55 protein-coding genes (1 of these 55 running past the window's edge) are annotated in these 57,671 nt (G+C 43.6%); 11 read left to right on the forward strand and 44 right to left on the reverse strand.

Annotated features, from left to right (window positions below):
* Nucleotides 1-137: 137 nt before the first annotated feature.
* Nucleotides 138-980, reverse strand: coding sequence for a S1-like domain-containing RNA-binding protein (locus B5F77_RS09515; RefSeq protein WP_087330173.1), 843 nt, complete (start codon nt 978-980; stop codon nt 138-140).
* 173 nt (nt 981-1,153) lie between these two features.
* On the opposite strand from B5F77_RS09515, the gene B5F77_RS09520 reads away from it, so the two are divergent.
* Nucleotides 1,154-1,960 carry a polysaccharide biosynthesis/export family protein gene (locus tag B5F77_RS09520; protein ID WP_087330295.1) on the forward strand — a complete coding sequence of 269 codons (807 nt, stop codon included), beginning with the start codon at nt 1,154-1,156 and terminating at the stop codon, nt 1,958-1,960.
* A 1-nt stretch (nt 1,961) separates the two neighbouring features.
* Nucleotides 1,962-3,602 (forward strand): GNVR domain-containing protein, encoded by a 1,641-nt coding sequence (locus B5F77_RS09525; protein ID WP_087330175.1) that lies wholly within the window; start codon nt 1,962-1,964, stop codon nt 3,600-3,602.
* A gap of 33 nt (nt 3,603-3,635) precedes the next feature.
* On the opposite strand, the gene B5F77_RS09530 is transcribed toward B5F77_RS09525, so the two are convergent.
* Together B5F77_RS09530 and B5F77_RS09535 are read right to left on the reverse strand one after the other, a co-directional pair.
* Nucleotides 3,636-4,472, reverse strand: coding sequence for a LicD family protein (locus B5F77_RS09530; protein ID WP_087330177.1), 837 nt, complete (start codon nt 4,470-4,472; stop codon nt 3,636-3,638).
* A gap of 9 nt (nt 4,473-4,481) precedes the next feature.
* Nucleotides 4,482-5,498, reverse strand: coding sequence for a glycosyltransferase family 2 protein (locus B5F77_RS09535; RefSeq protein WP_087330179.1), 1,017 nt, complete (start codon nt 5,496-5,498; stop codon nt 4,482-4,484).
* Nucleotides 5,499-5,599: 101 nt separating this feature from the next.
* Here B5F77_RS09535 and B5F77_RS09540 point away from each other — a divergent pair, with 101 nt between their 5' ends.
* Genes B5F77_RS09540 through B5F77_RS09550 form a run of 3 tightly spaced genes read left to right on the forward strand, consistent with a single transcriptional unit; the run spans nt 5,600 to nt 9,350 of the window.
* The gene (locus B5F77_RS09540; protein ID WP_087330181.1) at nt 5,600-7,129 is read left to right on the forward strand and encodes an oligosaccharide flippase family protein; all 1,530 of its coding nucleotides are present in this window, start codon (nt 5,600-5,602) and stop codon (nt 7,127-7,129) included.
* Nucleotides 7,126-8,283 carry a Coenzyme F420 hydrogenase/dehydrogenase, beta subunit C-terminal domain gene (locus tag B5F77_RS09545; protein ID WP_087330183.1) on the forward strand — a complete coding sequence of 386 codons (1,158 nt, stop codon included), beginning with the start codon at nt 7,126-7,128 and terminating at the stop codon, nt 8,281-8,283. Before B5F77_RS09540 ends, B5F77_RS09545 begins: the two co-directional genes overlap by 4 nt.
* Complete coding sequence (locus B5F77_RS09550) at nt 8,280-9,350, forward strand: polysaccharide pyruvyl transferase family protein (protein WP_087330185.1); 1,071 nt, start codon at nt 8,280-8,282, stop codon at nt 9,348-9,350. Before B5F77_RS09545 ends, B5F77_RS09550 begins: the two co-directional genes overlap by 4 nt.
* Before the next feature lie 227 nt (nt 9,351-9,577).
* Here B5F77_RS09550 and B5F77_RS09555 read toward each other — a convergent pair whose 3' ends face one another.
* The 10 genes from B5F77_RS09555 to galA all read right to left on the reverse strand — a co-directional run bounded on the left by B5F77_RS09555 (nt 9,578) and on the right by galA (nt 24,207).
* The gene (locus B5F77_RS09555) at nt 9,578-10,561 is read right to left on the reverse strand and encodes a glycosyltransferase family 2 protein (protein ID WP_087330187.1); all 984 of its coding nucleotides are present in this window, start codon (nt 10,559-10,561) and stop codon (nt 9,578-9,580) included.
* Nucleotides 10,562-10,569: 8 nt separating this feature from the next.
* Nucleotides 10,570-11,664, reverse strand: coding sequence for a glycosyltransferase family 4 protein (locus B5F77_RS09560; RefSeq protein ID WP_087330189.1), 1,095 nt, complete (start codon nt 11,662-11,664; stop codon nt 10,570-10,572).
* On the reverse strand, nt 11,661-12,725 hold the full coding sequence (locus B5F77_RS09565) for a radical SAM protein (RefSeq protein ID WP_204244963.1): 1,065 nt from the start codon (nt 12,723-12,725) through the stop codon (nt 11,661-11,663). Before B5F77_RS09565 ends, B5F77_RS09560 begins: the two co-directional genes overlap by 4 nt.
* Before the next feature lie 17 nt (nt 12,726-12,742).
* The gene (locus B5F77_RS09570; RefSeq protein ID WP_087330193.1) at nt 12,743-13,915 is read right to left on the reverse strand and encodes a glycosyltransferase; all 1,173 of its coding nucleotides are present in this window, start codon (nt 13,913-13,915) and stop codon (nt 12,743-12,745) included.
* Nucleotides 13,893-15,140 (reverse strand): hypothetical protein, encoded by a 1,248-nt coding sequence (locus B5F77_RS09575; protein ID WP_087330196.1) that lies wholly within the window; start codon nt 15,138-15,140, stop codon nt 13,893-13,895. The genes B5F77_RS09570 and B5F77_RS09575 overlap by 23 nt, the downstream gene beginning before the upstream one ends.
* 5 nt (nt 15,141-15,145) lie before the next feature.
* A complete protein-coding gene (locus B5F77_RS09580; RefSeq protein ID WP_162607979.1) occupies nt 15,146-16,258 on the reverse strand; it encodes a metallophosphoesterase in 1,113 nt (370 codons plus the stop codon).
* Nucleotides 16,259-16,597: 339 nt separating this feature from the next.
* Nucleotides 16,598-19,066, reverse strand: coding sequence for a ferrous iron transport protein B (gene feoB / locus B5F77_RS09585; RefSeq protein ID WP_087330200.1), 2,469 nt, complete (start codon nt 19,064-19,066; stop codon nt 16,598-16,600).
* Between the two features lie 206 nt (nt 19,067-19,272).
* Nucleotides 19,273-19,959 (reverse strand): zinc metallopeptidase, encoded by a 687-nt coding sequence (locus tag B5F77_RS09590; RefSeq protein ID WP_087330297.1) that lies wholly within the window; start codon nt 19,957-19,959, stop codon nt 19,273-19,275.
* 15 nt (nt 19,960-19,974) lie between these two features.
* The gene (locus B5F77_RS09595) at nt 19,975-21,255 is read right to left on the reverse strand and encodes an adenylosuccinate synthase (protein WP_087330202.1); all 1,281 of its coding nucleotides are present in this window, start codon (nt 21,253-21,255) and stop codon (nt 19,975-19,977) included.
* 138 nt (nt 21,256-21,393) lie between these two features.
* Nucleotides 21,394-24,207: a beta-galactosidase GalA gene (gene galA, locus B5F77_RS09600; RefSeq protein ID WP_087330204.1), complete on the reverse strand. Its 2,814-nt coding sequence runs from the start codon at nt 24,205-24,207 to the stop codon at nt 21,394-21,396.
* A 494-nt stretch (nt 24,208-24,701) separates the two neighbouring features.
* Here galA and B5F77_RS09605 point away from each other — a divergent pair, with 494 nt between their 5' ends.
* Nucleotides 24,702-27,986 (forward strand): TonB-dependent receptor, encoded by a 3,285-nt coding sequence (locus B5F77_RS09605; protein WP_239446150.1) that lies wholly within the window; start codon nt 24,702-24,704, stop codon nt 27,984-27,986.
* Between the two features lie 14 nt (nt 27,987-28,000).
* Nucleotides 28,001-29,644: a RagB/SusD family nutrient uptake outer membrane protein gene (locus B5F77_RS09610; RefSeq protein WP_087330208.1), complete on the forward strand. Its 1,644-nt coding sequence runs from the start codon at nt 28,001-28,003 to the stop codon at nt 29,642-29,644.
* Nucleotides 29,645-30,134: 490 nt separating this feature from the next.
* Here B5F77_RS09610 and metH read toward each other — a convergent pair whose 3' ends face one another.
* The 8 genes from metH to B5F77_RS09650 form a co-directional block, all read right to left on the reverse strand.
* On the reverse strand, nt 30,135-33,821 hold the full coding sequence (gene metH / locus B5F77_RS09615; protein WP_087330210.1) for a methionine synthase: 3,687 nt from the start codon (nt 33,819-33,821) through the stop codon (nt 30,135-30,137).
* Between the two features lie 264 nt (nt 33,822-34,085).
* The gene (smpB, locus tag B5F77_RS09620) at nt 34,086-34,547 is read right to left on the reverse strand and encodes an SsrA-binding protein SmpB (RefSeq protein WP_087330212.1); all 462 of its coding nucleotides are present in this window, start codon (nt 34,545-34,547) and stop codon (nt 34,086-34,088) included.
* A 12-nt stretch (nt 34,548-34,559) separates the two neighbouring features.
* On the reverse strand, nt 34,560-35,150 hold the full coding sequence (locus B5F77_RS09625; RefSeq protein ID WP_087330213.1) for a DUF1282 domain-containing protein: 591 nt from the start codon (nt 35,148-35,150) through the stop codon (nt 34,560-34,562).
* 55 nt (nt 35,151-35,205) lie between these two features.
* Complete coding sequence (locus B5F77_RS09630; RefSeq protein WP_087330215.1) at nt 35,206-35,982, reverse strand: hypothetical protein; 777 nt, start codon at nt 35,980-35,982, stop codon at nt 35,206-35,208.
* A 124-nt stretch (nt 35,983-36,106) separates the two neighbouring features.
* Complete coding sequence (locus tag B5F77_RS09635) at nt 36,107-36,886, reverse strand: hypothetical protein (RefSeq protein ID WP_140392863.1); 780 nt, start codon at nt 36,884-36,886, stop codon at nt 36,107-36,109.
* A gap of 39 nt (nt 36,887-36,925) precedes the next feature.
* Nucleotides 36,926-38,095 carry a porin family protein gene (locus B5F77_RS09640; RefSeq protein ID WP_087330218.1) on the reverse strand — a complete coding sequence of 390 codons (1,170 nt, stop codon included), beginning with the start codon at nt 38,093-38,095 and terminating at the stop codon, nt 36,926-36,928.
* Nucleotides 38,092-38,622 (reverse strand): sigma-70 family RNA polymerase sigma factor, encoded by a 531-nt coding sequence (locus tag B5F77_RS09645; protein WP_087330220.1) that lies wholly within the window; start codon nt 38,620-38,622, stop codon nt 38,092-38,094. The genes B5F77_RS09640 and B5F77_RS09645 overlap by 4 nt, the downstream gene beginning before the upstream one ends.
* 593 nt (nt 38,623-39,215) lie before the next feature.
* Nucleotides 39,216-40,055 carry a carboxymuconolactone decarboxylase family protein gene (locus B5F77_RS09650; protein WP_343225078.1) on the reverse strand — a complete coding sequence of 280 codons (840 nt, stop codon included), beginning with the start codon at nt 40,053-40,055 and terminating at the stop codon, nt 39,216-39,218.
* A 170-nt stretch (nt 40,056-40,225) separates the two neighbouring features.
* Between B5F77_RS09650 and B5F77_RS09655 the strand changes: the two genes are divergently transcribed.
* From B5F77_RS09655 to B5F77_RS09665, 3 genes are all read left to right on the forward strand, one after another.
* Nucleotides 40,226-41,059, forward strand: a complete 834-nt coding sequence (locus B5F77_RS09655; protein ID WP_087330222.1) for an AraC family transcriptional regulator — start codon at nt 40,226-40,228, stop codon at nt 41,057-41,059.
* A 104-nt stretch (nt 41,060-41,163) separates the two neighbouring features.
* Nucleotides 41,164-41,844 carry a dihydrofolate reductase family protein gene (locus B5F77_RS09660; protein ID WP_087330224.1) on the forward strand — a complete coding sequence of 227 codons (681 nt, stop codon included), beginning with the start codon at nt 41,164-41,166 and terminating at the stop codon, nt 41,842-41,844.
* A 58-nt stretch (nt 41,845-41,902) separates the two neighbouring features.
* The gene (locus B5F77_RS09665; protein WP_087330226.1) at nt 41,903-42,937 is read left to right on the forward strand and encodes an alpha/beta hydrolase; all 1,035 of its coding nucleotides are present in this window, start codon (nt 41,903-41,905) and stop codon (nt 42,935-42,937) included.
* Nucleotides 42,938-42,947: 10 nt separating this feature from the next.
* On the opposite strand, the gene B5F77_RS09670 is transcribed toward B5F77_RS09665, so the two are convergent.
* The gene (locus B5F77_RS09670; RefSeq protein WP_087330228.1) at nt 42,948-43,700 is read right to left on the reverse strand and encodes a DUF4469 domain-containing protein; all 753 of its coding nucleotides are present in this window, start codon (nt 43,698-43,700) and stop codon (nt 42,948-42,950) included.
* Between the two features lie 391 nt (nt 43,701-44,091).
* On the opposite strand from B5F77_RS09670, the gene dnaK reads away from it, so the two are divergent.
* On the forward strand, nt 44,092-46,014 hold the full coding sequence (gene dnaK, locus B5F77_RS09675; protein WP_087330230.1) for a molecular chaperone DnaK: 1,923 nt from the start codon (nt 44,092-44,094) through the stop codon (nt 46,012-46,014).
* 68 nt (nt 46,015-46,082) lie between these two features.
* Here dnaK and B5F77_RS09680 read toward each other — a convergent pair whose 3' ends face one another.
* From B5F77_RS09680 to rplN, 22 genes are all read right to left on the reverse strand, one after another.
* Nucleotides 46,083-46,907, reverse strand: coding sequence for an aldo/keto reductase (locus B5F77_RS09680; RefSeq protein ID WP_087330233.1), 825 nt, complete (start codon nt 46,905-46,907; stop codon nt 46,083-46,085).
* Between the two features lie 14 nt (nt 46,908-46,921).
* Complete coding sequence (locus B5F77_RS09685) at nt 46,922-47,536, reverse strand: flavodoxin family protein (protein ID WP_087330235.1); 615 nt, start codon at nt 47,534-47,536, stop codon at nt 46,922-46,924.
* Between the two features lie 105 nt (nt 47,537-47,641).
* Nucleotides 47,642-48,058, reverse strand: a complete 417-nt coding sequence (locus B5F77_RS09690; protein ID WP_087330237.1) for an HU family DNA-binding protein — start codon at nt 48,056-48,058, stop codon at nt 47,642-47,644.
* 260 nt (nt 48,059-48,318) lie between these two features.
* Entirely contained in the window at nt 48,319-48,816 is a 498-nt protein-coding gene (gene rplQ / locus B5F77_RS09695; protein ID WP_087330239.1) for a 50S ribosomal protein L17, read from the reverse strand.
* A 7-nt stretch (nt 48,817-48,823) separates the two neighbouring features.
* Complete coding sequence (locus tag B5F77_RS09700) at nt 48,824-49,816, reverse strand: DNA-directed RNA polymerase subunit alpha (RefSeq protein WP_087330241.1); 993 nt, start codon at nt 49,814-49,816, stop codon at nt 48,824-48,826.
* An 11-nt stretch (nt 49,817-49,827) separates the two neighbouring features.
* Nucleotides 49,828-50,433: a 30S ribosomal protein S4 gene (rpsD, locus tag B5F77_RS09705; RefSeq protein ID WP_087330243.1), complete on the reverse strand. Its 606-nt coding sequence runs from the start codon at nt 50,431-50,433 to the stop codon at nt 49,828-49,830.
* 127 nt (nt 50,434-50,560) lie between these two features.
* Nucleotides 50,561-50,950: a 30S ribosomal protein S11 gene (gene rpsK, locus B5F77_RS09710; RefSeq protein WP_087330245.1), complete on the reverse strand. Its 390-nt coding sequence runs from the start codon at nt 50,948-50,950 to the stop codon at nt 50,561-50,563.
* Nucleotides 50,951-50,963: 13 nt separating this feature from the next.
* A complete protein-coding gene (rpsM, locus tag B5F77_RS09715) occupies nt 50,964-51,344 on the reverse strand; it encodes a 30S ribosomal protein S13 (protein WP_087330247.1) in 381 nt (126 codons plus the stop codon).
* Between the two features lie 33 nt (nt 51,345-51,377).
* Nucleotides 51,378-51,494 carry a type B 50S ribosomal protein L36 gene (ykgO, locus tag B5F77_RS09720; protein WP_022457110.1) on the reverse strand — a complete coding sequence of 39 codons (117 nt, stop codon included), beginning with the start codon at nt 51,492-51,494 and terminating at the stop codon, nt 51,378-51,380.
* A gap of 11 nt (nt 51,495-51,505) precedes the next feature.
* A complete protein-coding gene (infA, locus tag B5F77_RS09725; protein ID WP_005634776.1) occupies nt 51,506-51,724 on the reverse strand; it encodes a translation initiation factor IF-1 in 219 nt (72 codons plus the stop codon).
* A 9-nt stretch (nt 51,725-51,733) separates the two neighbouring features.
* Nucleotides 51,734-52,519 carry a type I methionyl aminopeptidase gene (map, locus tag B5F77_RS09730; RefSeq protein ID WP_087330249.1) on the reverse strand — a complete coding sequence of 262 codons (786 nt, stop codon included), beginning with the start codon at nt 52,517-52,519 and terminating at the stop codon, nt 51,734-51,736.
* Between the two features lie 5 nt (nt 52,520-52,524).
* Complete coding sequence (gene secY / locus B5F77_RS09735) at nt 52,525-53,865, reverse strand: preprotein translocase subunit SecY (protein WP_087330251.1); 1,341 nt, start codon at nt 53,863-53,865, stop codon at nt 52,525-52,527.
* A 3-nt stretch (nt 53,866-53,868) separates the two neighbouring features.
* Nucleotides 53,869-54,315: a 50S ribosomal protein L15 gene (rplO, locus tag B5F77_RS09740; protein ID WP_087330253.1), complete on the reverse strand. Its 447-nt coding sequence runs from the start codon at nt 54,313-54,315 to the stop codon at nt 53,869-53,871.
* Between the two features lie 24 nt (nt 54,316-54,339).
* The gene (gene rpmD / locus B5F77_RS09745) at nt 54,340-54,516 is read right to left on the reverse strand and encodes a 50S ribosomal protein L30 (RefSeq protein ID WP_087330255.1); all 177 of its coding nucleotides are present in this window, start codon (nt 54,514-54,516) and stop codon (nt 54,340-54,342) included.
* Nucleotides 54,517-54,530: 14 nt separating this feature from the next.
* Nucleotides 54,531-55,049, reverse strand: coding sequence for a 30S ribosomal protein S5 (gene rpsE, locus B5F77_RS09750; RefSeq protein ID WP_087330257.1), 519 nt, complete (start codon nt 55,047-55,049; stop codon nt 54,531-54,533).
* Between the two features lie 5 nt (nt 55,050-55,054).
* Nucleotides 55,055-55,399 carry a 50S ribosomal protein L18 gene (gene rplR, locus B5F77_RS09755; protein WP_087330259.1) on the reverse strand — a complete coding sequence of 115 codons (345 nt, stop codon included), beginning with the start codon at nt 55,397-55,399 and terminating at the stop codon, nt 55,055-55,057.
* A gap of 23 nt (nt 55,400-55,422) precedes the next feature.
* On the reverse strand, nt 55,423-55,977 hold the full coding sequence (gene rplF / locus B5F77_RS09760; RefSeq protein WP_087330262.1) for a 50S ribosomal protein L6: 555 nt from the start codon (nt 55,975-55,977) through the stop codon (nt 55,423-55,425).
* A gap of 15 nt (nt 55,978-55,992) precedes the next feature.
* Complete coding sequence (gene rpsH, locus B5F77_RS09765) at nt 55,993-56,388, reverse strand: 30S ribosomal protein S8 (protein WP_087330264.1); 396 nt, start codon at nt 56,386-56,388, stop codon at nt 55,993-55,995.
* 52 nt (nt 56,389-56,440) lie between these two features.
* Nucleotides 56,441-56,710 (reverse strand): 30S ribosomal protein S14, encoded by a 270-nt coding sequence (gene rpsN / locus B5F77_RS09770; RefSeq protein WP_087330266.1) that lies wholly within the window; start codon nt 56,708-56,710, stop codon nt 56,441-56,443.
* Nucleotides 56,711-56,712: 2 nt separating this feature from the next.
* Nucleotides 56,713-57,273, reverse strand: coding sequence for a 50S ribosomal protein L5 (rplE, locus tag B5F77_RS09775; protein WP_087330269.1), 561 nt, complete (start codon nt 57,271-57,273; stop codon nt 56,713-56,715).
* On the reverse strand, nt 57,273-57,593 hold the full coding sequence (gene rplX / locus B5F77_RS09780; protein WP_087330271.1) for a 50S ribosomal protein L24: 321 nt from the start codon (nt 57,591-57,593) through the stop codon (nt 57,273-57,275). Before rplX ends, rplE begins: the two co-directional genes overlap by 1 nt.
* A gap of 20 nt (nt 57,594-57,613) precedes the next feature.
* Nucleotides 57,614-57,671: the end of a 50S ribosomal protein L14 gene (gene rplN, locus B5F77_RS09785; protein ID WP_087330273.1), read on the reverse strand. 308 nt of this gene lie beyond the right edge of the window; the window shows 58 of its 366 coding nt (coding positions 309-366); the start codon falls outside the window, past its right edge; the stop codon is at nt 57,614-57,616.

Consider the following 57,671-nt stretch of genomic DNA (forward strand, 5'->3'; position numbering starts at 1 on the left):
CTAAAATCAAACTATTCAGAGCAAACCTCAGAGGGGTTGCAGACAAGAAGTTCTTCTTATTCCGTATTGCAAAACTATATGCATATCCCCACTAAATTTCTACTGAGCCTATATTCCCCGCACACCATAACTATATACTATAAAGAAATCGGGAGCAAACGGATGCCCTCCTTTTCGATAGTAATCAAACGCTGCTTATATAAGGAACCTATAGCCTGCTTAAAAGCCTTTTTACTACACCTAAAAAGTGAATAGATTTCCTCCGGATCACTTTTGTCATGCACTGGAAGAAAACCCTCTTTCATTTGCAAAGCATTAAGAATACGCTGAGATATACCATCTATCTTCTGATATCCCAAAGGCTGAAGACTGATATCTAGCTTGTCATCCTCACGGACTTCTTTTACATAACCCTTCAAATGTTCACCCCTTTCCAGACGCTGAAACACTTGGTTATGATAAATCATTCCCCAATGTAAATTATCCACAATGACCTTATAGCCAATTTCCGTATCATCAGCAACTAATAAATCCACTTCTTGATTCAATTGGTAGACAGGCGGTACATTACCCAAAAACTTTTCAATACGAGCTGATGCCACAATACGCCCTGTCAAATGATCTAAATGCACATATACCAAATACCATTTCCCCTCACGCATCGTCATTTTTTGTTCCTTAAAAGGCACCAGTAAATCTTTCATCAATCCCCAATCCAAAAAAGCTCCAGTATCATTAACAGATTTAACCCGCATAAAAGCGAATTCACCTACCACCGCCTTCGGGCGTAAAGTTGTGGCAATCAACCGCCCTTCATTATCATGATAAATAAACACTTGGATTTCATCATCAACCTTCACCCCCTTTGGCACATACCGTGTCGGAAGCAGAATCTCCTTCCCTTCTCCGCCATCTAAATAAACACCAAAGCTAACCAGCTTTACGACTCTCAACGTATTATAATTCCCTATCTGCAACATAACATCTTATTATTTGGGACAAACGTACAAATAAAAATTGAAACCTAAAAAAGAAAGACTATTAATTCAGACATGCAGCAATAAAAAGAAGAATGCATCGTTATAAATGCGTAGTTTTTATTCATAGAAAAAAATTAAGTATCTTTGCACTTCAAATGAAGAGTATGAACATTATGAACATTAAATTAGTTGCAATTTGCGCTTGTTTGATTCTACTATTAGGGACATCTTGTTCTGTTCCTAAGGATGTAGCCTATTTTCAAGGGATAGATTCCCTTTCCGTCGAACAAGTGGAGTTAATGAACCAGAATTATTCATCCCAGATTTGTCCAGATGACCGACTAAGTATAACTGTTACAGCATGGGATGCCACGGTCGTAACACCTTTCAATCCTCCGGTATATGCGTATGCAGCAGAAGGGGAAGAAAAAATACAACTATCACAACAACTACAGACTTATTTAGTAGATAAAGAAGGAAATATCAATTTTCCAGTTTTAGGTAAAATCCATGTGGCGGGACTTTCTAAGCAGGAATTAAACGAAAAGTTGCGAGTGGAGATTTCAAAATACGTAAAAGATGCAAATGTAAATGTGCAAATTGTAAACTATAAAATCACCATGATGGGGGAAGTAGCGCGTCCGGGAACAGTACAAGTTTACAACGATCGTATCACAATTTTGGATGCAATTGGCCGTGTAGGCGATTTAACCATCAATGCCAATCGCAAAAACATTTTGGTGATACGAGATAATGACGGACAAAAGGAATTCGGAAGATTGGATATTACTAATCCGTCTATATTTTCTTCTCCTTTCTTTTATTTACGTCAGAACGATGTAGTTTATGTAGAACCTAATGATGCTAAAAAGCGAAATGCCCGTTATAGTCAGGCACAACAGTATAGCATTACTGTGTTTTCTTCTATCTTAAGTGCCATATCAGTAGTAACAACCGTCATATTAGCAATTACAAAATAGTATGGAAAATATCAAAGATAATGAAACAGCTGATTTGCGCTCCTTATTTATAAGCTATTTATCGCATTGGAAATTAATAGGAGGAGCGGCATTAGTATCGCTCGTCGGGGCTATTTTGTATCTCGTCATTTATCCTACAACGTATGAGACGACGGCACAAATATTGTTGCAAGACGATAAGGATTCTTTTTCTTCCAATAGTTTCGGATTAGGAGAAGCAGCTGGTTTAATGAAGTCATTTGGCATCAGTAATACAGCTTCGTCTACCGTCAATTTGGACGACGAATTAGTGACATTGACCTCCAACCAAACCGTCCGGGAAATGGTCGTCGAGTTAGGACTTTATGTAGATTACATGGAACCTTTCACGTTTGGGTATCGTCTTTATGGCACCGAACCCTTAAAGATAATTTGCGATTCAGCTACGTTGGTAAATTTAGAACATACCATCGAATTGAACATGCGTCATGAGACCTCAGGTCAATTACATGTCGATGCAAAAATAAAGAAAGGCACCTTCAAAAGCGTAAAAGCGTCCTTCGATTTAGCTACCCTTCCCGCTACGATACAGATAGACAAATACCCGCTGACGATTGCGTATGCAGCTGATAGCTTGAAGAACCAGGCGTTCAAGTTAGAAGCAGAAGTGCGGTCACCTATTAGTGTAGCAGAAGGTTTGATAGAGGAGTTTGTCGTAGAAGATTATTCTAAATCTTCTAATGTATTACAAATGACATATCTGGATTATGAAAAACAACGAGCTAAAGATATATTGTCGACATTGATTGCTTGCTACAATGCCCAAGCAGAGAATTATAAAAAACAATTGGGAGACAAGTCCCTCTCATTCATCATGTCGCGCTTGAATTCCGTTTTGAACAACTTGGAAAAAATCGAAGTGCAAATCGAAGCATACAAAAGCAAGAACAAAATGACCATCGTTGAGTATGACGTACAAATGTATGCGGCTGCCATGCAGGAGCTTCAAGTTAAATTAATTGAATTAGAGGCGCAAATGCATTTGGTTGATTTGATGGATGAATTCGTGCACAATCCCGACAACAAGTACAAATTAGTCCCTTCGTTGTATTCCCCCTCTGAAGGAGAAACTACGGGCGATTTGTCGGCCTACAATCAAATATTGATAGAACGCGAAAGGGTGATTAAAAACTCAAGTGAAAACAATCCCTTGGTGGCCGCTCTCTCGGTACAAGCAGACGGTATGCGAGAAAGTGTATACAAAATGATTGATAACACGAAGAAGGGTTTGGATTTGACACGCAACGACTTAAAGAAAAAAGAGCAAATGCTCATAGACAAAATGGGTGCAATCCCGCAACAGGAACGGGTTTATGTGGATTTGAAACGCCAACAGGAAATCTACCAAGGTGTTTACTTGGTTCTTTTGCAAAAGAAAGAAGAAATAGAATTAGCTATAGGACAAGGAAAAGAAAGAGCTCGTATTATCGATGCGCCGTATGTAAAAACCGCTCCCGTAGCTCCTCGCAAATTGTTTGCAGCCATCGGTATTATACTGTTTACATTTGTCGTATCGGTGGGTTGGCTTTCTGCTAAATGGTTATTCTGCTCGATTTGGAATGATTTGAAAGCTGAATTGGTTAAGAAGAATAAGAGAAACTGAAGCGCATTATTCAAGAAGGCTGAATAAAATTATTCAGCCTTCTTGAATAGAAGGACTGGGCATATCGATGTAAAATTCATCCGCATGCGTGATTTGTTTTTCTTTCGGCGGCAATTTTCTATAATCATGATACAAAGCAGTTAAATAGGCATCATAATTTTCAACGCCCTTCAGATAAAGATGCGCGAAAGGATAGAGCGTAGGCGTATTGAATATCATCTTATCAATAATCTCCCTTTCTTTCCAATGTCCATAAAAATTAACGACTTGTGAAGCACTCTCATACGCCTCTTTTTGAATCAGCTTATCGATGTAAGCAGCTAAACGTTCGTCATTGATAGGTAGTTTTTTTATCCAATAAGCTATTGTTTTCTTTATCCCTTTCCGAATCGACAAAGAACAAAACCGCCCCTCTTGAATACGCAATAACAAAAATGCTAGTTTGACACGGGCTTTACTCTTCCAAGAAGCCATATTCACGCCATCCAATGGAAAAATATCAATTGCAATCCCATTATAAAAGCTTTCCGTCTGCTCGCCAAATACCTTTTCAATTAGTTTGCTTCCTTCCAATTGAATTTTAACGAAGCCTTTTTTTAATGCCAACGAGTTTTTGCTTGATATTAGCTTGTACCGGACAGGTAATTCCTGTTCAGCAAGTGCGACAAAGGAAGCAAAATAGGGCCGTGGTATTCCAAAATCCATATCATCGTCCCACGGTATGAAACCTTTATGCCGAATAGCTCCCAACATAGTTCCACCCAGCATGTAATAAGGAATATGATGCTTTTGGCAAAGCTGATCGAATATGGTGGCAATGCGCAATAATTCCTGATGGCACTCAGCCAACGTAATTCTTTTTAATGTCATATAAATATACTATTTTACAATCGAACGACCTTGTGCGATTAAGCAGTTAAAAACGTCACAAAGATAATAATAATGTTTCTGTAACAACCACACGGTCAGTTTATGAAACCAACTACATTCTTTATAGTAGGTATGCAGAAAATCCAATTGCGCAGGAGTCAAGCTTTTCAAAATAACTAACCTTTCCTGCTTGGGTTTGCGTGTTTGCTTCCGGTATAAAGCTCCAATAGAACGACGTATTAAATATTCAGAAATCACATTATAAACTTTCCATAAAGACGTTTCAGGAAGATTGAAACGTTGCTTCAACTCCTCTATACGTTCCAAGTAAAGTTGATAACAGGCATATTCCGATTCAAATACAAATATTCTTTTGGACAAAGACAGTATATTCTCCCGTACATAATAATTATAATTCATTCCCTCCACCGTTTGAATGGCAGAGCAATGGGTTAAATAAGTCAACATGAACATCACATCTTCCGCATAATGAATAGATTCAACAAAACGAAGGTGGTGTTGCCGAATAATTTCTGCATTATACAGTTTGCCAAAAGGGAAGCCACACCGATTGATATGCAAATCATGGAAGGTTTTATACACCTCAGACGCCTCGTACAAGTGGGTCACAAAATCTTTGGCTACACGCCGATTATCAGGCAAAATCGTATTAAATCCCTGTATGATAAGCAAGTCTTTTCGGGGAGTAACCCATCGATACAATGCAGAGAGATAGTTCGACTCCACCGTATCATCTGCATCTACAAAACAAATCCATTCTCCTGCAGCCTTATCCAATCCAATATTTCGCGCAGAACTGACGCCCCCATTCTGTTTATGTACTACATGGAAACGCTTATCTCGAGCTGCAAATTCATCGCATATTAAGGAGGAATTATCCGTACTGCCATCGTCGATAAGCCAAACCTCATAATCAGAAAAAGTTTGCACCTGTATACTACGCAAACATTCATTCAAAAATGGAACTACATTATAAACCGGGATGATTACAGATACTTTTGTCATACCTATTCCTTTTGAGCGCAAAGTTATAGGTTTATTTTTGAATATGAAAGAAGTATTTATTGTATCTTTGCACGATCTTACAACAAACTAACAGGTACTTTATGCAAGAAGACAATAATAAAAGGATTGCCAAAAACACATTGTTGTTGTATGTGCGAATGCTGTGTACCATGGTGGTATCTTTGTACACATCACGTATCATTCTACAAACGTTAGGCGTAGAAGATTTTGGCATCTACAATGTGGTAGGAGGTATCGTAGCCATGTTTTCATTATTTTCCGGTTCATTGTCTTCATCCATTAGTCGTTTCTTGACATTCGAATTAGGCAAAGGAAACATATCCCAACTGCAAAAGGTTTTCTCAACGGCTATTAATATCCAAGTAGCCATCTCTTTACTTATCCTGATTTTATCTGAAATTATCGGCGTTTGGTTCCTAAATCACAAAATGGTCATTCCCGCCGAACGATTAACTGCCGCCAATTGGGTACTGCAATGTTCCATCCTGACCTTTATCGTCAATCTGATTAGCATTCCCTATAATGCATTAATTATCGCTCATGAACGAATGCAATTCTTCGCCTATATCAGTATTTTGGAAGTTGTATTGAAGTTGAGCGTCGTATTTTTGCTCATGTATATCGATTCGTACGACAAGCTGGTCATATATGGCATTCTTTTACTGTTAGTCGCTCTCATCGTTCGTCTCACCTATACCGTGTATTCTAAACATCATTTTGAGGAAAGTACCTACCAACAGATTTTTGACAAAAGCTTGTGGAAAGAGATGATGAAATTCGCAGGATGGAATACAATTGGTGTCGCTTCCGCCGTTTTTAAGGACCAAGGAGTTAACATCGTCCTTAACCTATTTTGTGGTCCCGCAGTGAATGCGGCACGTGCTATTTCCGTACAAGTGAATACAGCTATTGGTGCTTTCATTGCGAATTTCATGACCGCCTTGAATCCCCAAATTACCAAATCATATGCTATTGGAGACTTTTCCTACATGAGGACCTTGGTACAACAAGGTGCGCGATTTTCTTTTTATCTTTTGTTATTCTTATCCATTCCAGTTTTAATTGAGACAGAAACAATATTATCATTGTGGCTACATACTGTACCTGACTATACCATTCATTTCGTGCGTTTAATTTTAATTTTGGCGCTCTGCGAATCGTTGTCTGGCACATTGATTACTGCTATGCTAGCCACAGGACGCATCCGAAATTATCAAATCATCGTCGGCGGATTACAAATGATGAATTTCCCTTTATCTTATATTGCATTGCGAATGGGAGGTAAGCCAGAAGTAACGATGATAATTGCGATTGTTATCTCCATTGTAAATCTATTTGTACGTATTTTCTTTCTAAAAAAAATGATTGGATTGTCTACTGAATATTACCTAACAAAAGTAGTAGGCAACATTTGCCTGGTGTCTGCGGGCTCATTGATATGCCCCATGCTTGCCTTCTACGGATTGGAATCCAGTATATGGCGCTTCTTGTTGGTCTGCATTATCAGTGTACCCAGCACATTACTTATTATCTATTTCATAGGATGTTCAACGGTCGAGCGGGCATGGATTCATGCTCAAATAAACTTGGTTAAACAACGATTCAAATGATACACATTTCCAATAAGCAAGATTGTTGCGGTTGCACAGCATGTGCCAGCATTTGTGCACAAAATGCCATTTCGATGGCAATAGACGAAATGGGGTTCAAATATCCCATAGTCAATACAAATCGTTGCACAGATTGTGGATTATGCGAAAAAGTATGTGCGTTTCACAATAATTACGACAAATCAAATAATTTCGTAGTACCTTTTGCTTATGCCGTACGACATCGAAACATGGAAGAAATAAAAAGTAGTCGAAGCGGAGCTATGTTCATCGCTTTATCGGACTACATCTTCCGGAATAATGGAGTGGTATATGGCGTAGGGTATGCGACACATTTTCGAGCTGTTCATAAACGCATTACCAATCGGGATGATTGCAAAGAACTGAAAGGCTCTAAATATGTGCAAAGCGACTTAGACGGCATTTTTCATCAGATTAAGGGGGATTTACAGCAAGGTTTGTATGTCCTGTTTGTAGGCACACCTTGTCAAACTGCAGGATTGAGGTCTTTTATTAACAAGAAAAATAGCGAGAAACTATTGATCTGTGATATCGTATGCCATGGCGTACCCAGTCCTTTGTTATGGGATGAATATTTGAATTATATGGAACAAAAAATGGATTACACTATTGAACAAGTGAATTTCCGAGACAAAGTCAAAGGATGGGCTGCCCATTATGAGTCTTTTATATTTCAAAATGGGAAGAAAATCATTACTCACACGTTTACGGATTTATTTTATAAGCATTTGATGTTTCGTCCATCGTGCGCTGTATGTAAATATACTAATACCCAACGTCCCTCCGATATTACTTTAGCTGATTTTTGGGGATGGGAAAAAGTAAACAGCGATTTTAATAAAGATAATATGGGCTGTTCTTTGGTCTTGGTAAATTCTGAAAAGGGACAAAGGGTATTTGAAGCGGTCCTTCCAGAAATCCATGTCATTTCCACGACCATAGACCAATGCCTGCAACCCAATTTACAACATCCCTCTTTTTTTTCACCCCTCTATGCGGCATTTTGGAAAGATTACCAACAAAAAGGATTTGCTTTTGTATTGCGCAGATATGGAGACCAAGGCATCCGTTATAAATTATCGCGGTTGAAGGGAAAAATCAAACAAATTATCAAAAGAATCATTCGGAAATGAAAGTAGGAATATTTACATTTCATTGTGCTCACAATTACGGCGCTGTGTTGCAAGCCTATGCTTTACAAACCTATTTAAAATCGAAGGGACTGGAAGTGCATATAATTGATTATTGTCCCGAAACAATAAAGTCTTTTTATAAACCGTTCGACATTGGCGATTTTCATTCGTTTAAAACCCTGTTGTCTCGCTTGTTGTTATTTCCAGCCTCTTGGAAACGTTATCGAAATTTTAATCGTTTCATTCATGAAAAGTTATCGCTGGACAAACTCGATTTGAACAGCGCGTCATGCGCTTATGACGCATTTATCTATGGAAGCGACCAAATTTGGAGTCCTAAAATATTAAGAGGTTTTGATATAGTTTATTTTGCAGGGTTTGAAGTGGCCAAAGGAAAACGAAATATCTCATATGCTGCTAGCATGGGAAAAACCACCTTGAATGACATGGAAAAAAACTATTGCAAAGAGGCTTTGAGAAGTTTTAATGCAATCAGCGTACGGGAAGACTCTTTGAAACGCACTTTATCTCCTCTAACGGGGAAAAACATTGAGGTTGTGGTCGATCCAACCTTCTTGCTAACCCAATCCCAATGGGACCAAATAGCCGTCAATCCCCCAATAAAGAGTCCGTACGTGCTAGTTTATCAAGTAGAAAAGAACGAACAGGTCTACAAAATCGCCCTTTCAATTGCCAAGCAAATCCAAGGGAAAGTAATCGAATTAAAATCAAAATTAAGTTTGCTACATCAATCCAAGTACCAATGCGCTTCGCCGGAAGAGTTCGTCGGTCTTTTCCAGCATGCCTCTTTCGTCGTAACAACCTCTTTTCATGGAACTGCTTTCTCCATCCTTTTCAATCGTCCTTTCTATACGGTAAAAGTGAATGAAAATATAGACACGCGCGCATCCGCCCTATTAAACAGACTTTCCTTATCCGGACGGCTCATCCAAAAGGAATCTGAGGCTATATTATCGGAAATAGATTATACAACGCCTAATCAATTGTTGGCATCTCTGCAAGAATGCTCAAAAAGTTTCTTAGAAAAAGCCTTAAAACCCACCTAATGTCCATCTTCCGTTGCTGGTTTTAAGCTTTTCGTAAAATGGTAAATCTCCCCTCCCAATTGTGCGATGTTTACAATTACGATTGCAAACTTCCTGCAAACTGCACGAAACTTACATTTGCGATTGCAAACCTCCTGCAAACTGCGAGAAGCTTACATTTGCAATTACAAGCCTTCCACCTCTTTCCAAAGAAAGACTTATAAAAACAAAAACTAAAATTGCTCCTGTTATAATCGCAATAGATTACGGCGGACCAAGAAAGCATATCCGCCGAATGCCGCTTTCCAGATAGATAAATTGGATGTAACAAAAAGAAACTTAAGCGGGAAGAACGTACGCCGTAGCACATGGATAATGTCTTTCCGGATAGCGGAAATAATTGACCGAAGAAGACTATCGTCTATGCGTCCTTGGTAGGTTTTAGCTTGTATGGTCTTAACCAACAACCGATTGAGAAACTTATATATCAAAACGCGATAGTCTTCCTTCGTGGACGACAAGATACCTTTAGCTAATTGGTATAATCGTAGCTGGGTATATATATCATTTATGTCATGCCGATATTTATGACTATAATTTGGCCATTCATAGTTATATTCGGCCTCGTTTATCGTTATAAAAACACCTTTCATCCACGATAAATACTGAAGGACAAATACCTCATCTTCAAACAAATGAATATGCCCATCAAAACGAATCTGATGTTGTTCAAGTATTTCTTTTTTAAATATCTTATTCCATACAAAGCCAAAATGACCTAATAGAAACTCGCTCGTAGGGATAAGTCCTTGCTCGTTTTCATAATAAACCGACTCAAAAACACCTTGCTTGTATACCCTTATTTTTTGAACAAACAGTAATTCCGAAGCATCTTTTCGCTTAATTACTTCAACGAAATTTTGTAACCAATGCTCCTCGACATAATCATCGCTATCGCAAAATGCAATCCATTCGCCAGTAGCTTTTTCTAATCCAGCATTCCGGGCAGAACTTACCCCTCCATTCTCTTTATAAATCGTCTTAATACGCATATCCTTCCGGCAAGCTTCTTCACATATTGCGCGAGAATGATCTATGCTTCCATCATCTATCAATATCAGCTCCCAATTCAGATAACTTTGCTCTACAATTCGCTGAATACATCTTCCCAATGTAGCTTCTGAATTATAAACGGGAACAATAATGGATATCTTAAGCTTTGGTATATTCATTATAATATTTAGGATACTGCTTCTCTATATACTTTTTCTACTTGTTGCGCTATCAAATCCCAATTATATTGGGATAAATCATATTCTTGTTTTTCTTGTCCGTTGTCCAACAAAGTTTGAATATGCGAAATCATATCTTGCAAATTATTGGTTTGAAAATAATTTTCTTCAGGTAGCCCTATTGCCTTATTAGCTAGTATATCGCTTGCCAATACTTTTCGTTGGCAACTCATGGCTTCTAATAGCGTAATTGGTAATCCTTCATGCGAGGAAGGCAACACGAATAAGGCCGTATTCGAATAAAGTTGCTTCAATTTTTCGCCTTTTACAATTCCGGGCAATATGACTTGATTTTCTAACGCGAAATCTTTCAAATAACAACCATAAGCTGAATGATAATCAGTATCACCTGCAATAACCAGCTTATATTCCGGTCGATTCAATTTGATATAAGCCTCTATCAGTTTGTCAAATCTTTTTTCTTCCACAAAACGCCCTACCCCCAAAATATATTTCCCGGGTTGAATCTCTAATTCGTCCAGATAAGAGATTGAATTTGTTTCAGGAAAAGAGGTAATGCCATTATAGATTAAATGGACATTCTTTTTACGGTTGTATTTCTTAGCCAAGGTAGTAGTAATGATGGTGGAAATAGCAATGATTTGATTTGCCCATAACGCAGCAAAAAATTCGCCCAGCTTTAATACAGACTTAGCCAAAAAGCCCCATTTTTCTCGATCGTAATCAAGTCCATGATGAGTCATGACAATTCTCAGATTCAATAACTTGGCCAGAGGGATGGCAATAGACGGCCCTATGGCATGGATATGCACAATATCCGCACGCACTTTTTTTGCATAAAGAATACCCTTTAAAGTATGAATGGCCGCTTCCAGGCCAGAGATCATAGGAGAAGGAATATCTTTGAACTGAACCCCCCTATAAGATGACAATGGAGGATTTTCTTTCACAAATCCGCTTCTTCTTATCACAACGACTTCATGGCCTAATTTTGCAATACGAGGATATAATTCTTCGCAATGCGTTTCAATTCCACCTTGTATATGGGGAAAGCCTCTTAAACCGACAACTACAATTTTCATTTTTCCGATAACTTTTGTAAGTTTCCTTGCTCCGGATCCTGTCCTACGTCATACCATTTTCTTTCTAAACAAAGCGGTTGATGAAGCAAACTATGCAATTTATTTTTCATCACCCATTGCAAAGGATGGCGAATATATTTTTTCATGACAGGGGCAGCAGTTCCTACCATCCAACAATTCTTAGGACATTTTCGGACCAGATTCCGGACTTTTTCGGCCTGCTTACTTTCCCATATTTCTTTAAAAGATTGTACTTGGCGAATATTTCCCATGCTTTCTTTCCAATATGCTTCTTCCAATCCATTGCAAGGATACACATCGCCATAAGGATCCACAAAAAAGTTTACTAATCCAGCCTCGCAAGGCAACATGCGTCTATTCCCTTCAATATAATTAATTAGCCCATTATTAAAGAAAGCCCTAAACCAAGCCTTGGGAGAATGTTCTTTCAATTGCAAAGTAATTAATTTCTCAAAATTAGATATAACCTCCTCTTTATTGGTTATCTGATTATCATATTTATGGAAATAATATGAATTATGAAAAGCAGCTGTAGCAAATTCCATTTTTAGTTGTTTGGCCAAATGATAAAGAGATAACATATCGGCCGAATTATTATTTGATACAGTAATACCAAATCCGATATCCTTTATTCCCATTTCCCGCAAAATAAGAAGAGTCCGAAGCCCCTTATCAAATCCCCCTTGTCTTCCTCTTAGTTCGTCATTTTTTTGAGATAAACCTTCAATGCTGACACGAATACCTATATGAGGAAATTTTTCTGCCAATTTGATAATACGATCTTCAAACCATCCAGAAGTAGAAATAACCACACGCGGAGACTTTGTAAATAAAACTTCCACTATTTCATCCAAATCTTCTCGAATAAAGGGTTCGCCTCCCGTTATATTTACAAACTTGACATGTGGTAATATTTCCAACTCCTTCGGTTGAATTTCTTTACTCTTTTCGGTAGGATTTTGCCAAATATCACACATTTTACAACGCATCGGACAACGATACGTTGTAATAATACACATATCTGTAGGTGAAGGTATCATATCTCGTATTGCTTAATTTATTGTTCGTATAATTTAATAATCTCTTCATAATACTTATCAGCAGAGAAACGTTCTTGCGCATCTCTACTAATTTGTTGATAATCGAAAGAAGTCTGATACATTTGTACAATTTTTTCTTTCAAATCATCCTCATTTCTGGATTCAAAAAGTAAACCACTTTTTGGAACATTGATTGTTTCTGGTATACCTCCTATATTAGCTCCCAAAACTGGAGTACCTAAACATTGGGCTTCAATGCTTACCAAACCAAACACTTCATACCACTCAGATGGAACTACTATAAATTTCGCTTTTTGAAGAATTGGAACCATTTCATTCCATTCTTTAAATCCAACAAATTCTATATTTTCAGTATTTGAAAACTCATCTTTCATAGGTCCAGAACCTATGACAACTAATTTATAAGGCAATTTCTTTGCAACTTTAATAAGGGTTCGCAACCCCTTTTCTTCAGATAATCTACCCACATAACAATAATATGAATCTTTTATTGTCACTTGTGGATAATTTCTATTTGTAAAATTTGGAATTACTTTTATATTAGTATCAGAGAATCCACCCTTACACATTAAATCTGCAAAAAAATGGCTGGGTGCAATAAAACAATCCGTATTCCTAATAATTCTTTTTTTATTCCATACTAAAGATTCCCCATAAGCCAACAAGCTGGCCAAATAACTATTCTTCATGCACTTATTCCGTAACACATTATAGGTATGTCTCGTAAAAACACAAGATTCACAAGTCTGATCTTTCCGCAAACAAGTATAATTGGGGCAAATCAATTTATAATCGTGCAAAGTCCAAACAACTTTTATTCCATTATTGTGTGCAATTTCACCAATTAAAGGAGACAACTGGGAATGTATATTATTAAGATGCACTACATCTGGCTTAAAATCTTTAAGCAAAGCTATAAATTTCTTCTTTACTTCTACAGAATAGAACATACGAATTGCAGCCACAATTTTCCCACTCAGTTTTTTTGTCTGAAAATCTATTGATGAAGGAAAATATTTTTCCCACTCTGAAGAATAATTTAAAGGATGTTGCATACTAAAAAAAGCTACATTATGCCCCTTTTCCTTTAATAACTTTTCCAATGCCAAAGATGCTACACAATCTCCTCCACGGTTATAATAAAACTTATTTGCTATAAGAATTCTCATTTCTTACAATTTTAAAATTCAATTGTTTATTACTAGTTGAATCTACAAACGACAAAGCTAATAACATCATCATAAATAATCCTCTATTATGTGTAATTGTGGCATCTGTTGTACATTCTATCAGAAAAAAAAGAATAATAAGAATGCTAAGAGCAAAATTTTTTATACATCCTTCATGGAGTCGCTTTATTGCTTTTTTAGCTATAGCGAGCCAAAACAAAAAGAATAAAAAGAAACCTATTACTCCAAATTGGGCAAGTGCTGGATAATAAGTATCAGCAATAAAACGTGGGTCATTTTTCGTCAATCCATGCAATATATCCATACCCAAATCATTATAAATATGGGAATAATATTCTCCGGAAGTATATGTCGCATATGTAGCAAAACCTGAACCCAAAGGGAAATAATCACGAAATACATCTATAGAAAAATAGTACAAAGCTGCACGAGCATAATAATCTTGCATATTGCGTGCATCTCCCAATCCTCCTTGTACAAAATAAAAATATAGTTTATCCCATACCACAAAAATAATTGCAGCAACTACAAAAGCAAATATCACAATATTCTTCATATTGATTTTTAACCTAAACTCATTATTAATATAAAAGACCAAAAATGCAGCCAATACAAAAAAACCGTACATTTTCGACCTTCCGGATAATAATCCTACTGCTAACAATAACAGAAATATCAACTTATCTTTTAATGTATAATTACTACAATACAAATACAACAAAGCCATAATAGTTGCAGCTGTAGCTAATCGAGACTGATGTGTAAGCAATACATGTAATACGCTTAAATCAAAGAGAGAGATTATCCCGACAATCAATAAATAAAACGAAAACACAATCGCCAACAATTGTATATTTTTCTTCATTTGCTGATTCAATACTGGTTTGAAAGCATACACTGTAAAGAAAGCCAAATATGGTTTTAATTGAATAATAAAATCAGACAATATAGCAGCCTTCGTATTACACTTAATAGCAAAAGAATAAACCAAATAAAAAAGGAAAACGCCCAATGTAATCATAAATAATTTATTAACAGACCAATTTGGCGTATGAAACACATAATAAGCATATAACCCACATAAGGCGATAGCACATAATTCATCTACAAAATTCAAGCCAAGCGCATCATAGAATACGACTCCAAAGATTAGCGTGAATACAAAAAGATAGTAAAATGTATTATCGATAAATTTCTGAAGCATACACTTTATTTATATGAAATAGATTCAACGGATGCACCTTTATGGGCACCAAAATAGGTGATATAGATTTTCTTCTCACTGGTATCAATAGCATATATACTGAAGCTATTACTATTTATATCATTCTTATCTCTCGCGACATAACCAAAATTATCGTTTTGCAAATCCGGAGAAAGAGTGTTGGCCAAAAGCATGATTTGTTTCGGACGAGTACCTTCTTCATGAGCTACTTCAAAATGAGCAGGTGTATGAGCATGCCCACCCAAATAACAAATAAAATTCCCTTTACTATTTTCAAAATCAGCATCTACGATTATTGTATTAGAGGGAGAAACAGCGGTATGATAAATGCCGTTCATTTTCTTCTTCTGGATAAATGCATTTATAATAGAGGGTACCAACGTCTCTTTATACTGATGCACACCTGCACACATATAAGTACTACCATCCTTTGAATAAGGTTGTAAAGGATAGTGGTTCAATACAATTACGGAATGTTTTTCTGTCATATTTTCTTTTAATGCTACATTAACCAACCAATCCACTTGTTTCTGCGTAATACAAGAGACATGCAAAGAATTATACTCAATTCCTTCTTGATCTGTATTATCTAACGCTATAAAACGAATAATATTGCCATTTGCTTCAGGAACATCGGCATAATAATAATTTTCTCCAGGTTGTTGATGATAATTGTAATTCAAATGGGCAAACAGAATCGAATGCAAGTCTTGTTTATCCAAATAATTGGATGGGCGATCACTCAACATGTTTGTATCATGGTTTCCTATACAAAAGAAACTAGGTACCGCATTTTGGAAGGAAAAAAATGTAGCGGCGAAGGCATTCAGGTATTGAGCAGCGGTTTGTTTATCGTCTTCCTCGGTTGTATTGATAAAATCTCCACTTGCCACGAGCGCATTGATTTTGGATTCACTCAAATTAGCGAACGCAACCGCTTGTTTTAAGTTCGTGGGATTATCATACATATTGTCTGCGGTAAAACTGGACAAATGCACATCCGAAATATGAACTATTTTGAACCGCTCATACGACTGACTACCTTTCAAGGCACTTATCTCACCTTCATTATTCGACCCATACATAATCTCGTTCAAATAAGCCAATGTTTCCGTTGTATTTTGTACAAAATATTCTCGACTTTTGTCTCGATTACAACTATATTGTAGAAAAACGAGAACGAGAAAAAGTAGCATATACCCGTTATTCCTTTTCATGCTTGCATTTCTTTGAATGATTTGCAAATATAGCAAAAGCCTATCAATTGGGAAAATGTTTATCTATTTTTTCTTTTTCATTAAACACTCCCCACACCCACATTTGCACTGTATATCTTTCGAATGCTTTACTATCCCATATAGTTTTCTCCCTACGTAAATAAGAACAACTATACCAATTAGAAAGAGAATGATTTCTTGCCACATAATGCACTTATGTTAAATGATTAGACTTCCTATTTGATAGACCAAGAATGAAACAATCCAAGCTAGGACACAAGTGTAACCTACTACGAATAACCCCCATTTCCACGAATTGGATTCATTTTTAATAGCTACGACCGTGGCTATGCACGGGAAGTAGAGCAAGACGAAAAGCATCAGGCTAAGTCCAACTAAGGGAGTAAACACATGGCTTCCATCCGGATTTTGTTCCTCCAGCAAACGTTCGGACAAGGCTTGCTCCTCGGCATCACTTCCGGTATATAGCACACTCAGGGTACTTACGACTATCTCTTTGGCTGCCATACCGGAAAGCAAACTAACGCTTATTTTCCAATTGAACCCGAGCGGTTCCATAATGGGCGATATCGCCTGGCCTATACGGCCGATGTAAGAGTTTTCTTGATGGTCAATGGCAATTTGCGCTTCGAGGTCCGTTATCCGTTGCGCCTTTTCGCCCTCGCTTATCGAGGCATTTTCTATTGCGGTCCGTTGTTGTTCGAAAAGAGGCGTATGGCTCGTCTCTCGTGGGAAGTAACCCAAGAACCATATAATAATAGAAGCAACCAGAATGATACCTCCCATCTTGTGCAGGTATTGTTTGGCTTTCTCCCACATGTGGATAAGGATGGATTTGCCGGTTGGCATCCGGTAAGGAGGAAGTTCCATCACGAATGGCACATCTTCTTCGCGGAAAAAGGCGCGCTTGAATACCCGAGCCAGAATAACCGCCATGACAATACCCGTCACATAAAGCAAGAGCAGCATACTCCCTGCATGTTGAGGGAAGAGTGCACCCGTAATCAATACATAGACAGGCAATCGAGCACTGCAACTCATCAACGGTGTGACTAGCATCGTAATCATCCGGCTATTGCGACTTTCAATCGTCCGCGTGGCCATTACCGCCGGCACATTGCATCCGAAGCCCATAACCAACGGAATAAAGGACTTTCCATGCAACCCCATCTTGTGCATGATTTTATCCATGATAAAAGCGGCTCGCGCCATATAGCCCGAATCCTCCATAAAGGAAATAAAGGCATAAAGGATAACGATTTGCGGAAGGAAGACAATCACACCTCCTACTCCACCAATAATACCGTCGACGAGCAAATCCTTTAAAGGACCGTCGGCCATCGTGCCTCGTACGAAGTTACCAATGACTTCCACCAGGCTCTCTATCCATCCCATAGGATACTCTCCCAGACGGAACGTCACCTCAAACATCAGCCACATGAAAAGGATAAAGAATGGGAATCCCATCACGCGGTGTGTCAATAGCATATCAATAATTTGCGTCTTCGAGGCTTCACGTATCTTGTTCTGTTCGAAGGTTTCACAGAGAGCTCCCTGGATAAAGCCATAACGGGCATCCGTAAGCGCCGTCTCGCAATCGGTTTGAAGCAAGCTCTCGATATGCACCGAGTTCTTATCTCGCTCGGCAAGGATTTGTGCCCCTCCTTCCTGATGCTGTATCTGCGTCTCCACCTCTTTGTCCCGCTCCAGAAGCTTGATAGCCAGATAACGCTTCGAGATACTCTTCGGCAAGTCGGCATCGGCTTTCTGGATGGCATTTTTAATATGGGTAATACCCTTTTCCAGCGTATCACCATAATTAATATGGATATGACGGACGGTAGGGTCTTCTTCTTCATAGACTTTGATGACGCGCTCGAACAACTCCTTGATGCCAAAGCCTGTCTTACTAATCGTGGGCACGATAGGGCAACCTATCATCCGTCCTAACGATTCATAATCCAGCTTATTCCCAGCCCGTTCCAACTCGTCGTACATATTGAGGGCGATGACCATTTGCACGTCCATGTCGATGAGTTGCGTCGTCAGATAAAGATTCCGTTCAAGATTGGAGGCATCTATCACATTGATGACCACATCCGGTTGTTCCTTCTCATTCAATTGTTTGCGCACATAGAGCTCTTCTGGCGTATAGGCCGAGAGCGAATAGGTCCCTGGCAGGTCGACGATGCGGAACGTATAACCGCTTTGCTTGAAGGTTCCCTCTTTGGCATCTACTGTCACACCGCTGTAGTTTCCCACTCGTTCGTGCGCCCCGGAGGCAAAGTTGAATAGGGAGGTCTTGCCGCAATTCGGATTTCCTACCAACGCGACATTGATGGTACGCCCCTTATGGATAGCCATCGCACGCAAGTCTTCATCGGAAGGCTCGACAAACGCCTCCTCTTTGGCGGCTATTTGGGTCTGTTCGCGGGCATATTCGGCGGCACTTACGACCTCAATCAGCCCTGCATCTTGCCTGCGGAGCGAAACGTCATATCCCATCACCCGGTAATGGATAGGGTCTTTAAGCGGCGCGCTCTGCACGACTTCTACCTCCTTACCACGGATAAAACCCATCTCGATGATGCGTTTGCGGAATGCGCCACGCCCCATCACCTTCACAATAACCCCTTTATCTCCTGTGCGAAGCTCTGATAATCTCATTGTCTATATTCCTCTACATAAATTCACGCAAAGGTACATTTTCTCTTCGGGTATGACAATACCTACCCATAGGTATTTTACCTGGAAGAAGGTAGAAAAATACCCAACCGTAGGGTGCGGACGACACCTACCGTTGGGTATGAAAGGCACCCTAGCTAGGGGTATTGTTGCCACCCTAGCTAGGGGTACTTTTACCATCTAATGCGTTATTCATCGCGGCTCGCTCCCAGGAACATGAAGATGTAGTAAAGGAGCGTCGCCAACGAACCCAACGCCGCTACCACATACGTATAAGCAGCCGATTTCAACGCATCTTCCGCCTTGTCGTGCGTAAAGACATTGGTGATACCTGCCCGGCTCAACCAGACAAGCGCACGCTGGCTGGCGTTGATTTCGACCGGCAATGTCACCAAACTAAACAACGTAGTCGATGCAAAAAGGATGATACCAAAGAGCATCAGTTGAGGAAATTGATGTAAAAGCAACATTCCGCCCAGCAACACCCAAGACATGATATTCGACGCGAAGCTCACCACTGGCACCAAAGCCGAGCGCATCCGGAGCGGAGCATACGCACACGCATGTTGCACAGCATGACCACACTCGTGAGCCGCCACCGCAGCCGCAGCGATACTACAACTATCATATACGCTCTCACTCAAATTGACGGTCTTCGTCATCGGGTTATAATGATCAGTCAGATGACCCGGCGTACAAGTGACTTGCACGTCGTAGATACCATTATCGCGCAACATCTGTTCTGCCACGTCGCGCCCTGTCATTCCATTGGGTAAAGCAATCTGAGAATAAGTCTCAAATTTAGATTGGAGCCGGCGTGATACCAACCAGCTCAATACGGCTACGCCGATAAAAATAATCCAATATAACAACATATTCGCTTCCATTAATTATTCATTCATATCTTCCGTATAGCGCACAATCGTTTGCTCACGGTCAGGCCCTACCGAGACAATCTTGATAGGCACACCCAGCTCCTCTTCGAGGAAAGAAAGGTAGGCATTGAATTCTTCCGGGAACTCATCTTCGCTCTTCATCTTCGTCATGTCCGTCTGCCAACCCGGAAGCTCTACATATACAGGCTCGACTTCGTCTTCAATCGAATAGGGGAAATCAACCACCTCTTCGCCGTTTATCTTGTAGGCTACGCAAGCTTTGATGGTTTCAAAGGAATCCAACACATCGCTCTTCATCATAATCAATTGCGTTACGCCATTGAGCATGACAGCATAGCGCAACGCTACCAAGTCAATCCAGCCACAACGACGTTTACGTCCTGTTACAGCTCCAAACTCGTGTCCCAATTGGCCAATCTTATCGCCTGTCTCGTCAAACAATTCCGTAGGGAATGGACCACTCCCTACCCGTGTGCAATAAGCCTTGAAAATACCATACACTTCACCAATATGGCGCGGAGCCACACCTAAGCCTGTACAGCATCCGGCACAAATCGTATTTGAAGAGGTCACAAACGGATATGAGCCAAAGTCCACATCCAACATCGTTCCTTGCGCCCCTTCTGCCAATACGTTCTTACCCTCTTTCAGCAAATGGTTAATAACGTGTTCACTATCTATCAACTTGAATTGCTTGAGATATTCCAACGCCTCGAACCACTTCGCTTCCAATTCCGTTATATCGTAAGTATAATTCAACGATTTTAGGATAGATTCATGCCTATGTTTGGCTGCATTATAAATGGAATCGAAATCGCGCAACAAATCTCCTACACGGACACCATTGCGACTCACTTTATCCGTATAAGTAGGACCAATTCCTTTTCCCGTCGTGCCAATCTTACCAGCACCCTTGGCCGCCTCATACGCCGCATCGAGAATACGATGAGTCGGCAAAATAAGATGCGCTTTTTTCGATATATAAAGCTGCTTCGTAATATCATGGCCACTGGCCGCAAGCGCTTCTGCCTCCTCTTTGAAAAGGACAGGGTCGAGTACGACACCATTACCTATAATATTCACCTTTCCACCTTGGAATATGCCGGAAGGAATCGAGCGCAACACATACTTTTCACCTTTGAACTCAAGCGTATGCCCCGCATTCGGGCCACCTTGGAAACGCGCTACGGCATCGTACTGGGGCGTCAAAACATCTACCACCTTACCTTTGCCTTCGTCTCCCCATTGCAATCCTAATAGAACATCTACTTTCATGTCTTTATCTTCTGATTAATACTTTTCATTTATCGGGTGGCCTCTTTTGAAAGCCAACCCGACAAAGATAACGGATTTATTCGGAAAATCACATACGTTCTTCCTATTTTGTTACAAAACCAGGCAATAAAAGCTCTTTTAACGCTCTATAATGGCCGCTTTACCTAAGCCGATTTGCGAAGCTGCATTGCCTTTGAACAAAATACGGACATGAACCTCTTCACTCGTAGGTGGGAAAGGCACATCCAAATCAGCACACGAAGCATCCTCCTTAGTAGCCAACCGCTTACCATTTACCCAAACTTCTGCCTCTCCGCATAACTGACGAAGATGCAACACGCCTCCTTTTTGTTTATGGATGGCAAAAGGTACAAACGATGCACGATAAAGATAATAACCTTCGTTTGGCATCTGACTCAACGTCCCTGCATTAACTTGTTGCCAGCTATTCATATCATTTTCTGCCAACTCCATCGTCGGATCCAACCGTTCGGCAGAGAAAGGAGACAGCATCCATTTATCCAATACAATAGAAGGCTTTACTACTTCGACCGAGGGCACACCTTTCGATGGCAAAGTATTGATTTGAATCGTAGCCGACTTCAACCCAGGAGTTGACGCAGTCAGGAAGATCGGTTCCGTAGCTCCTTTATCGGTTTGTACGATGACTTGTGCATATCCATTAAAGAGATTCCGTTTCATGGCTTTATCTGCTTCATGCGAATTAGGATTTCCATTTCCCACACCAATAATCCGTCCTGGTCCGCTAATAGAAAACGTCATAGGATGATTAGCTGTAGGAACATGACGTCCTTTCTTATCCACCACTTCCACCGTAATAGGCATAGCATCCCATCCATCTCCTTCAAGCGTATCACGGTAAGGAATCAAATGAACACCCTGTGGTTCGCCAGTTGTTTCTACTTTATAACGAACACATTCTTTCCCCTCTTTATAACCAATAGCCTCTAATTTACCTGGTTTATACGGGATATAAAATGTATTCATTTCATATTTATCCACCTTTTCTGCTCCTACTTGCTTGCCATTCAAAAGAACTCGCACACTATCCGCATTCGTAAGCGTCATGACTTTGATAGGTTTCCCAATGCTATCCGTCGGCCAATTCCAATGTGGCACAAGATGCATCACCGGGCGATTCTCAATCCACTGCGCTTGACGTAAATAATAAGCCATCTTCGGGAAACCACACAAATCCATAATGCCAAAGAAAGAACTAGCTGAAGGCCACCGGAAAGGTGTCGGTTCTCCTCGGTAATCAAAGCCAGTCCATACGAAACATCCTGCCAAAAAAGGACGCTCATTAATTGCTTTCCAATTCGCACGATGAGTTTGTCCCCAATCGGCCGACCGTGTATCATACGAATCAATGATATTGTGTTCCATATCCGTTTGATATTCACCTCGTACTTGGAATGCCGAACAATCTTCCGAACTGGTCAATTTCAAAGTTGGATTCTTCTGATGGAATTCATCGTACGCATAATGTTGATAATTAAATCCAACAATATCTACCGCTTGCGAAACATTATGTGGTTCAAACAACCCTCCATTCATAGCTGCTGTAACCGGACGAGTGGTATCCAAACGCTCTACAACATCACGCATCCGACGCACCATTTCGTACCCATTCTCTGTACCTTGCATCGGTTCTTCATTGAATACCGACCAGAGAATGACACTGGGACGATTTCGATCCCGTTTCACAAGCCACTCCAACTGGCGGACATGTTCAGGAGAGGTATTAAATACGCGATTCTCGTCCATGACCAAAATACCCAAGCTATCACACAAATCAAGCAATTCTACCGAAGGAGGATTATGTGAACAACGATACGCATTTACGCCCATTTCCTTGAGCAAATTCATCCGAAATGCCCATAATGCATCAGGCATGGCAACTCCTACACCAGCATGGTCTTGGTGATTGCACACTCCTTTTATCTTTAAATGCCTTCCATTCAAGAAAAAGCCAGAATCTACATCGAAATAATACGAACGGAAACCACATCGAGTAGTCAATTCGTCCGTTTTGATACCATTTTGCAAGACTTCGGTCTTAATCGTATATAATATGGGCGAATCTATGTCCCATAATTGCGGATTATGCATCGTTAATTGTATCTTCGCCGTAGCATCCCGTAGAGGGTCCACTTTCACTTTGACAACACCCGATTGAAGCATTTCTCCATTAGGACTATACAAGGTTGATTTCACCTCTGCTTCAGCTGGAAGTTTACCTGCATTATTCACTTCCGCCTCCACTGGGATAAGCCATTCATCACTTGTTTTCTTTACCGGATTAGCATATACACCATCCGTTTTCAAATGCAAAGGCGAACGTTTTACCAACCATGTATGCCGGTAAATGCCAGCTCCTTCATACCACCAACCTTCTTGCGAATGCGCATCTACCCGAACAGCTATCGTATTCGGAGCATCGCCAAAATTCAAATAAGGAGTAATATCTATATACGAAGAAGTATACCCACACCAATTCCGATGCAAAAGCGTACCATTTACCCAAATAGTAGAATATGTCGCAATTCCATCGAAATGTAGTTCAAAATACTTTCCCTTATCTTCGAGTGGAATCTGGAATGTCCGTCGATACCACCCATATCCCCTATCGCGATATCCTTGCGAAAGGTTCGCCTCTGGATTGAAGGGTTGCTCAACCGCCCAATCATGCGGCAAATCCAACTCACGCCAATCGCTATCATCATAACCAGGGGCAGCTGCACCCCAACTCCTTCCTGCCTTTGCATTGGCATACGACGCACCATGCCCCTTGATTTCCGGGAAAGGAATATCTCCTTCATGGAAACGCCAACCTTCGTCCAACGACATCTTAATAGGCTCCGTTACAAATTCTTGAGCCCAAAACGTAAAAGGCAACATACAACATACAAATGTCCAAAACTTTTTCATGGGTTATCCGTTCTTTAACTTATTTTGTCCGCAAAAATAACTTTTTCTTCACAAATCATCATCACCTGTTCCATTTTTAAAAGTATTTTTCTGAAAAGACAACGATAAATGGAGAAAGACACAGGCAAAAATCAAAATAAATACAACGATTACTTTTACTTATCATAACTATAAATTAACCACAATCCAAACCGTTTACTTAGTTTTTCTTTTCATAATATTTATACATATTGGCATCACTACCCAATCCACTCCATGTCATAAAAAGAGAACTTATAATTCCATAAAGAGAACGCAAAGTTTTAAATTAGCGATTTTTTGTTCGAAAAATTACGTTTCATATTACAATATGACTTATATTTGCAGCCGTTCGAGTCTTAATAAGGCCTATATAGAGACACGCACATAATGATATAATGTCATTTTAATATAAGTATTTTATGTAAATCATGAAAGCGAATTCTAAATTTGTGAGAATTTTGTTGCTTTCCACAATGTTGGGAACAACAGGAGCTACCAACGGAAACGCCGCGCTTTTTGCATCGAATGCTTCTATTTCGCAGCAAAAAGGCAGAGTATCCGGAGTAGTAAAAGATGAAATGGGGCCCGTTGTAGGTGCTTCCATTGTGGTGAAAGGTACAACAAATGGGACCATCACGGATATGGATGGGAAATTTATTATTGACAATGTTCCCGTAGGATCCATATTGGAAATCTCATATGTTGGCATGGAAACTCAATCTATCCGATGGGATGGACAAAGTTCCGTGAATGTGATGTTGAAAGATGAAGCTCAAGATTTAGATGAAGTCGTGGTGGTTGCATACGGAACAACCAAGAAATCATCGTTTACAGGATCAGCATCTGTAGTAAAATCTGATCAATTGGGAAAAATTTCAGGAACCGGGTTTGCGGAAGCCTTACAAGGTATGAGCGCTGGCGTAAATGTTACGAACAATGAAGGAAATCCGGGTGGCGATACGCGTATTCAAATTCGAGGTATTGCCTCCATGTCAGGACAATCTTCACCGCTAATTATTGTAGACGGTATGCCTTATGACGGTAGTTTGAATACGATTGCCCCTTCAGACATTGAATCGATGACAGTCTTAAAAGACGCAGCAGCCGCTTCACTGTACGGTTCACGAGCTGCAAATGGCGTATTAGTAATTACTACCCAAAAAGGCAAAACAGGGAAACCCGTAATCAATTTCCGTGGAGCTTGGGGTACGTCAGACAATGCCGTAAAAAATCCAACAAAAGCGGATCCTTATCAGCAATTGACGAACACATGGCGTGCTATCTATAATGACAAATATTATTTAGAAGGAATGAGTTCACAAGAGGCTGGAGATTATGCATCTCAAACAGTATTAGGACACATGGTAAACCCTCGAATCAACTCTGCCGGCGAAACCGTCTACGTTACACCGTTTAAATGGACGGGAGACGCCTCAAACTATGTATTGCACGACGGAAACGGTAATTGCTGGACCAATCCTGAATTGGAAATGGTATGGGATGAAAGCGACTACGACTGGTATGGCGCTGTATTCTCGCGCAAATTGCGTCAAGATTATGGAGTTGATGTCAGTGGATCAACTGAAAATGGGAAAGTAAATTACTATACATCCTTATCTTATTTAAATGACAAAGGTTATGCCAACAACCAATATTACACACGTTATTCTTTCCGTACCAATGTATCAGCGGAAATAACCAATTGGTTGTCTATGGGTGGGAGTTTGGCTTATAGCTATTATCGTCAGAACACATCAGGAGCCAATCGTGCATTGGTATTCTCCAATACATTAAACTCTCCTTGGCTGCGTAATGAAGATAATACCGATTGGTATTATTCGGAGAAAACAGGCCAACGGATTTATGATTTTGGAGAAAACAGTTCGAACTTCTTTGGTTCGCATGTATTACAAAACGGAGGAGATTATTGGAACAATCCAAATGACGAGGATTTCGATTGTTACGATGGAAACATGCTGACAGCCCACTACAATGCAGATATAAAACTTCCGTTTAACATCAAATTCCGTACAGCCGTCAATTTAGATGATATCACAAAGAATCGATATCAATATACCTCGGCTATTCATGGAGACGGACAGTTAAAACCGTATGGCGTAACGGTAAAGACCTCAGGAGGCGCCGCCACACGCGAAAATTGGCGTACTACTTCGCTTACGTGGAACAATGTCTTGAATTGGAATAAAACACTTGGAGATCATACCATAGATATTATGTTAGGTCACGAACTTTATTCTTATAATAAGACTTGGACATATGCTTATGGGGAAGGCATTATGCAAATGGATCAGTATGAATTAGCTTCAACGACCACGAATTGGGACAATGATTCTTATCGGAACCGTTATACCTTACTCTCTTTCTTTGGCAAAGTAGACTACAATTTCCTAAATAAATATTACTTGTCTGCATCCTTGCGCAGAGACGGTTCGTCACGTTTCCATCCAGATAATCGTTGGGGTAACTTTTTTTCTGTAGGTGCATCGTGGCGCATCTCCAAAGAAAAATTTCTGGAAAACCAAACTTGGATTGACAACATCTCTTTACGCGGAAGTTATGGTACATCAGGCAATGATAAACTCATCCTGCGTAATACCTCAACTGGAGTGTCTTCAGCTGATGATGAAATTCTGTATGCATACCAAGGCTATTACACTTCCGACGACCTCTATAGTAATGCTGGCTACAAACCCAAATCTATTGCCACTCCAAATCTAAAATGGGAAAAAAACGAACAATATAACATTGCGTTAGATTTCTCTTTTTGGAATCGCTTCAATGGTACTATTGAGTTCTATACGCGTAATTCAAAAGATTTGTTGTATTACAAACAACTTCCTTTGTCTGCTCAAATAGGCGATGCGGAAGGGTATAACACCAATTTAGGAAACATACGCAACCGTGGTGTTGAAATCACATTAGGAGCAACAGCCATTAAAACACAAAACTTTCAATGGGATATAAACTTCAATCTTTCCACATTAGATAATGAAGTCACTTATCTCCCCGACGGTGCCTACAACTATGAGAACCGAGGTGCTGGTTACCGTTTGGAAGAGGGATATTCCATCTACGAGTTCTACATGGTAAAAAATGCTGGTGTCAATCCAGAAACAGGAAATATGCAATATTGGATTCGTGATGATAACGGAGGATGGACCACAACTGAAAGCTATTCGGATGTTAGTTCAGATGACTATCAATGGTGCGGTTCCGCAATTCCCAATCTTTTTGGTTCTATCACCAATTCATTCCGTTTCCAAAATTTCGATCTTTCCTTTATGTGGTATGCTTCATTTGGTTCGAAAATGTGGGATTACCAATACCAAGAACGTACTACAGTGCGCGATGGCGTAGGTATCATTCAAGATTTAGTAGAAGGAGACGTTTGGATGCAACCTGGCGATGAGGCTAAATTTCCGCGTTGGTCGGCATCTAATTATTCAGATACACGACGTAACTCTGACTTTTATCTCTTCGACAACGACTATTGGCGTCTTAGGAATCTCACTTTCGGATATACATTACCTCAAAACCTCATCCGAAAAGTAGGTATCTCAAACGTACGTATCTATTTATCGGGAGATAATCTATTAACATTTGGCTCAGCTGCTAAAAGACATACCGAACCTGAAACAGGCGTATCAGGAAACAACTACAATGGTAATGCTGATACGGATAATGGTGTACAAGGTTCCAGACGTGTATACATGGCAGGTATTCAAGTTACATTCTAAAAACAAAGTAGGATATGAAAAAAATATATACAATCATAAGTATTTTCTTAGCCCTTGTATTCTCCAATTGCAATGACGATTTGTCAACCCGTTCTTCTACCGACGTAGAAGAAGAAACGGTGTTATCGAGCACGACGGGGCTAAACATGGCATTGACTTCCGCCTATCATTACTTACTGATGGGAGAAAGTGCTTCCAGCCAGAACGACGTATGTTACACAGGTATGCCAGGATTGGCTATTTGGTTTGATGTGGCGGGCGAAGATATCATCAGCACCAAAAATTATGGAGGTTCTGCCGAAGATGCATACAATTTCGCTCCCGATCGTACACGGGCTACTGGAAACTATTCCAAACGCATTTGGACGAACTTTTACAAAATTATCAACCAATGTAATGAAATCATCGATGCGTTACCCGATGCAACAGGAGATGAGGAAGATAAAACGACCATAAAAGGACAAGCGTTAACCATGCGTGGACTAAGTTATTTTGTTTTACTGACAACTTACCAGCAAACATACGCTATTGCTAAAGACAAACGGGGTGTTATCCTTCGCACAAGTTCGAACGACCCAGATTCGATGCCTTTTTCAACTGTAGAATCTTGTTATCAACAAGTGATTTCTGATCTAACAGAAGGAGCTAGCTTGTTAGAAACTTTCGAACGTACCGAAAAATGGGAATTGGATGCAGATGTTGCTCACGGCATTTTGGCTCGTGTGTATCAAGTAATGGGCGATTGGGATAACGCGTTAGCTTCTGCCAAAAGTGTATACGAGAAACATACTACGCTCATGACAGAAGAAGAATGGTGCAGCGGTTTTGACAACTTATTGACAGATGGCTGTGCTGAAGTAATTTGGGGCGTTAAATATACGAATGTCTCCAATATTAGCTCAAATACGATTTTCAACCTCTGGTATAACCAAGATCCCAGTTATGGAGAAGGCATGTCTCAGGGGCCAGTATACAGTTTGATTAATCTGTTCGTGGATTCAAAATACGTGGATTTGTTTGATGAAACGGATTATCGGGGTTCGAAATGTACAAAGACAGAGAATGTCACAGACGAGGATGAATTAAACGTCATGTTTTGGCATCGAACGAACAACGGCGACCAAGAGATCCAAGCTAAATGGGCATACAATAAGTTCAAATATTACGGTGATGCCGATGGCGCCCCTATGGGAAATACCTATCCTGAACTTTCGTTGATGCGTACTTCTGAAATGCTCTTAATTATGGCAGAAGCGGCTGCGAATTTAGGAAATACAAACGAAGCATTAGGATATTTGAACACATTGCAAAATGCCCGAAACGTGACGCAGCCCACCACAACAACCCTGCAAGAAGAACTGCTGGAAGCCATCTACATCGAGCGCCGTAAGGAACTATTAGGTGAAGGTGTGACCGGGACATACGACCTTCTTCGTCTGCAAAAACCGCTAATACGTTATGCAGCGACTTCTACTAATCCTGCAGGACACTATTCGTGGGGATTGCTTTATTTGGACGGATATAATGCTTCGGATGAACAGCCCACAGGAATGTTGCCTTCAAACGATTATCGCTTCATCAATCAAATTCCAGAATTGGAATTAACCAATAATACAGCCATTAGTGAAGCTGATCAGAACCCTTTCAGTGGACAATAAGTTCTTTTTAGAGAGGTATATGTCCTAAAAAAGAAGGGGGAAAAGTGCCCCGACGGTTCCAGTTTTCTCACGATGGGACTGTCCGGGCATCCCGACGGCTTCATTTTTCTCACGACGGAGCTTTCCGGGTGCCCCGACGGTTCCAGTTTTCTCACGATGGGACTGTCCGAGCGCCCCGACGGCTTCATTTTTCTTACGACGGAGCTTTCCGGGTGCCCCGACGGCTTCATTTTTCTTACGACGGAGCTTTCCGGGTACTCCGGATAGGATAGTTCATCAAAAAGTAATTGAAAGAGAGAGGGTGTATCATAATGGGTATATAGCACACAGATTACACGGATTAGACAGATAACCACAGATTTATTTAATTATAAATCAATAAAAAGAATCTGCGATCATCTGTTAAATCTGCGTCATCTGTGTGCCATTTTCTATTTTGACAAAGCTCCTCCTTACCTAACATTAGGCATGTATTTTACCGAAACAAATCTTACATCTTCGCCAATATCCGGCGGAGGGCCTCAACGGTAAGTCCACGACGGAGAGCATAATCCTTCATTTGCTCCTCGTCGATACGTCCGATTTGAAAATATTGGCTTTCGGGATGCGCCAGATAGAGGCCACTCACTGATGCTGTGGGCGACATGGCTCCGTTCTCGGTCAAGGTGATGCCGATTTGCGAGAAATCCAACAACTTGTTCAAAAGGAAATTCTCCAATTGGTCGGGGAGCGAAGGATAACCGATAGCCGGACGAATACCTTGGTATTTCACCTTAAATAAATCAGAGACATCGAACCGTTCCTCCGGAGCATACCCCCAATACTCACGGCGCACCCGTTCGTGCAAATATTCAGCTGTAGCTTCCGCCAAACGGTCGGTGAGAGTTTGGAGGAGCATCGCCTTGTAGGTGTCACCCTCTTTCTCGTATTTATCTTTCAGATAGGTAAATCCAGCACCACCCGTCACGACAAAGGCACCTACATAATCCGTCCGCCCTTCTGTTTCCGGCATAACGTAATCCGCCAACGACTTATACGCGCCATCCCGTTTCGTTTGTTGACGGAGTGTTGGGAGGGACATATCGCCTATCCGGATATTATCGCCCACGCTCACGGCTGGAAAGAAACCATACACCGCCCGGCAATACTCCGCGTTGATGTCCTCCAAGTGCTGGAGCATCTTGCGCGCATCCTTGTATAGTTGCATCGCCTCGGCCGCCTTCGCCCGTTCCTTTTCCGGGATGTCGGCCAGCCAAGCCGCCCGGCACGCATCGCATCCATGAATGCGGGTCAATTCTTCGAAACGTCCATTCAATTTCCAGGCCAGAAAGAAGAATGTCCAATGAATATAAGGAATAACTTCCTCTATCGGAATATGCGAAAGGACATGCACGCCCATCTGGTTCGGCCGGACGGGACGATATGCCGCCCAATCCAACTGCACGCGATGCGCACGCGCCTCCTCCAAAGGCACCAGCTCGACGTGCTCTTCCTGCATCGCCTCGCGCAACGACTCATATTCCGCATTCAGACCGGAGACGTATTCATCGTGCGTGGCAGGATTCAACAACTTAGCGGCGATGAGCGGGTTTTGGGAAGCATCCGAGACGTGGATGACCGGCGCATCGTAGTGCGGGGCAATCTTAAGCGCGGTGTGGAGTTTGGAAGTCGTCGCTCCGCCCACCATCATCGGGATATGCAATCCAGCACGCTGCATCTCGTCCGCCACATGCGCCATTTCTTCCAACGAAGGCGTAATCAATCCCGAAAGACACACGATGTCAGGCTTTTCCTGCTTAGCCGTCTCGATAATCTTCTCCGCCGGAACCATTACACCCAGGTCTATCACCTCGTAATTGTTGCACGAGAGGACGATTGACACGATATTCTTCCCGATGTCGTGCACATCGCCTTTCACCGTGGCAAAGAGCACCTTGCCTGCCTTCGCGCTTCCGGACGTTTGCTTCTCGGCTTCGATGGCCGGCTGGAGAATAGCAACGGCCTTTTTCATAGTGCGGGCGGTTTTTACCACTTGTGGGAGGAACATCTTCCCTGCGCCAAACAATTCGCCCACTTGGTTCATGCCGCTCATCAACGGGCCGTCGATGATATCCACCGCACGCGGATATTTTTTTAGCGCCTCCGCCAAGTCCTCTTCCAGATAATCCGGAACACCCTTCATCAGCGCCTGTTCCAAACGGATTTCCAACGGTGTTTCTTTCCGATTATCGTACTGATTCTCCGGATTTATCGTTGTATTTTGTTGCGTTGTATGCTGTGAAGCCCAGCTTATCAATTCTTCCGCCGCCTCTTTCCGGCGATAGAGGATGACGTCTTCCAGCAGATTCCGGAAAGAGGGCTCTATATCTTCATATAAGACCGATGTCGCGGGGTTCACAATGCCCATATCCATCCCTTTCCGAATGGCGTGGTATAGGAACACGGCGTGCATCGCCTCGCGCACATAATTATTTCCCCGGAAGGAAAACGAGAGATTGCTTACTCCACCGCTCACCTTCGCGTCGGGGAGGTTCGCCTTTATCCATTCCACCGCCCGGATGAAATCCAGCGCATAACGGTCGTGCTCCTCCATACCGGTGGCGATGGCCAGCACGTTCGGATCGAAGATGATATCCTCCGGCGGGAATCCGATGCCGGTCAGGAGCCGATAAGCGCGCGCGCAGACCTCGATTTTCCGCTCGAACGTATCCGCCTGACCCTGCTCGTCGAAGGCCATGACCACGGTAGCCGCGCCCAACTTCCGAATCCGCCGGGCATGTTGCAGGAAACGCTCCTCGCCCTCTTTCAAGGAGATGGAATTGACGATGCTCTTTCCTTGCACGCATTCCAGTCCCCGCTCGATGACCTCCCACTTGGAGGAGTCTATCATGAGCGGCACGCGGGCAATGTCCGGTTCGGAGGCGATAAGGTTCAGGAAGGTGGTCATCTCCTGCACGGCGTCGAGCATCCCGTCGTCCATGTTGATATCAATGATTTGCGCCCCGTCGTCCACTTGTTTCCGTGCGATGGAGAGCGCCTCTTCGTATTTCTTCTCTTTAATCAGGCGCAGGAACTTGCGCGAGCCTGCGACGTTGCACCGCTCGCCGATGTTGATGAAGTTCATCTCGGGCGTCACCTCGAGCGCCTCCAATCCGGAGAGCAGCAACGTTCCTTTCCGCGTAGGCGGGACATGCGGACGCCTCCCTTTCACCAGTTCCGGGAAGCGGGCGATGTGTTCCGGTGTCGTCCCGCAACAGCCACCTAAGACGTTCACCAATTCCTCTTCTATAAAGGGACGGACATGTTCGGCCATCCGCTCCGGGCTCTCATCGTACGCCCCGAAACTATTCGGCAGACCGGCGTTTGGATACGCGCTTATGTAAAAAGGAGCTTCGGCGGCCAATTCCCTCAAATAGGGCAACATATCCTTGGCGCCGAACGAGCAATTCAGCCCGACACTCACGATACGCGCATGGCTCACCGAGGCGAGGAACGCCCGCAAGGTCTGGCCCGAAAGCGTCCGTCCGCCTTGGGCCGTCAGGGTGAGCGAGAGCATCACGGGCAGGTCTTTACCCTGTTCCGTCAAGACCGTATCCGCCGCCTCCAATCCCGCTTTGGCATTCAACGTGTCGAAGGTCGTCTCGAAGAGGAGGATATCCACGCCGCCCTCCACCAATGCCTCAATCTGCTCGCGGTAAGCGGCAAACAAATCGCGGTAGGTCACGGCCCGATAGGCGGGATTCGCCACGTCGGGACTCATCGAGGCGGTTTTGTTCGTGGGTCCGACCGAACCAGCCACCAGCGCGATGCGTCCCGGATGCTCCGTCCCGTATTCATCCGCCAATGTACGACACAAACGTGCCGCCGCGAGGTTCATCTCCCGCACGTACGCCTCCGTCCCGTAGTCTGCCTGCGATATGGAGTTTGCGTTAAATGTATTCGTAGTAAAAATATCCGCACCCGCGTCGAGATATTGCTGGTGTATCGCACGGACAACGTCAGGCCGTGTGACATTGAGCAAATCATTGTTGCCCCGGAGCATGCCCGGCACGTCGGCAAATGGCCCCCCGCGGTAATCTGCTTCCGTGAGGCCGAAACGTTGAATCATCGTCCCCATGCCGCCGTCTAACACGAGGATACGCTCCTGCAAAAGTTGTATAAATTGGTTTCTGTCCATATTTTCTGGTTCATTTCTTTACTTTTCTGCCCCAAAACACCACGGTGAACACGGCAAACGACAACGTCATTTGGCGCATTCACGCCGTGATTTTCCATTTTGTCAAAGGTGAATTTTCAGGAAAACAGAGCACACAGATGGCACAGATGATATGGATTTACACAGATTTATTATAAAGCCCTAAAAATAAAATCAGTGGTCATCTGTTTTATCTATGTCATCTGTGTGCCACTTCCCTTTTACACATTCCGCTCTGCCGGTCCGTCAGCGCTGGAAGGCGCGTGCCATCTCGCGTTTGTCGTCGCGGTCTTTGATGGCGTTGCGCTTGTCGTATTCCTTTTTACCGCGGGCGATGGCCACGATGAGCTTCGCCAGTCCTTTGTCGTTTATAAACAGACGAGTCGGAACGACCGTGAAGCCGCTCGTGCGGATGGCATCGTCCAATTTGCGGATTTCCTTGCGGTTGAGCAGCAATTTGCGGTCGCGGCGGGCGTTGTGGTTGTTGTATGTCCCGTAGAAATACTCGGCAATGTACATGTTTTTCACCCAGACTTCGCCCTTCTCGACGATGCAAAAGGTATCCACGAGGCTGGCCTTTCCCTGGCGGATAGACTTGATTTCCGTCCCGGTCAAGACGATGCCCGCGGTGAACGTATCGAGCAACTCATAATCGAACGTTGCCCGTTTGTTCTTAATCGATATGTTCTTCTCAAATTTTTCTTTCATAAAACAATAGGATTAATGGAACGCCGGCATCAAAACGACAAACAGCTTGTTGATGACGAACGGCGTCAGAATCAGGATAAGGGAGGCAATGGCGGTGAACTTCATCCGCACGCCCTCGTCCACTTTCATATAAATAACAGCGCCTTCCCATACGATATAGAAGGTGTAAAGCACAAAGACATAAAGGAAAAAGAAGTCCGGCAACAGCAGCCGTACGATTTCCAACACATACAGCAACGAGGATGCCAACCCGACAAACGACTGGCAAAGCCGCACATCCTTCGGCTGCTTGAACAGCCCCTTCCATACTTCGCCCAGCAGATAAGAGGCCAAATAAAAGCCCCCAAAGAAGGAGACCAACGTGAGGATGGCCGACTTGAGCGCATACTCGAAATCAAACTCCTGCCGCGTGCAAATACTCAGGAAGGCAGCCACCGTCATCAACCCGATGAAAGGATATACATAATTACTGAGGAAATGTTCGTGTTGCGCTTTGTTCCGCCCCTCTTGGATGCCGTGTTCGCGCTCGACCGCCAAGCTCTTCCACGTTTTCGAAGGGCGGGATATCAGTTCCAATACCAGTTTAAATATCAATTTATACATACGATTTATCTGATTTGATGATTGCAAAAATACGAAAAGGACTTGTGTCTCCCAATTATTCCGGTTGATATTTCAGCATGACAGTATGCAAATCGGAGGTTTCCCACGTATATTCCGTCGAATCGGGCGAGAAGCTGGTGGGATAAACGAACCGGATGTTCAGCGAATCGCCGCTCACGTAGCCCTTGGCCCGCGCCTGCTCGACAAGGGAAGCTATTTCAAACGCCTGCGGGACGTTCCAATTCCGGCGGATGGCGGTGTCGCCCGCTATCCACGTCGCCCGTGAACGGACATACAGTTCCAAGCAACGGAGTCCGGTCAGCTCGTCTAAGACAGGCTCCGCCTCTGGGTCGTACGAGAAAGTATACGTGTTGGTTTGGGAAAGATAATAGCGGTTGTATTCCGGGAACAGGAAAAGATAGCCGTCTACATATAGGCTCGATTCGGGATTGATATCCGGAAAGGTCTCATCTCGATGGACGTCTACCGTGTCGGGCGAAGTCAGCAACACCCACTTCGACACGGGCGTGTACGAAAGGATGGAGACGTCATGGATATCCTTTGTTTCCGCCCACTCTTGCTGCTCTTTATAATCTAAGCTGCCCCAATTCAGGCGGAAATCCACCAGACAACAATCGCCCTCTTCGGCGGCTTGAGTTTGAAACGCATCCGAGGTGATGCCGCTCCCGTCTCGCAACCGGATGATTTTCTCCGGCACGAGGCGCACCACGCCCGCTTGCGAGCCATACGTTTCCCAATAACCGCTCTCGCCCATGCACGACGCCAGCATCATCGCCAGCATCACATACAGAATTCCTGCTCCTTGTTTCATAGAATCTTCCTTTTTCCGCCGGCAAAGGTACGAAAAAGCATGAAAAATGCCGTATCGAAAGCAGGTTTAACCTCTTCGACACGGCTTATCAAACAACTAAATTTATTAAGTATATGGAAAATCGTTATTGTTGCGTCACTTGCATATACAATGGATCCGATACTCTCCATTCCGTAATTTGGTTGTTCAACGTATCGGTCGCATACTTAAAGCGAATGTAATAAAGTTCATTTCCCGACGCCCGCTCGAGGGAGTTGATACGGTCTATCGCGGTCTTTACATTGTACGCTTGAGGAACAGCCGTCACGGAAGCCCCTGTTTCGTCCGTGCCCTCCATCGTCGCGCGCACATAAAAATCATAACAATTGGTTCCTTGATAAACGACAGGCTTCCATTCGACCGGATAGCTCAAATACCATTCCATCGTACGCAACTGACTGCTGCTTGCCCGCACGCTGGAAGCCATCATCAACCAGCCATCCACATAATTCTGGTAATTCGAAGTCACATACCCGGAAGACAACAGCACCTCGTTCTCCATCAGGTTCAACGTATCGGTCGCATAGCCCGCGTTTCCCTTCTCGATGATTTCCGGTGTCTGCAAAATCGAAGCTACATAATAACCGCGCTGGGCGACGTTCGCATTTTCGTCTGCGTTGTAATCAATCATCCAATTCACACCGACGCATGTGTTGGCCGGATAATTCGTTTCGTTGTCGAGTTCCGCAATATAAAGCATGCCACCACCCGTGTTCAACATCATGAGTCCACCTGCATTCATATTCCGCGTCATGACACCTGAAACCCAACCAGATTGTTCATTTGTACCGCCATTCAAGCAAGAAGTAAACAAAGCCATCATGGCAGAAAGGGCTGCCACCACCCACACACTACATTTCTTCATTTTTCCTTTTATCTTTTATTTTGTTCATTTATATCCTATTCAAAAGCCTAAGCGAAAGCCGAATTGCAGCCCGAAGCTGAAGGGCTTTTCGCTGTGATAGGTCTCTATTGTGCTTCCATTGTCGAAATAATAATCCGCGCCTGCTTCGGCATACGCGCTCACGAAGCGGATAATCGGATAGCTGACGCCCACCCGGCCGTTCACCGAGAAATAGGGCTCCTTCATCCGTTGCTTCTCAGTGAGCGAAACGATTTTCTCTTCCGGCGAATGCAGCTCCGTACGCAATTTGCCCGCCACGTTCAATTCCACCTTTCCGCCTGCCGAAGCATAGAATTGGAAACGGTTCCACTCGGCAATTTGGTACGTCACGCCCAGCGGAATGCCCAGAAAATGCAGCTTCTGCTTGTTCTCGCCCCAATAAGCGCTCTCAGTCTTCCATTCCGATGCCACGTAGGAATAGGTCAACCCGCTCTGCAGCGACCAGCGTTTTCCTAAATAATAGCTCACGCCCACGCCGAACGACACCGGCATCTTATGGTGGATGTCCGTCTTCGAGGATTGCTGGACATAAGCCGCCGAGTTCATCATCGCCAAACTCTCGTTGGCCATCAGCGAAGAACCGCGCAGACCAAACGCGCCCACCGAACTATTGTTTCCGGCCGAAAGGCTTCCCGCACCCATGCCGAAGCCCCACCTGCGGGGTTTCACCGGCTGCGCTTCCGCCCGGAGCGTCTCGACTGGACGCACCGATGCGGGCATTTCCGTGTCCCACGCCGGGGCTGCCGTTTCCACGCGGGGCAAAGCGGTGGCCAACAGCGCGGCGTTCCTTTGGATGGGCACCTGCGCCTCCTTCGCTTGTGGTACAGCCACACGACGTGCGGCACGGACAGGCTGCGCTTCTACCGCCTGTGCCAATAGCGTTTCCGGCTGTGCCCTCAAAGGCGCTTCAACCTCCACCGGTTCCACTTCCGGCACCCCCGCCACGACCGGCACCGGCTCTTTCGGGTTTGAAGCAAAATAAACGCCTGAAACCAAAGCCAACAGTACCGCCGCCACAGCTGCTGCCCGCGCATACCCTGTACGCCACCATGAAACAGCAGGACGAGACAAACGCGCCTCTATCGCTTCCCACGCCGGCGCGACCTCTTCCTCCCGTTCGTATAGCTTCGAGCGGAACACGTCATCCCAATTATCTCTCTCCTGTTTCATGTATATAATTCCTTTATCTGTTTCTGTAACAATTGCCTCGCCCGCGTATATTGCGAACGGGACGTACTTTCCGTGATGCCCAGCGCCTCGCTGATTTCCCGATGCGAATAGCCTTCGATGGCAAACATGTTGAACACGGTCCGGAAACCCGGCGGCAGGTCGCGTATCAACTGCATCAACTCGTCGGCCGAGAGCTTCGAAACCGCCGAGGCGTCGGGCTGGACCAGCTCCGCCGTATTGTCCAAATCGGTCGATTCGCGCAGCACATCCGACTTCCGCAAGTATTCCAACGCGCCGTTCACGAATATCTTTCGCATCCATCCCTCGAACGAACCGGTGCCCGTATAGGTTTGGATATTCGTAAACACCTTGATGAACCCGTCTTGTGTCAAATCGCGGGCCGTCTCCTTATCGTTGACATACCGCAGGCACACCGCCCCCATTTTTCGGGCGTACTTCTCGTACAATTCCCGTTGCGCCAACCGGTTCCCTTGCTTGCAACCCGCTATCAGTTGTTGTTCGTCCATCTTCACCTATCCCGCATCGCCCGCCATCGCTGGAAGCGTTCACATTTTATACGATGTAGTTGCCCCTCCAGACGCTGCATACCGCCCCCGAAAAAAGCCAACTTTCTTTTCCGGGTGCAAAGATACAAGAAATTAGGCGAACAGGGTCTTTCGCATGAGAAAAAGCATACGCAAAACGGAGAGGCGCGTTTTGCGTAGCCCTACGGAATGACCGCATCGACGGCAGGAAGTTTTCGTAGCCCTACGAAACGGCCACGCCGACGGCAAGGAGTTTTCGTAGCCCTACGAAACGACCACGCCGACGGCAGGAAGCTTTCGTAGCCCTACGAAATGGCCGCGCCGACGGCAGGAAGTTTTCGTAGCCCTACGAAACGGCCACGCCGACGGCAGGAGGTTTTCGAAGCCGTACGAAACCATCGCGACTCGGTTTTCGTAGGCATACGAAAAGTATTCGGTTCGATTTTGCGAAGCTGAAACAAACGAATGAATATAGCATCCTATCCAATGGGAATCAAATTAAATTCCGTAACAACCGACCCCTAAAAATGAAAAAGGAGCCTCTCAAGGCCCCTTCTTCATTCCTCATACCACATTTAATCCAACTTATCATACTCCGCATCCGTCACCGGTTCGAGCCATTCGTTGGAGCTATTTTCTCCTGGAATCTCGAAGGCGAGGTGGGCGAACCAACTATCCTTTGCAGCTCCATGCCAATGCTTTACGTTGGCAGGAATGTGGATGACGTCGCCCGGGCGCATCTCGACGGCGGGTTTGCCCGCTTCCTGGTACCAGCCACGGCCCGCTACGCAGACCAGCATCTGCCCGCCGCCCTTCGTGGCGTGGTGGATATGCCAGTTGTTGCGGCACCGCGGTTCGAACGTGACGTTCGCGAAGGGAATTTGCTCGGTCGAAACCCTTGCCAGGTAACTATTCCCGATGAAATACTGCGCGTAGGCGGTGTTCGGTTCGCCAATCGGGAAAATCATCTCGCGCTGGAAAGCCGCCTTGCCATTATCGTCGGTCGCCTCTTCCGCCCAGACATCCTTCGCCAAGCGGAAAGCGCCCCAGGCATTCGGCCAACCGGCATAGAAGGCGATGTGGGTCAGCATCTCGGAAATTTCGGTGCGTGTGACGCCATTCTGCTTCGCAAATTGCAAATGGTGCGTGAGCGACGAATCGATGATACCTTTGCCCACCAACGTCGCGATGGTAATCATGCTGCGGTCGTGCGGACTCAATCCCGCGCGGTTCCACACTTCGCCAAACAGGACGTCGTCGTTCAGTTCGGCAAACTTCGGGGCGAACTCGCCCAGTTGCACACGGCCAGCCGTCTGCGTAATCTTTTCTTGTGCCATATTCATTTGAACATTAGAAACCGAAAGCAAAGCTCCCAGCAGGAGCGCCTTCGGCAAGTGAAACATCGTTGTATTCATATTCATTTATCGTTATAATATTATGCTGTTATGGTAGTGCATTTATTCGATCAAAGGTAAATACGTACAGCCAAAGGCATGTGCACAAATTACCGAGGTTTGTACCTATTTTACTTATTCCGGCAATTTTATATCTTTGCAGTTGGAAATCAAATAAAACGACAAGCCAGATGAAACAAGAACAAGCCGGCCCTTTGAAGGTCATCTTTAATTATAATAATGTATTCTTCAGCTTTTTCTACGACGACACGAGCGGATGCATCCACCGTTCGCGCGAATTTGCCCTCAACTATGTCTATTCGGGTGAGATGCTGCTCGATAACGGCCGCGAGCAAATACACGTGGGGAAAGGAGAATGCGTTTTCATCCCGCGCGACCATCATATCACAATGTATAAACGGACGGCCGGAGGCGAACGGTATTGCGGCATTTTCCTCTCGTTCACCCGTCCTTTCCTGAAAGAGATGTACCGCCAGTTCGAATCTTATAAAGCGCCCGCGAACACGCCGAAGCTGGAAGGCGTCGTCAAACTCCCGAAAACCGTAGAGCTGGCCAGCCTCTTTGCCTCGATGACGCCCTATTTCGACCCCGACGTGAAGCCGCAAGACGATTTCATGCAACTGAAACTCCAAGAAGGACTGCTGGCTTTGCTCCATATCGACCTGCGGTTTGCTCCGACCCTCTTCGATTTCAGCCAGCCTTGGAAGATAGACATCCTGGACTTCATGAACCAAAACTACATGTATGAATTCACATTGGAAGAGCTGGCGCACTATACGGGGCGAAGCTTGGCTACGTTTAAACGCGACTTCAAGAAGGTGAGCGACCTTACGCCCGAGAAATGGCTCATCCGCAAACGCCTCGAAGTGGCTTATGCCCTGATAAAAAAGGGCGGGAAGAAGGTGGCAGACGTCTATGCCGAAGTCGGATTCAAAAACCAATCCCACTTCTCGACCGCCTTCAAAAAGGCGTATGGCGTATCGCCGAAGGCCATTTCCGCCTAAATGCGCATGAACTTTTCAACAATGCATCTTTGAGCTTCACAGCAATGCCCATGTATGGATTTTCTTATACTTTTGCCTTCGTAATCATTAATAATAATTGAAATATGAAACCATACATTGTGTGCCACATGATGGCCTCTATCGACGGCCGCATCGATTGCGAGATGACTGAACGCATCGGCGGCGATGAATATTACGACGCACTGGAGCAACTGAAGTGCGATTCGACGCTTGCCGGACGCGTCACGATGCAGATGCACTACGCTTTGCCTGAACCGTTCGCGCCGCAAGACGCCACGCCGATAGGCGAGCTCTCTATCCATAAAGCCATCGAGGGCGCGAGCGGCTATACGATAGCTATCGACACGAAGGGCTCGCTGCGCTGGCCGAGCAATATGGCAGACGGATTGCCCCTGTTGGTCATCACGAGTGAACAGGCATCGAAGGAATATCTGGAGACGTTGCGCGGGCAACGCATCTCGTGGATGGCGGTCGGGAAGGAACACATCGACCTCGCCCAGGCAGTCGACATCCTGCATACACATTTCGGCGTGAAGCGCCTGGCCATCGTCGGAGGCGGACATATCAACGGTGCCTTCCTCGAAGCAGGTTTGCTGGATGAAGTGAGCGTCGTCGTAGGTGCTGGCATCGACGGACGTGCGGGCATGACGGCTGTGTTCGACGGCATCGCAGACAAAGCATATCCCACGACCATCCTCCGCCTCGAACAGGTGGAGCGCATAGGCGAAAACTCCGTTTGGCTCCGTTATTCCTTCCCTAAATAAATAATATATGAACAGACTGACAAAACTAAGCCTTGCTTTCCTCGTCTGTGTTTGCAGCATGGGATGCCAGGAAACGCAACAGAAAACAAGGGATCATTCATCTAAAACAGACCACATCATGGAAGAAAAACTGCATTTAACACAAGACTGGGATAAAGTATTCCCACAAAGCGACAAGGTGAACCATTCGAAAATTACGTTCCACAACCGTTATGGCATCACGCTGGCGGCCGACTTGTACGTGCCCAAAAACGCGACGGGCAAACTGCCAGCCATCGCGGTGAGCGGTCCGTTTGGTGCCGTCAAGGAACAAGTATCGGGGCTTTATGCCCAAACGTTGGCCGAACGCGGCTTCCTCACCCTCGCCTTCGACCCTTCCTTTACAGGTGAAAGCGGCGGAGAGCCCCGTTATGTAGCTTCGCCGGACATCAATACGGAAGATTTCAGCGCGGCGGTTGATTATCTCTCGACGCGCGACGACGTGAATCCCGCACAAGTAGGCATCCTCGGCATCTGCGGTTGGGGCGGATTTGCCGTCAATGCCGCTGCCATCGACACACGCATCCAGGCAACGGTCGCCGTCACGATGTACGATATGACGCGCGTCACCGCCAATGGCTACTTCGACTCGGCCGACAACGCCGACGCCCGCCATGCCCTGCGCCAGCAACTCAATGCCCAGCGCACGGCAGATTATAAGAACGGCACCTATGCCCTGGCCGGCGGCGTCCCCGACTCGCTTCCCGCCGATGCGCCGCAATTCCTAAAGGATTACCACGACTACTACAAGACGCCGCGCGGCTATCACAAACGGTCGCTGGGGTCGAACGGAGGCTGGAACGTGACCTCGTCGCTCTCGCTCCTCAACATGCCGATTCTCGCGTATGCCAGTGAAATCCGCAGCGCCGTGCTCCTCGTCCATGGCGAAAAGGCGCATTCCCGTTACTTTAGCGAAGACACGTACAAGAAGCTGAAGGGCGACAACAAGGAGCTGCTGATTGTCCCCGATGCCGTCCATACCGACTTGTACGACAACCTCGAGAAGATTCCGTTCGACCGGATTGAATCCTTCTATCGTCAATATTTCAAGTAAATAGTACTCCTTATTCTACCGTCAATGCGCGTGGGAAGGTATAGCCCCTGGCCTCCTGGAGCGGTCGGGGGCTTGTCGTACATTGGCTCACCACCCGCACGAGGTACGTCCCCTGCGCCAGGTCGGCGGGCAGCATCACGACGATGCGCTTCCGCGTGTTCACCAACAGCTCTTCCGGACGGATATGCACCGCCACCGCGCCCGTCGCCTCCTCCAGCAGGTAGACGCCGCGCTCCGGCAAGTCGCCGTTCATCAAGAGCATATCGCCGGTAATCGTCATACCCGCGCCCGGTTTCGCCACGAGCATATCCGACCCGTCGAACCCCCAGACGAGGTTGTAAATCACCAGTTGCTTGCCGCCGCCCTGCCCGATCTCCTCGAGCAGCGGATTGGCCATCGCGCGGCGCATGCGGGCGTTCATGGCATAATGCACCACGGCCTCGTTTTGCGCCCGCACGTTCGAGTCGTACCGGCGCGAGGCTTGCCACAGGCCCTTCACCCCCGGCGTCAACCGCCCAATAGGCAGCGAAACCGAGATACCCGCCACCAGGCACTCTTCTATTTTATTCATAATCAGTCCCGCTGCATGTTTCAGATTATCATAATCCAACGCGCATCCGCCCTCTTTCACGATGCTTTGCAGCACCTCGTCCAGGTCGTAATGCCCGTTCAGTTTCAATTGGGGAATCAGTTCCCCCTGCGTATGAGGCGTGAGATTCGACTTCCTCAGCTTCACTTTCCATTTCGGTCTTTTCTGGCTCATGGTCTACTGTTTAAAATGCATTGTCTCCTGCCCTATCCAGGCTTCATATCTATGCAAAGATACAAAAATATTCCACGTGGAATACACAAATATTCCACCTTAGATATTTTCATATTCCACATGGAATAGGAAGCCTGGATAGAGCGGGCGAACGGGCCACGGCAGGACAACCGGCCGAGCGTCTCTAAACCCTGTGTGATTCTGCCAAAATAGGGAGCGGAAACGGAAGGTTGGAGGCGGAAACAGGACTTTTTGTCAGGCGAACTGACATTTAAAAGAGGAAGGCAACGGTTTGGACTTTTGGCACACCGTTTGTAAGAAAATAGGTGTGCTGCCCGAAAAAGGGCACACGAAATGAACAAGAATAATAACAATAAAAAATATAGAAATCATGGGAAAGATTATAGGAATCGACTTAGGAACAACCAACTCGTGTGTAGCCGTTTTGGAAGGTAACGAACCGGTTGTTATCGCAAATAGCGAAGGTAAAAGAACTACTCCTTCTATCGTGGCATTCGTAGAAGGTGGCGAACGTAAGGTAGGTGACCCGGCTAAACGTCAGGCCATTACAAACCCGCAGAAGACGGTGTTCTCTATCAAGCGTTTCATGGGTGAGACGTTCGACCAAGTACAGAAGGAAATCGCCCGCGTACCGTACAAGGTAGTTCGTGGCGACAATAATACACCGCGTGTAGATATCGACGGTCGTCTCTATACGCCGCAGGAAATCTCAGCAATGATTCTGCAGAAGATGAAGAAAACAGCTGAAGATTACTTGGGACAGGAAGTAACGGAAGCCGTTATTACGGTACCGGCATACTTTAGCGACGCACAACGTCAGGCTACGAAGGAAGCGGGTGAAATTGCCGGTCTGACGGTTCGCCGTATCGTAAACGAACCGACCGCTGCCTCTTTGGCTTACGGTTTGGACAAGGCCAACAAGGATATGAAGATTGCCGTATTCGACTTGGGTGGTGGTACGTTTGATATCTCTATCTTGGAATTGGGCGACGGCGTGTTTGAAGTGAAATCAACCAACGGTGATACACACCTGGGAGGTGATGACTTCGACCATGTCATTATCGACTGGTTGGCAGAAGAGTTCTTGAAAGACGAAGGCGTAGACTTGCGTCAAGACCCGATGGCATTGCAACGCTTGAAGGAAGCTGCTGAAAAGGCAAAGATTGAATTGTCGAGCACGACAACCACAGAAATCAACTTGCCGTACATCATGCCGGTAAACGGTGTGCCTAAGCACTTGGTAAAGACCTTGACGCGTGCTAAGTTTGAGCAACTGGCCGATAGCTTGATTCAGGCATGTATTCCTCCTTGCCAGCAGGCGTTGAAGGATGCGAACCTGAGCACATCGGAGATCGATGAAGTGATCTTGGTAGGTGGTTCGACGCGTATTCCGGCCGTACAGGAAATCGTACAGAAGTTCTTCGGTAAGGCTCCGTCTAAAGGTGTGAACCCGGATGAAGTAGTCGCTGTAGGTGCTGCTATTCAGGGTGGTGTCTTAACGGGCGAAGTGAAGGATGTCTTGCTGTTGGATGTGACGCCGTTGTCATTAGGTATCGAGACAATGGGTGGCGTGATGACGAAGTTAATCGAAGCCAACACAACCATTCCTACCAAGAAGTCGGAAGTGTTCACCACAGCTGTAGATAACCAGCCATCGGTAGAAATCCACGTATTGCAGGGTGAACGTTCGTTGGCTAAAGACAATAAGTCTATCGGCCGCTTCCACTTGGATGGCATTCCTGCCGCTCAACGGGGTGTACCTCAGATTGAAGTAACCTTCGATATCGATGCCAACGGTATCTTGAATGTATCGGCTAAGGATAAAGGCACAGGTAAAGTACAGAGTATCCGTATCGAAGCATCCAGCGGTTTGAGCGAGGACGAAGTAAAACGGATGAAAGAGGAAGCTGCAGCCAATGCAGAAGCCGATAAGAAGGAAAAGGAACGTATCGATAAGTTGAATCAGGCCGACAGCATGATTTTCCAGACGGAAAAGCAACTGAAAGACCTGGGCGATAAGATTCCGGCCGACAAGAAGGCTCCGATTGAAGCTGCATTGAATAAGTTGAAAGAGGCACACAAAGCACAGGATGTAGCAGGTTGCGATGCAGCCATGAACGAACTGAACGCCGTGTTCCAGGCTGCCAGCCAAGAAATGTACAACCAAGGTGGTGCACAAGCAGGCGGCGCTAACTTCGGAGGCGCACAAGGCAATCCGAACGCAGGCAATGCCGGCAATAACAACAACGGTAAAGACAATGTAACGGATGTGGACTTTGAGGAAGTGAAGTAAATCACTTCTCCACACAATACCCAAGAAAATCCATGTGGCCTGGCTACATGGATTTTCTTTTTATATACTCACCATCCAGCCAACGGAATCTTCCGCACAGGAGGCGGAAAGGCGGCATCAATCGCCTGCCAATCTTCTTCTGTCAAGACAAGGGAAAGACTCCCATAATTTTCTTCTACATGGAGCATGTGGCTCGCTTTGGGAATAGGCATCACGCCTGGGCGGCGCATCAGCCAGGCCAGTATCACTTGCGTAGGCGTAGCTCCGTGCCGACGGGCAATTTCCTTCAACGTTTTATGATTTCTTAACTGCCCTTCTCCCAACGGCGTATAGGCCATGACGGGTATCCGATGGCGTTCGCTCCACGGAATAAGGTCGTATTCAATACCCCGGTTTCCCAGATTATACAACACTTGATTGGCAGCACACTCTGCACCATTGGGAAGCGAAAGGATGTGCTCCATATCAGCCACGTCCAGATTGCTCATGCCCCAATGCCGAATCTTACCCTCCTTGCGTAGTTCTACCAGCGCACGGACAGTCTCGGAGAAAGGATACCGTCCAATCCAATGCAACAAGTAGAGGTCAATATAATCCGTCCCGAGCCGGCGCAAACTCCGTTCGCAAGCCCGCTTCGTCCCTTCATAACTGGCATTGCTGGGCAACACTTTGCTTACAATAAAGGCTTTGTCCCGACACGGACGCACGGCCTCGCCCACCAGCTCTTCCGTGCCATACATTTCAGCGGTATCGATTAGCGTCAATCCCAACTCAATACCCCGGCGCAAAGCCTGTATCTCTTCGCTCCGCCTACGTCCCCCCATTTGGTATGTGCCTTGTCCGAGCGGACAAATCTGTTGCCCATCGGGAAAAGTAATCAATCGTTGTTCCATCTTCCTACCAGCTATTACCGTATAAAGCTCGTCATAATCCCTTGCTCTCGCATAGGTATCGACTGTCCTCCGTTCTTCAGGCTTTTCAACACCCACGCCATATTATTCCCCAGCGTCCGCATGGTCTGCAATCCTTCGGCATCCTGCCAAGCTTCTCCACACAAACGACCATGTACGCTGTTCCAGTATTGAGAACTGACAACTGGCATATTACTAATTGTAAAATACTTGTTCAGGCGGTCAAACGTCGCACTCGCCCCTCCTCGCCTGCACACAGCTACCGATGCCGCAGGTTTATATTGCAACAAGGACGAGGCGGAATAGAATAGCCTGTCAAGCAAAGCGCAAAGCGAGCCGTTAGGTCCTGCATAATAAACAGGAGAACCAATGACGATGCCATCCGCACGCTCTAACTTTTCCCTTACCTTATCATACAATTCATCCCTGAACACGCACCTGCCCAGTTCCATGCATCGGTTACAAGCAATGCAACCTTGCACCGCCTTTGTACCAATAGACACGATTTCTGTTTCTATCCCATTTGTTTCAAGCGCCTTCGCTACTTCCGACAAGGCAATGAACGTGTTCCCCTCGCCCCGCGGACTTCCATTGATTAATAATACTTTCATCAAATATCCTCCGTATTTTTATCTAGGCAAAAGTAACGTAAAAGCCCCACAACAGCATTGCCGTAAAGCTCAATATGCATTGCTGGAAAGCTCTATGCCATGTCATCAAGGAAGAGGTTCGTCCGAATCTGCAACCTCAATCCACTCCAAATCCTTATCAATCAGGGTCCGTTCCGTAATCTTATTATGCAATCCCCGGCGATATTCCGGGATAAAACGAACCCGGACATCCGTAATCATATCTGCCTTAAGCTCTTCTGGAGTATCCGTACCCTTCTTTTTCGTCTGGCACTTCAAATAAAACGTACCAACCCCTTTCAATTTAACAGACCTTCCTGCGGCCATTAATTCACCTAACACACCTCCTAATTGTACCAACACGGCATACACATCGCCCGGACTTACCGTAGAACGCTGCGCTAAAATATCAGCCACATCGTCTATTGTCGCCGGCTTTTGCAGATTCACGGCCACCGCATGCCATTTCCCATCGCTCAATTTCTTCTTCTTAAAAAAAGCCATATCAAATCTCCTTTCCACAATAATGATTATCTCATTTCAGTACTAAGAACTAGCAAAAGTGCCGCTTTTGCTATACAAAAGTGCCACTTTTGACTGGCAATATCGGCACTTTTGCTATCCATCATCGGCACTGATGCTATCTCTTACTGCAAAAATAACTATTTCTTTCCAGACTGGCAATCCGCAAAAAAGAAAACCGTTCGCCATCCCAAAGGATAACGAACGGCCCATCAATATAGCTCGAATAGAATAGTTCTTTATTATTCAGCCGCTTTCTCTTCTGAAGCCGGAGCTTCCACTGCAGCCTCCGTAGCCGGAGCTTCAGCAGCAACCGTCGATTTCTTACGAGAACGACGCGTACGAGTTGTCTTCTTAGCAGCCGTATCTTTCTTCATATTATCGTTGTAATCAACGAGTTCAATGAAGCACATAGCCGCATTGTCACCCAGACGATTTCCCGTTTTGATGATACGCGTATATCCACCCGGACGTTCCGCAATCTTCTGAGAAATTTCCTTAAACAACTCCGTTACAGCATACTTATCGTGCAAAGTAGCAAACACCATACGACGTGAATGCGTCGTATCATCCTTTGAACGCGTAATCAACGGTTCTACGAATTTACGCAACGCCTTAGCCTTAGCCACCGTTGTAAAGATTCGTTTATGTTTGATTAGCGAACAAGCCATGTTTGAAAGCATCGCGTTACGGTGAGTGCTTGTACGCCCTAAATGATTAATTTTTCTATTGTGTCTCATCGTTTACTTATTCTTTATCTAATTTATATTTCGAGATATCCATACCGAATGAAAGGTGCAAACTTTCCAGCAGTTCGTCCAACTCAGTAAGAGACTTCTTACCAAAGTTGCGGAACTTCAACAAGTCATTCTTATTGAATTTCACCAATTCACCCAATGTCTCCACATCAGCCGCCTTCAAACAATTCAAAGCACGGACAGAAAGATCCATATCAGAGAGCTTGCTCTTCAGCAATTGACGCATATGAAGCACTTCTTCATCGAATTCCTCATTTCCATCATTGTCGACCGTCTCGATGGCAATCTTCTCATCCGAGAACAACATAAAATGATGAATCAGAATTTTCGCTGCTTCTTTCAAAGCTTCTTTCGGATGAATAGAACCGTCTGTGGCTATTTCAAGAACCAACTTTTCGTAGTCCGTCTTCTGCTCAACACGGAAGTTTTCAATCGAATACTTGACGTTGCGTATCGGCGTATAAATGGAATCGATTGCAATAACATGCACATCGTCATCCGGTTTCCGATTCTCATCCGCCGGAACATAACCACGCCCCTTATTAATCGTCAACTCAATTTGAAAACTAGCATTCGGATCCAAATGACAAATAGTCAAATCCGGATTCAAGACATCGAATCCTGTCAACTGTTTACCTATATCACCGGCGTTGAACACTTCCGAACCCGAAACAGTAATACTTACTTTTTCATTCTCAATGTCATCCACAATATGTTTGAAGCGCACTTGCTTCAAATTCAAGATAATGTTCGTTACATCTTCAATCACGCCAGGAATCGTATCAAATTCATGATCAACCCCTTCGATTTTGATAGACGTAATAGCAAACCCCTCCAATGAAGACAAGAGAATTCGGCGTAAGGCATTACCAATCGTAATGCCATAACCAGGCTCCAACGGACGGAATTCGAACTTGCCGAAAAAATCATCCGCTTCCAACATTAATACTTTATCGGGTTTTTGAAATGCTAATATCGCCATGGAATCAATTATTATTTAGAATACAACTCTACGATCAACTGTTCTTTGATATTTTCAGGGATATCAGCTCTTTCAGGCAAGTGTAACAATTTACCACTCATAGAAGCCTGATCCCATTCAATCCAAGGATATTTACTGTGGTTGAAACCAGCCAATGCATCCGCAATCACTTCCAAAGACTTAGACTTTTCACGAACACCAATAATCTGACCGGGCTTAACCGCATAAGAAGGAATATTTACCACTTGACCATCAACCGTAATATGACGGTGAGAAACCAACTGACGTGCTGCAGCACGTGTAGGAGCTATACCTAAACGATATACAACATTATCCAAACGGCCTTCCAAAAGTTGCAACAGAACTTCACCTGTAATACCTTTTGAACGAGAAGCCTTCTCAAACAAATTTCTAAACTGTCTTTCTAAAACGCCATAAGTATATTTAGCTTTCTGTTTCTCACGAAGCTGAATGCCATACTCAGATGTTTTTCTTTTACGAGTATTACCATGCTGTCCAGGAGGATAATTCTTCTTAGAAAGAACTTTATCCGCACCGAAGATAGCCTCACCAAACTTACGGGCAATTCTTGTTTTTGGTCCAGTATATCTTGCCATTTTCTTATTGTTTTTTTAATGTTCTAACAGAATCGGAATCATGCAGCCGCGATTACAGAGAGGATAAGGTCAATATGCAATCAAAATCACAATTCCTGATTCTATATTCAAGAAACTAAATAATTAATTATACTCTTCTCTTCTTAGGAGGACGACAACCATTGTGTGGCAATGGAGTAACATCAATAATTTCTGTCACCTCAATACCTGCACCATGAATAGTTCTAATAGCTGATTCACGACCATTACCTGGTCCCTTTACATACACTTTCACCTTACGCAAGCCCAAATCATAAGCCACTTTAGCGCAATCCTGCGCCGCCATTTGAGCAGCATACGGAGTATTCTTCTTCGAACTTCTAAAACCCATTTTACCAGCAGAAGACCAACTGATAACCTGCCCTTCGCTATTTGCTAAGGACACAATAATGTTATTAAAAGAAGAATGAATATGAGCTTGACCGAATGCATCAACTTTTACATTTCTTTTCTTTGCTGCGACTGTTTTCTTTGCCATATCTCAACTCTTATTATTTAGTAGCTTTTTTCTTATTTGCAACTGTTTTCTTCTTTCCCTTGCGTGTACGAGAATTATTCTTCGTCTTCTGTCCCCGCAAAGGCAATCCCAAACGATGACGAACACCTCGGTAGCAACCAATATCCATCAAGCGCTTAATATTCAATTGAACCTCGGAACGTAAATCTCCTTCAACTTTATATTCAGCACCAATTATTTCACGAACTTTAGCTGCTTGATCATCTGTCCAATCTTGGACTTTGATATCACGATCAATTCCTGCTTTCGCCAAAATAGAGTTAGCTGCACTACGACCAATACCATAAATATAGGTCAACGCTATTTCACCTCTTTTGTTCTGTGGTAAGTCAACACCAACTATTCTTATAGCCATATCTACTTAAATTATTTTGCAAAAGTAATAAAATTATCCCTGACGTACCTTATACTTCGGGTTTTTCTTGTTAATTACATACAAACGTCCCTTTCTTCTTACTATTTTACATTCGGGAGTACGCTTTTTCAATGATGCTCTTACTTTCATATTTCGTTATTTTATTTATATCTAAAAGCAATTCTTCCTTTCGAAAGATCATATGGAGACATTTCTACACGCACCTTATCTCCTGGTAAAATCTTAATGTAATGCATACGCATCTTCCCAGAGATATGAGCGGTTATTTCATGTCCATTTTCCAGTTCCACACGAAACATCGCATTCGACAATGCTTCGACTATTACACCATCCTGTTCAATTGCTGACTGCTTTGCCATATTAAAAAATTAAATTGCGTTACTGTCTAAAACCTCTTTGATATAATCAAATGAAGATAGAATCTGAGGTCCATCCGGGCGTATTGCAATGCAATGTTCAAAATGAGCTGAACATTTACGATCCTTTGTACGAACTGTCCAACCATCTCTTTCAAACACAACATTCTTACTACCCATATTTATCATTGGTTCAATACATATACACATGCCGCTTTTTAATAAGGGACCGCATCCGCGTCTTCCGTAATTAGGGACTTCCGGTTCTTCGTGCATCTTTCGTCCAATTCCATGTCCGACTAACTCTCTAACAACAGAGTAGTTATGAGATTCACAATATGATTGCACCGCATGACTTATATCGCCCAATCGTCTTCCATCTAACGCAGTTTGAATACCTAAATACAAAGCCTCCTTTGTTACCTTCAAAAGTTGCTTAACAGCATCAGTGACTTCACCTACACAAAAAGTATATGCAGAATCACCAACAAAACCATTCAATACTGTACCACAATCTATCGATACAATATCGCCTTCTTTCAAAATAGTTTTTGAAGAAGGTATACCATGAACCACTTGCTCATTAACTGATGTACAAATAGAATTAGGAAAACCGCCATATCCTAAAAAAGCGGGAACAGCACCATTGTCCCGAATAAATTCCTCCGCTACTTTATCCAATTGCAACGTCGAAACCCCCGGTTTTACATGTTTAGCAAGCTCACCTAACGTTTTTCCTACCAGTTGATTCGCTTCCCGCATCAACTCTATTTCTTCATCTGTCTTAAAATAAATCATAGAGATTAATAAGCTCCAACAGTTCCTGAACGACCTTTAATTCTACCAGATTTTAATAATCCATCATAATGACGCATCAGCAAATGACTCTCAACCTGTTGTAAAGTATCAAGCACAACACCAACCAAAATCAACAAAGATGTTCCTCCAAAAAACTGAGAGAAAGCCATACTTACACCTGCTAACTGAGCAAATGCTGGCAATATAGCAACAATAGCTAAAAAAATAGCACCTGGCAAAGTTATACGATCCATAATTGCATCCAAATAATCCTTTGTTTGCTTTCCTGGCTTAACTCCCGGAATAAATCCATTATTTCTCTTCAAATCATCTGACATCTGGGTTGGATTAATTGTAATAGCTGTATAAAAATAGGTAAACAGAATTATTAAAACAGCAAATACAAAATTATACCAAAATCCCGTATTATCCATAAATGCAGCCCAAAAACCTGATTGCTCACCTGTACTAGAAAAACCGACAATAGAAATAGGTATAAACATGATAGCTTGAGCAAAAATAATAGGCATCACATTCGCCGCATTTACCTTCAAAGGTATATATTGGCGAGCACCACCATATTGTTTATTACCTACGATTTTCTTAGCATATTGAACAGGTACTTTGCGTGTTCCCTGAACCAACATTATTGCTCCAGCAATTACTAATAGTAAAAATAACATTTCAAACAAAAACATAACCAATCCACCTGTTTTTTCACTTGTCCGAGAAATAAACTCCTGGAAAAGAGAATGAGGCAAACGAGCTATAATACCTACTAAAATAATAAATGAAATGCCATTTCCAACACCTTTATCAGTAATTCGTTCTCCTAACCACAGGATAAACATACTACCGGCAGCCAAAATTATTGTTGATGAAATAGTAAACCAAATTCCACCTGGCAAAGATGCACCCACAGCCTTTAACTGTACACTTAAATTTACCAAATAGGTAGGACCCTGAAACAACAATATCGCAACTGTCAAATAACGAGTCCACTGGTTAATTTTTCTATGCCCACTTTCTCCTTCTCTTTGCAATTTTTGGAAAGAAGGCACTGCTATTGCCAATAATTGCATAACAATTGAAGCAGAAATATAAGGCATTATACCTAATGCAAAAATAGAAGCATTAGAAAATGCACCTCCGGAGAACATATCCAACAAAGCCATTAAGCCACCACTGGTCTGTTCCTGCAAAGCAGTCAAAGCTTTTGGATCAATACCTGGAAGAACAACAAACGTACCAAAACGGTATATTACTACCAATAAAAGAGTAGTGAGGATCCGATTCCTCAGATCCTCAATCTTCCAGATATTTTTTATAGTTTCAACAGCTCTCATAGACTAGAGTTTAACAACGACACCACCTGCATTTTGAATTGCAGTTTCTGCAGATTTTGAAAATGCATGAGCTGCAACTTCCAATTTCAGTGTCAAATTTCCATTTCCCAAAATCTTCACATTCTGAGAAGTTGACACAAAACCTGCACTAATTAACTCTTCAATGCCAATCTTTGACAAATTTCGAGTTTCTGCCAATTGTTGCAAAGTGGATATATTAATTGCCTTATATTCAACACGATTAATATTCTTAAACCCAAATTTAGGCAAACGACGCTGTATAGGCATCTGACCTCCTTCAAAACCTATTTTATTTTTATAGCCAGATCTAGATTTAGCTCCTTTATGACCACGAGTTGAAGTTCCTCCTAATCCTGATCCAGGACCACGACCTATTCTTTTTCTTGTTTTGACAGAGCCTGCCGCAGGTTTTAAACTTGACAAATTCATATCTATACGATTTTATATCAATTATTACTTTTCAACTACTACCAAATGTTTCACTTTCTCTACCATCCCTAAAATAGAAGGAGTAGCTTCATGTTCCACGATATGGTTTAGCTTTCTCAAACCCAGCGCATCCAAAGTTCTCTTTTGGTCCTTAGGGCATTTAATTCTACTTTTTACTTGTTTAATTCTAATTACCGCCATAAAAAACCTCCCTATTAACCTCTAAATACTTTTTCAACAGAAACACCACGATTCTGAGCAACTGTAAAAGGACTTCTCAATTCACCTAAAGCTGCAATTGTCGCTTTAACCAAATTGTGAGGATTCGAAGAGCCCTTTGACTTTGCAAGCACATCAGTAATACCTACACTTTCCAAAACTGCACGCATAGCACCTCCAGCTTTTACTCCAGTTCCGTGAGAAGCCGGCTTAATCAAAACTTTTGCACCGCCAAATTTAGCCAATTGCTCATGAGGAATAGTTCCTTTATGAACTGGTATGCGGATTAAATTTTTCTTTGCTGATTCAACGGCCTTAGCAATAGCAGTCGTTACTTCACCTGCCTTACCTAACCCCCAACCAACAATGCCATCCTCATTACCAACTACAACAATAGCAGCAAAACTAAAAGTACGCCCACCTTTTGTTACTTTGGTTACACGATTTATAGCAACTAATCTATCTTTTAGTTCTAAATCACTAGTTGATTTAACTCTATTATAAACTCCTATCATTTCCTTTAAAATTTAAGTCCGCCATTACGTGCAGCATCAGCTAATTCCTTAACTCTACCATGATACAAGTAACCATTACGATCAAAAACAACTGACTGAACACCGGCCTCTTGAGCTCTTTGAGCAATCAATGTTCCAACCTTCACTGCTATTTCCTTCTTAGAGGCTTTTTCTTCCATTTTTAAGGACGAAGCAGATGCTAATGTTTTACCTGTCGTATCGTCTATTACTTGTGCATAGATTTGCTTATTGCTTCTAAACACAGTCAAGCGAGGGCGTTCTGCAGTTCCTGAAATTTTAGCTCTTACGCTCGCTTTTATTTTTAATCTTCTTTCTTCTTTCGTTGTCATGATAAATTCAGTTTACATACAAATTATTTACCTGCAGATTTACCTGATTTTCTACGAATTTCTTCGCCAACAAAACGAATACCTTTACCCTTATAAGGCTCCGGCATACGGAATGAACGAATTTTAGCACATATCTGCCCCAACAACTGTTTATCAGCAGATTCCAATATAATTAAAGGATTCTTATTACGTTCCGTTTTCGTTTCAACTTTGACTTCATGCGGCAATTGCAAATAAATATTATGAGTATATCCTAACGATAAATCCAATACTTGCCCTGCATTTGACACACGGTAACCAACGCCTACCAACTCTAACTCTTTCTTATAACCCTCAGACACACCCACAACCATATTGTGAATCAACGCACGGTATAATCCATGTAATGCACGATGAGTTTTGTCATCAGTCGGACGTACTAAATGAATTGCACCATCTTCAACAACAACCTTAATATCTGAATTCACTAACTGAGAAAGCTCTCCTTTAGGACCTTTTACAGTTACAAGATTCTTATCATCAACGCTAACAGAAACACTAGCTGGTAGCAAAATTGGCAACTTTCCTATTCTAGACATTCTTTCTTCCTCCTATTAATAAACATAACACAAAACTTCGCCCCCGATTCTCTGCTCTCGAGCTTCCTTATCTGTCATTACTCCCTTAGAAGTAGAAAGAACTGCAATTCCTAATCCATTCAATACGCGAGGCATATCTTTATATCCCGCATATTTACGCAAACCAGGAGTAGATACTCTTTCAAGTTTCTTAATCGCATTTACTTTATTTACCAAATCATACTTCAAGGCAATCTTAATTGTACCTTGAGGTCCATCTTCAACGAATTTAAAATTCAGAATGTAACCTTTCTCAAAAAGAATTTTTGTAATTTCTTTTTTCAAATTAGACGCCGGCACTTCAACAACTCTGTGCTTCGCCTTAATTGCATTTCGCAATCTTGTCAAATAATCTGCTATAGGATCTGTCATATTAATTATATATTAAATTGATCCGGACAATCCGGACAATATTTAAACATTCTTACCAACTAGCTTTCTTTACACCAGGAATTAAACCCTGCGAAGCCATCTCTCGCAACTGAATACGAGAAATTCCAAACTGGCGAATATAGCCTTTGGGACGCCCCGTTATCTTACAGCGATTATGCAATCGAACAGGAGAAGCATTCTTAGGCAATAATTGCAATGCTTCATAATTACCTTCTGCTTTTAACTGAGCTCTCTTTGCAGCATATTTCGCTACCAACTTAGCACGCTTTACCTCGCGAGCTTTCATTGATTCTTTGGCCATAATTACTTACTATTTTTATTGTTTTTAAAAGGTAAACCGAACTCTTTCAACAAAGCATAACCTTCTTCATCCGTTTTAGCCGAGGTTACAAAGGTAATATTCATTCCCAATATCTTCGTAATATTATCAATATTAATTTCTGGGAAAATTATTTGTTCTTGAACACCTAATGTATAATTACCACGACCATCTAACTTACTTTCAATGCCTTTAAAATCACGAATACGCGGTAAAGCTATACGAACCAATCGCTCTAAGAATTCGTACATTTGCTCACGACGTAATGTCACCATTACGCCAATAGGCATTTTCTTGCGAAGTTTAAAATTAGAAATATCCTTTTTTGAAACAGTCGCAACAGCTTTTTGCCCTGTTATTGCAGTTAATTCATTAATAGCTACATCTATAATTTTTTTATCGGCAGTAGCCATTCCTAAACCCTGATTAATCACAATCTTTTTCAAAACAGGAACCTGCATAACAGATTTATATCCAAATTCCTTCATCAAAGCAGGAACAATTCTGTCCTGATATTCTTTCTTAAGACTGGCAGTATTGCTCATTATTTAATTTCCTCCCCTGATTTTTTTGAATAACGTACTAAAACACCATCACTATTCAACCTACGACCTATGCGTGTTGGCTTACCCGTTTTTGCATCTAACAAATTTAAGTTAGAAATATGAATGGGAGCCTCTTTCTTCTCTATTCCACCTTGAGGATTTTTCGCATTAGGCTTCGTATGCTTCGATACCAAGTTAATACCTTCTACTACAGCCCGATTTTCCTTCACCAAAACCTGAAGGACACGTCCTGTTTTCCCTTTGTCATTACCGGTATTAACAAAAACTATATCGCCTTTCTTAATATGTAACTTACTCATTATTCGAAAATTTTCAACGATTAAAGTACCTCCGGTGCCAATGATACAATCTTCATATTGGTCGCACGCAATTCTCTC

The organism is Parabacteroides sp. An277, assembly GCF_002159645.1.
Lineage (GTDB): Bacteria > Bacteroidota > Bacteroidia > Bacteroidales > Tannerellaceae > Parabacteroides.

Coding starts and splice junctions, on each gene's coding strand:
- B5F77_RS09515 (WP_087330173.1), bottom strand. CDS start 980: ATGTTGCAGATAGGGAATTATAATACGTTGAGAGTCGTAAAGCTGGTT.
- smpB (WP_087330212.1), bottom strand. CDS start 34,547: ATGAAAGAAAAATTTGAGAAGAACATATCGATTAAGAACAAACGGGCA.
- B5F77_RS09545 (WP_087330183.1), top strand. CDS start 7,126: ATGATACACATTTCCAATAAGCAAGATTGTTGCGGTTGCACAGCATGT.
- rpsD (WP_087330243.1), bottom strand. CDS start 50,433: ATGGCAAGATATACTGGACCAAAAACAAGAATTGCCCGTAAGTTTGGT.
- B5F77_RS09655 (WP_087330222.1), top strand. CDS start 40,226: ATGAAACAAGAACAAGCCGGCCCTTTGAAGGTCATCTTTAATTATAAT.
- rpsH (WP_087330264.1), bottom strand. CDS start 56,388: ATGACAGATCCTATAGCAGATTATTTGACAAGATTGCGAAATGCAATT.
- galA (WP_087330204.1), bottom strand. CDS start 24,207: ATGAAAAAGTTTTGGACATTTGTATGTTGTATGTTGCCTTTTACGTTT.
- B5F77_RS09640 (WP_087330218.1), bottom strand. CDS start 38,095: ATGAAACAGGAGAGAGATAATTGGGATGACGTGTTCCGCTCGAAGCTA.
- B5F77_RS09520 (WP_087330295.1), top strand. CDS start 1,154: ATGAACATTAAATTAGTTGCAATTTGCGCTTGTTTGATTCTACTATTA.
- B5F77_RS09680 (WP_087330233.1), bottom strand. CDS start 46,907: ATGGAACAACGATTGATTACTTTTCCCGATGGGCAACAGATTTGTCCG.
- B5F77_RS09685 (WP_087330235.1), bottom strand. CDS start 47,536: ATGAAAGTATTATTAATCAATGGAAGTCCGCGGGGCGAGGGGAACACG.
- B5F77_RS09635 (WP_140392863.1), bottom strand. CDS start 36,886: ATGAAGAAATGTAGTGTGTGGGTGGTGGCAGCCCTTTCTGCCATGATG.
- rpmD (WP_087330255.1), bottom strand. CDS start 54,516: ATGGCGGTAATTAGAATTAAACAAGTAAAAAGTAGAATTAAATGCCCT.
- B5F77_RS09625 (WP_087330213.1), bottom strand. CDS start 35,150: ATGTATAAATTGATATTTAAACTGGTATTGGAACTGATATCCCGCCCT.
- B5F77_RS09670 (WP_087330228.1), bottom strand. CDS start 43,700: ATGAGCCAGAAAAGACCGAAATGGAAAGTGAAGCTGAGGAAGTCGAAT.
- rpsK (WP_087330245.1), bottom strand. CDS start 50,950: ATGGCAAAGAAAACAGTCGCAGCAAAGAAAAGAAATGTAAAAGTTGAT.
- B5F77_RS09650 (WP_343225078.1), bottom strand. CDS start 40,055: ATGAATACAACGATGTTTCACTTGCCGAAGGCGCTCCTGCTGGGAGCT.
- ykgO (WP_022457110.1), bottom strand. CDS start 51,494: ATGAAAGTAAGAGCATCATTGAAAAAGCGTACTCCCGAATGTAAAATA.
- B5F77_RS09575 (WP_087330196.1), bottom strand. CDS start 15,140: ATGCTTCAGAAATTTATCGATAATACATTTTACTATCTTTTTGTATTC.
- B5F77_RS09565 (WP_204244963.1), bottom strand. CDS start 12,725: ATGATACCTTCACCTACAGATATGTGTATTATTACAACGTATCGTTGT.
- rplE (WP_087330269.1), bottom strand. CDS start 57,273: ATGAGCAATACTGCCAGTCTTAAGAAAGAATATCAGGACAGAATTGTT.
- B5F77_RS09690 (WP_087330237.1), bottom strand. CDS start 48,058: ATGGCTTTTTTTAAGAAGAAGAAATTGAGCGATGGGAAATGGCATGCG.
- rplQ (WP_087330239.1), bottom strand. CDS start 48,816: ATGAGACACAATAGAAAAATTAATCATTTAGGGCGTACAAGCACTCAC.
- dnaK (WP_087330230.1), top strand. CDS start 44,092: ATGGGAAAGATTATAGGAATCGACTTAGGAACAACCAACTCGTGTGTA.
- B5F77_RS09570 (WP_087330193.1), bottom strand. CDS start 13,915: ATGAGAATTCTTATAGCAAATAAGTTTTATTATAACCGTGGAGGAGAT.
- B5F77_RS09595 (WP_087330202.1), bottom strand. CDS start 21,255: ATGAAAGTAGATGTTCTATTAGGATTGCAATGGGGAGACGAAGGCAAA.
- B5F77_RS09590 (WP_087330297.1), bottom strand. CDS start 19,959: ATGTTGTTATATTGGATTATTTTTATCGGCGTAGCCGTATTGAGCTGG.
- B5F77_RS09605 (WP_239446150.1), top strand. CDS start 24,702: ATGTTGGGAACAACAGGAGCTACCAACGGAAACGCCGCGCTTTTTGCA.
- B5F77_RS09540 (WP_087330181.1), top strand. CDS start 5,600: ATGCAAGAAGACAATAATAAAAGGATTGCCAAAAACACATTGTTGTTG.
- secY (WP_087330251.1), bottom strand. CDS start 53,865: ATGAGAGCTGTTGAAACTATAAAAAATATCTGGAAGATTGAGGATCTG.
- B5F77_RS09535 (WP_087330179.1), bottom strand. CDS start 5,498: ATGACAAAAGTATCTGTAATCATCCCGGTTTATAATGTAGTTCCATTT.
- B5F77_RS09555 (WP_087330187.1), bottom strand. CDS start 10,561: ATGAATATACCAAAGCTTAAGATATCCATTATTGTTCCCGTTTATAAT.
- rpsM (WP_087330247.1), bottom strand. CDS start 51,344: ATGGCTATAAGAATAGTTGGTGTTGACTTACCACAGAACAAAAGAGGT.
- B5F77_RS09645 (WP_087330220.1), bottom strand. CDS start 38,622: ATGGACGAACAACAACTGATAGCGGGTTGCAAGCAAGGGAACCGGTTG.
- rplX (WP_087330271.1), bottom strand. CDS start 57,593: ATGAGTAAGTTACATATTAAGAAAGGCGATATAGTTTTTGTTAATACC.
- B5F77_RS09700 (WP_087330241.1), bottom strand. CDS start 49,816: ATGGCGATATTAGCATTTCAAAAACCCGATAAAGTATTAATGTTGGAA.
- rpsE (WP_087330257.1), bottom strand. CDS start 55,049: ATGATAGGAGTTTATAATAGAGTTAAATCAACTAGTGATTTAGAACTA.
- rplR (WP_087330259.1), bottom strand. CDS start 55,399: ATGACAACGAAAGAAGAAAGAAGATTAAAAATAAAAGCGAGCGTAAGA.
- B5F77_RS09550 (WP_087330185.1), top strand. CDS start 8,280: ATGAAAGTAGGAATATTTACATTTCATTGTGCTCACAATTACGGCGCT.
- B5F77_RS09660 (WP_087330224.1), top strand. CDS start 41,164: ATGAAACCATACATTGTGTGCCACATGATGGCCTCTATCGACGGCCGC.
- infA (WP_005634776.1), bottom strand. CDS start 51,724: ATGGCAAAGCAGTCAGCAATTGAACAGGATGGTGTAATAGTCGAAGCA.
- B5F77_RS09610 (WP_087330208.1), top strand. CDS start 28,001: ATGAAAAAAATATATACAATCATAAGTATTTTCTTAGCCCTTGTATTC.
- rplO (WP_087330253.1), bottom strand. CDS start 54,315: ATGAATTTGTCAAGTTTAAAACCTGCGGCAGGCTCTGTCAAAACAAGA.
- B5F77_RS09560 (WP_087330189.1), bottom strand. CDS start 11,664: ATGAAAATTGTAGTTGTCGGTTTAAGAGGCTTTCCCCATATACAAGGT.
- B5F77_RS09665 (WP_087330226.1), top strand. CDS start 41,903: ATGGGATGCCAGGAAACGCAACAGAAAACAAGGGATCATTCATCTAAA.
- rplF (WP_087330262.1), bottom strand. CDS start 55,977: ATGTCTAGAATAGGAAAGTTGCCAATTTTGCTACCAGCTAGTGTTTCT.
- map (WP_087330249.1), bottom strand. CDS start 52,519: ATGATTTATTTTAAGACAGATGAAGAAATAGAGTTGATGCGGGAAGCG.
- B5F77_RS09530 (WP_087330177.1), bottom strand. CDS start 4,472: ATGACATTAAAAAGAATTACGTTGGCTGAGTGCCATCAGGAATTATTG.
- metH (WP_087330210.1), bottom strand. CDS start 33,821: ATGGACAGAAACCAATTTATACAACTTTTGCAGGAGCGTATCCTCGTG.
- feoB (WP_087330200.1), bottom strand. CDS start 19,066: ATGAGATTATCAGAGCTTCGCACAGGAGATAAAGGGGTTATTGTGAAG.
- B5F77_RS09525 (WP_087330175.1), top strand. CDS start 1,962: ATGGAAAATATCAAAGATAATGAAACAGCTGATTTGCGCTCCTTATTT.
- B5F77_RS09630 (WP_087330215.1), bottom strand. CDS start 35,982: ATGAAACAAGGAGCAGGAATTCTGTATGTGATGCTGGCGATGATGCTG.
- rpsN (WP_087330266.1), bottom strand. CDS start 56,710: ATGGCCAAAGAATCAATGAAAGCTCGCGAGGTAAAGCGTGCTAAGTTG.